The organism is Streptomyces sp. NPDC032745, assembly GCF_055579465.1.
On record NZ_JBVING010000007.1, the window covers coordinates 115,344 to 173,014 of the forward strand.

Consider the following 57,671-nt stretch of genomic DNA (forward strand, 5'->3'; position numbering starts at 1 on the left):
GTCCCGGTACCAGATGACGGAGCCGCGCCCGTCCGTCACGCCCGTCACCCAGGCGAGCCGCTCGTCGGCCTCGAGGGAGGGTACGGGGCGCACTCCGAGGCAGCTGAACATGGCCTCCATCTCGGTGCGCCGGCCGGCGCCCGGGGTCGGCAGCACCATCGGAAGGCCGTCGAGCAGCCTGAAGGGCATCGGGGCGGGCAGTTTGCACCCGACCGGGGAGATCAGCACCACCTCGCGTTCCTGGATGTGGTGCGTGGACAGCTCCTTGTCCACCGGCAGGTCCACCAGGGCCAACTCGGCTCTGCCCGTGGTGAGCTCCTGCACGAGGGCCTCCCGGCTGTCGTGCTGCTGGAGCCGGATGTCCACTCCGGTGTGCCGTTCGGTGAAGGCCGGCACCAGGTCGGCTGCCAGGTCCAGGGCCAGGGTGGGGGTGGTGACGAGGGTCAGGACGACCCGGACTCCGCTGCCGTGCGCGGCCCCGATGTCGTCGATCGCCTCCACCGCGTCGAGGACGGTACGGGCGAGCCGGACGGCCCGGGTCCCTTCCGGCGTGAGGTCCACCCCCCTGCCCCGGCGGGCGAGGAGTTCGACTCCGAGGTCGCGTTCCATGGCCTGGATGGCCCGCGACAGGGCGGACTGGGCGACGAAGACCGAGGCGGCAGCGCCGGTGATGGAACGGCAGTCCGCGACGGCCACCAAGTAGCGAAGCTGCGCGAGAGTGGGGGTCATGACCGGACGGTAACCGCGCCGTGCCGCACCTGTAAGGGCCGCAGGGGTGAACAAATACCCACCCGAGGAGCGGAGTTCATGCGCGGTCGGCGACAAAGCATGCCGGTGCGGCATGAGCCCGGGCCGGTGCGGTACGTCGGCGGTGCGCCGGGGCCGACCTCGCCCGGGCGGGATCGGCGCAGGCCACCGGCCCCGGTGGGACCGCGACGGGAGCGGGCGGGGCGCGTTCCGGGGCAGCCGCCGACGCCGAAGGGGCGAAACGGCTTACTCCGCATGACCGTTGACAGTGCAGGGCGGCCACCGCACGATGCATCGCGGCATCAGGGAAGTTGACCACCGTTCAAACCCGCCCGTGCAGGTGCTCGGGCCGCCCGGGCGGCCCTGGCACCGCCTCCCGGCGGGAGACCCCGCCCGCGCACGCCCCCCCACGGCACGACCAGCGCACGCGCCCCGCACCCTCCGCACTCCCTGCACCCCCCGCACTCCCCCGTACAGCCGCGTCCGGCCCCGTCCGGCCTCCGTGCGCCCCCGAGCGCGCCGCGGTGCGCCAGGGGTGCGCCGTCACGCATTGCGACATGTCACACAGCACCGACCAGAGGAGCGCTCGTGACCCCCCAGCCCCCGCGATCCGCCGCCACCCGTGACCTGGTCGTCGCGGTCAGCCCGTTCGAGGAGCCGCACCCGCGGATCGTGATCGCCGCCGAACGGGCCGGGGCCCTCGGGCTGCTCGACCTCGGCCGGGATCCCGCGGCCGCCCGCCACGGCTTCGCGGAGCTCGCCCGCCGGCTCGGCGGCCGGCGCCGGTACGGGGTGCGGGTGCCCGCCGGATGCCCGCTCGGGCCCGAGGACCTGCCGCCCGAGGTGGACACGGTGCTCGTGGCCGACCCCTCGGAGCACACCCCGGAGCAGATGGCCGCCTGGGCCGAGGGCGGGCGGCGGCGTGCCTGGGCCGAGGTCACCGGCCGGGCGGAGGCCCTGATCGCGGTGGCCGCCGGGGCGGTGGCGCTCGTCGCCAAGGGGCACGAGGCCGGCGGCCGGGTGGGCGGGGCCACCACCTTCGTCCTGCTCCAGCAGCTGCTGGCCGGGCCCGGACTCGGGGTGCCCGTGCTCGCCCGGGGCGGGATCGGGCCGCACACGGCGGCCGCGGCCGTCGCGGGCGGAGCCGCCGGGGTGCTGGTCGACGTACAACTGGCCCTGACCGCGGAGGGCGAGGCCGCACTGCCCGCCGAAGTGGCCGCCGCGCTCCGGGCGATGGACGGCTCCGAAACCCGGCTGCACGACGGGCACCGGGTGTACGCGCGGCCCGGCCTGACCCCGCCCGAGGGTCCGGCCGCCGCGCTGCTCGGAGCCCGGGACCTGCGGACCCAGCTGCTGCCGGTCGGGCAGGACGGCGCCTCGGCGGCCCGGCTGGCCGCGCGGTACCGGACGACGGGCGGGGTGCTCCAGGCCGTACGGGCGGCGGTCACCGGGCATCTGGGGGCCGCGGTGCGCACCCGGCCGCTGCTGCGGCCGCTCCCCGTCGCCCAGGGGCCGATGACCCGGGTCAGCGACCAGGCCGCCTTCGCCGAGGCGGTGGCCGCCGAGGGAGGGGTCCCGTACCTGGCGCTCGCGGTGATGGACGGCGCTGACGTACGCAAACTGCTCGCCGAGACGGCCGAGCGGCTCGGGGACCGCCCCTGGGGCGTGGGACTGCTCGGCTTCGCCCCGCCCGAGCTGCGCCGGGAACAGCTGGCCGCCGTGGCCGAGGTCCGGCCGCCGCACGCGATCATCGCCGGCGGCACCCCGGCCCAGGCGGCGCCGCTGGAGGCGGCCGGGACCGCGACGCATCTGCACGTGCCCTCGCCGGGGCTGCTCGAGCGGTATCTCGCCGAAGGGGCGCGGCGGTTCGTGTTCGAGGGGCTGGAATGCGGCGGCCACGTCGGGCCGCGCACCTCGTTCGCGCTGTGGGAGGAGCAGATCGAGCTGCTCCTGGGATGCCCCGAACCGGCCGCCCTGGACGTGCTGTTCGCGGGCGGTATCCACGACGCGCGCTCCGCCGCGATGGCGGTGGCGGCCGCCGCGCCGCTGGCCGAGCGGGGGGCGCGGATCGGGGTGCTGATGGGGACCGCGTACCTGTTCACGCAGGAGGCGGTGGCCGCGGGCGCGGTGCTGCCCGGCTTCCAGCGGGCGGCGGTCGAGTGCACGGAGACGGTCCTGCTGCACACGGCTCCCGGGCACGCCACGCGCTGCGCGGCCACTCCGTACGCCGAGGCCTTCGAGGCGACCCGGCGGCGGCTCGTGGAGAGCGGCGCCGGGGCACGCGCCGTGTGGGAGGAGCTGGAGCGGCTGAACCTGGGGCGGCTGCGGATCGCGAGCAAGGGGCAGCGGCGAGGGGCGGCGGCGCCTGCGCCGCTGGAGCGGGTGGACGAACGACAGCAGTACGCGGAAGGGCTGTTCATGCTCGGCCAGGCCGCGACCCTGCGTTCCGGGACCACCACGGTCGCCGCCCTGCACGCCCAGGTCACCGAGGGGGCGACCGAGCTGCTGGAGCGGCGCGCGGTGGAGCTGGCGGCCGCGGGGCAGGACGGGCCGGCCCCCGGGGAGCCCGTGGCCGACCCGCTGGACATCGCCATCGTCGGTATGGCCTGCGCCTACCCGGGCGCGCCCGATCTCGCCGCCTACTGGGCCCGGATCCTCGCCGGGAAGGACGCGGTGACCGAGGTGCCGCCCGAGCGCTGGGACCCGGCGCTGTACTACGACGCCGACCCTTCGCGGGCCGGCGAGCGCACCCCCTCGCGCTGGGGCGGCTTCCTCGACCCCGTGCCGTTCGACGCCCTCGCGCACGGCATCCCGCCGGCCTCTCTGGCCGCCGTCGAGCCGGTCCAGCTGCTGGCCCTGGAGATCTCCGCGCGGGCCCTCGGGGACGCGGGGTACGGCCGGGACCGGGAGTTCGACCGCTCCCGGACCTCGGTGGTCTTCGGCGCCGAGGCCGGTACCGAGCTGGCCGGGGCGTACGGGCTGCGCGCGTTGCACCCCGCCTACCTGGGCGAGCTCCCGCCCGGGCTGGACGAGCAGCTGCCCCGGCTCACCGAGGACTCGTTCCCCGGCATCCTCGCCAATGTGATCGCGGGCCGGGTCGCCAACCGGCTCGACCTCGGCGGCGCCAACTGCACCGTCGACGCCGCCTGCGCCTCCTCGCTGGCTGCGCTGGACCTCGCCTGCCGCCAACTGCGCGACGGGGACAGCGACATGGTGCTGTGCGGCGGCGCCGACGTGCACAACGGGATCAACGACTACCTGATGTTCTCCTCGGTGCGGGCGCTGTCCCCGAGCGGGCGCTGCCGGCCCTTCGACGCGGCGGCCGACGGGATCGCGCTCGGCGAGGGGGTGGGCGCCCTGGTCCTCAGGCGGCTTGCGGACGCGGAGCGGGACGGCGACCGGGTCTACGCCGTGATCAAGGCGGTCGGGGCGGCCAGCGACGGGCGGTCCCTCGGCCTGACCGCGCCCCGGCCGGAGGGGCAGCGGCGGGCCCTGGAGCGGGCCTACGCGCGGGCGGGCATCACCCCCGGCGAGGTGGGACTGATCGAGGCGCACGGCACCGGCACGGTGGTCGGTGACAGCACCGAACTGACCGTACTGACCGAGCTGTTCGCCGCATCCGGGGCGGCGCCCGGGGCGTGCGCGCTGGGTTCGGTGAAATCGCAGCTCGGGCACACCAAGTGCGCGGCCGGGCTGGCCGGGCTGATCAAGGCGGCCCGGGCGGTCCACACGGGTGTCCGGCCGCCGACCCTGCACATCGAGACGCCGAACCCGGCCTGGCAGGCGGAGACCAGCCCCTTCGCCTTCCCCACCGAGGCGCGGCCCTGGGCGGTCCCCGCCGAGCGGCGGATCGCCGGGGTCAGCGCCTTCGGCTTCGGCGGCACCAACTACCACGCGGTGCTGGCCGGTTACGGGGGCGCCGAGGAGGCCTCGCACGGGCTGGAGGAGTGGCCCGCCGAGTTGTTCTGCTTCCGCGGCGAGGACCGGCGGGCGGCGGGGCGCGCGATGGCCCGGCTCGCGGCCCGGCTGGAGGAGAACGAAGCGGCCGGGCGGCCGTGGGCCCTGCGGGACCTCGCGGCGGAGGCCGCCGCCGAGGGGCAGGGCTCGGGCCCGGTGCGGGTGGCGGTCGTGGCCGGGGACCTGGACGAGCTCGTGGCCCGGCTGGAGCGGGCCCGGGGCTTCACCGCGGGCGAGGGGGTCCACGTACGGGAGGATGCGGCCGATCCACGGAAGGTGGCGTTCCTGTTCCCCGGGCAGGGAAGTCAACGCCCCGGAATGCTCGGTGAGTTGTTCATCGCGTTCCCGGCGCTGCAGGGGCGGCTGCTTCAGACGGCTCCGCGGGCCGTCGTCTCGGCGGTGTTCCCGCCGGGCGCCTTCGGCGCCGCCGAGCGGGCGGCGCAGCGGGCGGCGGTCACCGACACCCGGATCGCCCAGCCGGCCCTCGGGCTGGCCGGGGCGGCGGCACATCTGCTGCTCGGGGAGCTCGGCGTACGGCCGGACTGCGTGGCCGGGCACTCGTACGGGGAGCTCACCGCGCTGTGGGCGGCCGGCGTGTACGACACGGAGAGCCTGCTGCGGCTGAGCGCGCGCCGGGCCGAGGCGATCCTCGCGGCCGCGGGGGCGGATCCGGGGTCCATGGCGGCGGTGACGGCCGCGCCGGAGGAGGTACGGGAGATCGCGGCGCGGTCCGGGTGCGTGGTCGCGAACCACAACGCGCCGCGGCAGTGCGCGATCTCGGGCCCGGCGGACTCCGTGGCCGAGGCGGTGGCGGCGCTGCGGGCGGCGGGGCTCTCGGCGGAGCCGATCGAGGTGGCGTGCGCGTTCCACAGCCCGGTGGTCGCGGGGGCGGCCGCCGCGCTGGCCGAGGAGCTGGCCGGGACGGCGGTTGCCGACGCCGCCGTCCCGGTCTGGTCGAACACCACGGCAGGGCCGTACCCCGCCGGCGCCGAGGCGGTACGAAGCCTTGCCGCGCGCCAGGTCGCAGAGCCGGTCCGGTTCGTGGAGCAGGTGGAGGCCATGTACGCGTCCGGCGTCCGGACGTTCGTGGAAGCGGGGCCCGGCCGGGTCCTTTCCGGCCTGCTGGGCCGGATCCTGCGCGACCGGCCGCACACCGTGGTCCCGCTGGACGTGCCGGGCGAGCACGGCCTGTTCCGGCTGGTCACCGCACTGGCGGAGCTGGCGGCGGCGGGCGTGCCGGTGGCTCCCGAGGCCCTGTTCCGCGGCCGCGGCACCCGGCTGCCGGAGCGGGCCCCGCGGCGGCCGGGCTGGCTGGTCGACGGCCACCTGGTCCGCACCGCGGACGGCGCCCCGGTGCCGGGTGGCCTGCAGCCGGCCCGCCGGGTGGCCCCGGCGGCGCCGTCGGTGTCGCCGGGGCCGTCGCCGTCGCCGTCGCCGGCGGACCACCGCGAGGAGGCGGTCCTCGCGTACCTGCGCGGCTCCCGGGAACTGATCGAGGCCCAACGGGACGTCCTGCTGGGCTTCCTGGGCGCCGGATCGCCTGCGGCACGGCCGTCGGCCGAGGCCCCCGACCGCCCGTGGCCCACTCCCGGGGACGCGCTTCCCGCCCTCGGCACGCGGCTGCCCGGCCGGGCCGGCCCGCACGGATTCCCGGCACCGGCCGACGGCTGGGGGCCGGCGGACGGGCCGTCCGCCCACGGCCCGGCACGGACCGGCCGGGCAGGCCCGGGGCTCTGGGCCGACGCGGGCGGAGCCCCGGTGCCGGCGGCGGCCAACGGCCGGGCCGCAGCGGACGGACAGCCCGCGCAGGACGCCGGATCAGCCGGTGGCCCCAGGTCCGCCGGCGAGGTGATGGACGTCGTCCTGGACATCGTGCACACCCGCACCGGATACCCGCACGACATGCTCGGCCCCGAACTGGACCTGGAGGCGGACCTGTCCATCGACTCCATCAAGCGCGTCGAGATCATCGGCGCACTGGCCGACCGCATCGGGCTCCCGCAGGACCCCGACGGCTCCGCCGAGTCCGCCGTCGAGGAACTCTCCCGCCTCAAGACCCTGAGCGGCATCGTCGACTGGGTCACCTCCCACACGACGGCCCCGGCGGGCGCACGCGAGCCCGCGGCATCCCCGGCCCACGGCCTCGCGGACGGTGCAGCCGACCGGGCCGGCGCAACCGGCGGCGGGCATGCGCCGACGGCATCCGAACCGGCCGGCTCCACAGGCGGCGTCCTCTCCGGCGCTGCCGAGCCCGCCGGGTCGGCGGCCCACGGGCTCGGGGCCCGCTCGGCCGAGCCCGCGGGGTCCGCTGTCCGCGGGCCCGCGGTCCGGCGGTTGCGGGTGGAGGACGTGGCCGTCGCGGATGTGGTCGCGCAGGCGGAGGGGGTTCGGGGGCTGCGGGTCGGGGTGGTCGACGACGGGCAGGGGGTGTCGGCCGCGCTCGGCACGGCATTGCGGGGGCACGGCGCCGAAGTGCGGGTCCTCGCCGAGGCAGCTGCCGAGGGCACTGCAGGCCTCGACGGGATCGTCGATCTCTCGGGGCTGCGGGCCGGCGCCGAGCCGGTGCTGCCCGGCGCGTTTCCCGCACTGCAGCGCGCACTCACCGGCGGGGTCCGCCGGCTCCTGCTCGCCACCACACCCGGCGGGGCCGCCGGCGCCGGTCTGCACGGCTTCGCCCGCAGCGCGGCCCTCGAGTTCCCGGGCAGCCTGATCCGCGCCGTGGAGGTCAGCGCCAAGGAGGACCCCGAGCGGGTCGCGGCGCGGCTCCTCGCCGAGCTGGGCGACGTGCACGGCGACGGCTCCTCCGTGGGGTACACCGCCGAGGGCGTCCGGATCACCCGCCGCCCCGTGCCCGCTCCCCTGCCCGCCGTCGGCGACGGAACGCCTCCGCTCGACGCCCGGTCCGTGGTCCTGCTGACCGGCGGGGCCCGCGGGATCACCGCCCGGACCGCCCTCGCACTGGCCCGCGCCACCGGATGCCACGTCGAGCTGATCGGACGTACGCCCCGGCCCGCCGCCGGCGAGGACCGCTTCGCCCAGGCCACCGACCGCGTCGCACTGCGCGCCGCCCTCATCGCCGACGGCCTCCGCAAGCCCGCCGAGATCGAGGCCGCGGCCTCGCGGATCCTCGCCGAGCGCGAGGTACGGGCCACCCTGTCCGCGCTCGGCGCGGTGGCGGCCTCCGTCCGCTACCACTGCGCCGACGTCACCGACGAACAGGCCGTACGGGCCGTCGTGGCCGACGTACGGGAGCGGCACGGCCGGCTCGACGGCATCGTGCACGGCGCCGGGGTGCTGCGCGACGGGCTGCTGTGCGACAAGCAACCGGCCGCCTTCGCCGAGGTGTTCACCACGAAGGTGACCGGCGCCTGCAACCTCGCGGCCGCGGCCGCCGAGCACGGATCGGGGCCCGCGCCGCGGTTCCTGGCCCTGTTCGGCAGCGTCTCCGGGGTGTACGGCAACCGCGGCCAGACGGACTACGCCGCGGCCAACGACGCCCTCGACTCCCTGGCGCACGCCTGGTCTGCGTTCCTGCCGGGCCGGGTGCTGTCCGTCGACTGGGGTCCCTGGGCCGCGGAGGCGGGCGGGATGGTCACGCCGGAACTGGAGCGCGCGTACGCCCGGCGCGGGGTCCCGCTGCTCTCCGCGGAGGCCGCCACCACCGCGTTCCTCGACGAGCTCGCGTACGGGACCGACGTACAGGTGGTCCTGACGGCCCGGGAGGGCGAGGGCGATGAGTGAGCGCGGGCACGGGGCGGGGCGGGGCCCGCGGCCGACCGATGCGGCGATCGTCGGGATGGGCGCGGTGTTCCCCGGGGCACCGGACCTGGCCGCGTACCGCCGCAACCTGCTGGCCGGCACCGATGCCATCGGCGAGGTACCGCCCGGGCGTTGGGACCCGGAGGTGTACTACGACCCGGGCAGCGCGGCCGGCCCCGCGGCCGGGGACCGCTTCTACTGCCGGCGGGGTGGTTTCATCGACGGTCTGGCCGTCTTCGACCCGACCCGGTTCGGGATCATGCCGACCGCGGTGGAGGGGGCGGAGCCGGACCAGATGCTGGCCCTGCACGCGACGGCCGAGGCGATCGCCGACGCGGGCGGCGAGGACCGGCTCCCCACCGACCGCTCGCGGATCGGGGTGGTGCTGGGACGCGGCGGATTCATGGGCGTGGCCACGGCCCGGCTGGACCAACGGGTGCGTACCGCCCACCAGTTGGCGCAGACCCTGCGCGAGCTGGCGCCCGAGCTCGGCGAGCAGCGGATCGCAGCGGTGCGCGCCGCCTTCCAGGACGCGCTGGGGCCGGAGCGGCCCGACGCCTCGATCGGGCTGGTGCCGAGCTTCACCGCCGCCCGGACGGCGAACCGGCTGGACTTCAGCGGCCCCGCCTACACGCTGGACGCGGCCTGCGCCTCCTCGCTGCTGGCGGTGGACCAGGCGGTCGGGCTGCTGGCCGGCGGGCGCTGCGACGCGGTGGTCGCGGGGGCCGTGCACCACTGCCACATCGCCACGCTGTGGAGCGTGTTCACCCAGCTGCGGGCGCTCAGCCCGAGCGAGCGGATCCGGCCGTTCGACCGGCTGGCCGACGGGACGCTGCTCTCCGAGGGGACCGGGGTGGTGCTGCTGAAGCGGCTGGCGGACGCGGAACGGGACGGCGACCGGATCTACGCGGTGATCCGCGGTACGGGCGTGGCCGGGGACGGCCGGGCCGCGAGCCTGATGAGCCCGCTGGTCACCGGCCAGGTACGGGCCCTGGAGCGGGCCTGGCGCGAGGCCGGTCTGGACCCGCGGGCGGCCGGCTCACTGGGCCTGCTGGAGGCGCACGGCACGGGGACGCCGGTCGGCGACGCCGCCGAACTGGACACCCTGGCCCAGGTGTTCGGCCCGCCGGAGGCCGCCGAGCCGGGCGGCATCGGTTTCGGGTCGGTGAAGTCGATGCTCGGGCACACGATGCAGGCCTCCGGCATGGCCGGGCTCATCAAGGCGGCGCTCGCGGTGTACGAGGGGACGCTGCCGCCGACCCTGCACCTGACGGATCCGCACCCGGACCTGGCCCGGACCCGGATGCGGCCCCTCACACAGGCGGAGCCGTGGGAGCGCGGGCCGGCGCCGCGCCGGGCGGGCGTCAACGCGTTCGGCTTCGGCGGGATCAACGCGCACGTGGTGCTGGAGGAGGCCCCGGGAGCCGCCCGCCCGGCGCCTCCGGTACGCCGCTTCCTGCCTCTGGGGGCCGCGGCCGCGCCGGTGGTCGCCCCGGGCGGGCGGGACGACGTACTCCTGCTCGCGGCGGACGGTCCGGCGGAGCTGGCGGAGCTGCTCGCCGCGGGAGCGGGGGCCACCGGGGCAGGGCCCGTCCGGGCAGGGTCGGGATCCGCGGGCGACGGGCCGTGCCGGCTGGCCGTGGTCGGGCCGACACCGCAGCGGCTCGCGCTGGCCGCGAAGGCGGTGGCGCGCGGCCGGGCGTGGCGGGGCCGCGGGGACGTCTGGTTCACGCCGGAGCCGCTGGGCGGCCGGGTGGCCTTCCTGTTCCCCGGCCTGGAACCGGAGTTCGCGCCGGTGGTGGACGACCTCGCGGACCGGCTCGGTCTCACCGCACCACGGCTGAGCCGGGGCGGGGAGCTGATGGAACGGGCCCTCGACGCGATCGCCGCGGGACGGTTCTTCGCCCGCGTCCTGACGGAACTGGGCATCGAGGCGCACGTGTTGGCGGGCCACAGCCTGGGCGAGTGGGCGGCGATGGTGGCCGCCGGCCTCTATCCGCAGGACGCGGCGGACTCCTTCCTGGATTCGCTGCGGCCGGATTCCCTCAAGGTCCCCGATCTCGTCTACGCGGCGCTCGGGTGCGGGGCGGCGCGGGCGGAGGCGGCGCTGCACGGCGTGGCGGGGGTGGTGGTCAGCCATGACAACTGCCCGCACCAGTCGGTGGTCTGCGGGGACCCCGCCGGGGTGGGCCGGGTCCTGGAGCGGCTGCGCTCGCAGGGGGTGCTCGGGCAGGAACTGCCGTTCCGTTCGGGCTTCCACACGCCGATGTGGGAGCCGTACCTGGAGCAGGTCCGCTCCGCGTTCGACCGGCTGCCGGTGAGGGCCGGGGCGGTGCCGGTGTGGTCGGCGACGACGCTCGCCCCCTTCCCCGCCGACGCGGATGCCGTCCGGGACCTGGTGGTGCGGCACCTCCTGGAGCCGGTCCGCTTCAGGGAGCTGACGCTGCGGCTGTACGAGGACGCGGGCGTGCGGAGTTTCGTCGCGCTGGGCCCGGGCAGCCTGCCGGGCTTCGTCGAGGACACCCTCCGGGACCGCCCCCACCTCTCGGTGGCCACCTCCTCCCCCCGGCTCGCGGGCCTGCCCGCCCTGCGCCGCACCTGCGCCGCGCTCTGGACCGAGGGCCACGCCCCGAACTGGGACCGCCTGTCACCGAGTCCCGCCTCCCCCGCACCGACCGGCCCGGCCCGGGCCGTCGCGGGCGGGGGCGTCGCGGAACGGGCCGTCGCGGAACGGGCCGTCGCCCTGGACCTCGGCTCGCCGTTGGTGCGGCTCGGTGCGACGGCACGCGCCGCGTTGGGGGGTCTGGCTCCCCGGCCGGAGGGGGGAGATCAGCCGGGTCTGCTGTCCGCGCTGGACACCGCCCTCGCCGACACCCGCGCGGCCGCGCAGGCCGTCACCGAGGCCTGGTCGACCGTCCGCGGGGCGGCAGGCCCCGCAGCTGCCGGTCCGCCGCCAGGGCCCCTCCCCTCGCACTCCTCGGGCCCGCTGCCCGGGATGCCTCCGGGCGCGGCCGCACCCACCCCGCGCAGGGAGCTCGGGGCGGGTGCGGGGAGGGCCACGGGGACGCACCGGCTCCGGGTGTCCCTCGACGCCATGCCCTACGTCCGCGACCACTGCGTGTACCTGCAGCCCGACGGCTGGCCCGAGGACTCCGACCGGTTCCCCGTCGTTCCCATGACGACCATGCTGGAGCTGGCCGCCGACGCGGCCCGCCGGCACGCCCCGCCCGGCGCCGCCCTCATCGGCTACGACGACGTACGGGCCCTGCGGTGGCTCCCCGCCGCGCCCGCCCTCGACGTCAAGGTCAGCGTCCGCAGCGACGGGCCCGGGCGGATCCGGATCGGACTCGGCCCGTACGCCTCCGTCGTCGTGCTGCTCGGCCCGGGCCACGGGCAGCCGCCCGCGCCCGACACCACCCCGCTGCGGGATCCGCGCCCCGCCCCCGTCAGCGCCGAGGCGCTGTACCGGGACCGGTGGATGTTCCACGGCCCCCGCTTCGCCGGCGTCCACGAGGTCCGGACCGTCGGCGCCGACGGGATCCGCGGAGTACTGCGGGCCCTGCCCGACCCGGGGGCGCTGCTGGACGCCGCCGGGCAGCTGTTCGGGCACTGGATGCAGCTCGAACTGCCCGTCGACAGGCTGGTGTTCCCCGCCACCGTGGACCGCATCCGGTTCTTCGGGCCACCGCCCGCCGCCGGCGAGCCGGTCGCCGCCACCGCCCGGGTCCGCGAGGTGCGCGACGTCACCGTGCGCGGCGACCTCGAGCTCAGCCGCAGCACCGGTGAGGTATGGGCCCGGATCGAGGGGTGGACGTACCGCCGCTTCGGCGCCGACGAGCGGGTCTGGCCGATGAAGTTCACCCCGGAGGTGTGCGGCATCGGCGAACCGCAGCCCGCGGGCTGGTGCCTGGCCCGGCGCCGCTGGACCGACCCGGCGTCGCAGGAGCTGGTCATGCGCCGCTACCTCGGTGCCGCCGAGCGGGCGGCGTACGGGCAACTGCCTCCCCGCGCCCGGGCGCCGTGGCTGCTGGGCCGGATCGCGGCCAAGGACGCGCTGCGGCAGCTGCTGTGGGACGGCGGTGCGGGGCCGGTGTTCCCGGCGGAGGTCCCCGTCGGAAACGATCCCCACGGGCGACCCGTGCCCGAGGGTGCACTGGCCTCCGGCTTCCGGCTCTCCCTCGCCCACAAGGACCGGATCGCCGTCGCCGTCGCCCACCGGTCCCGGGCGGTCGGGATCGACGTGGAGCCGGTCACCGCCGACCCCGACGCGCTGATCCGGATCGCACTCGCCCCGGACGAGCTCTCCCTGGCCGAGGCCCTGGCCGCCCGCGGTGGAACGGGCCTGCCGGGCGCGCTCACCGCTCTGTGGTGCGCCAAGGAGGCCGCGGCCAAGGCGGCGGGTACCGGCCTCGGCGGCCGCCCGCGCGCCTGGCGGGCGGCCGACGACCCCGGCTCCGGCGGGCTGCGGGTGCTGTCCCCCGACGGGCACCGATACGCCCTCCGTACGTCCTTCCTGCCCGACGGCCACGTCGTCGCCTGGACCGCCCACCCCGCGGCGCCCGACCGCGCCCCCGTCCCCTTCACCCTCACGGAGACCAGCCATGGCCACTGACATCCTCGCCGAGATCACCGGCATGCTCGTGGAGATCGTCGGCGACGAGTTCCTGCTTGCGGAGGAGGTCACGATGAAGACCAGGTTCAACGAGGATCTCGCCCTGGAGAGCATCGAGTTCGTCGCCCTCGCCGAGCTGCTCCACCATCGCTACGGCGCCGGGGTGGACCTCATGGGCTTCCTCGCCGAGAAGGACATGGACGCCATCCTCGCCATGTCGGTCGGTGAACTGGTCACGCACATCGGCCGGGTCACCCATGCCTCACTCGCCCGGGCGGCGGCCACGCCGACCGCCTCGGCCGGCTGAGCCCGCCATGGCCTTCGTCCACGCGAACTCGCTCCGCTTCCACGTCCAGTCGCTTCCGGCCGCCGCCCCCGACCGCCGGGACCTGCCCGCCGGGACCGAAGAGACCGACCGCACCGATCGGCCCGTCGTCGTGTTCCTGCACGGACTGGTCGTCGACAACCTGTCCTCCTTCTACTGTCCCCTCGCCCTGCCCACAGCGCGGGCCGGCCACGAGGCTGTCCTCTTCGACCTGCGGGGCCACGGCCGCACCGAACGCCCCGCCACCGGCTACGACAGCCGCACCGCCGTACGGGACCTCCTCGCGCTGCTCGGCGCGCTGGGACTCGGGCACCGCAGGGTGCACCTGGTCGGCAACAGCCACGGCGGCACCCTCGCCCTGCACGCCGCGCTCGCCCGCCCGGACCTGGTCGCGGGGCTGACCCTGCTCGAACCCCCGCTCAGCGGGGCCTGGGTGGAGAACATGGTGGACACGCTGTCCGCAGCCGCCCTGAGCCTGGAGGGCAGTCCGGTACCCGCCCAGCTGCTCGGCCTCCGGCTGCGCAAGGCCGCCCATCTGACGGCGATCGCCGACGAGCTCCTCAACCGGACCAGCCTGATCGACGACATCGCGGCCAGCCGCACCTTCACTCCCGCCGACTACGCCCGGCTGCGCTGCCCGCTCCTGATCGTGTGCGGAGAACACTCCGAACTCGTTCCGGGTGCACGGGAATTGGCCCGGCACGCAACGCAGGCGAGCACGGTGCTGCGGATCCTGCCCGGACTCGGGCACGACGTACTGAAGGAGAGCAGCGGGGCCCTGCGGGAGGCCGTCCTGGCCCATCTCGAGGCGACGGCCGCGGTGACGGCCGCGCGGGCGGGAGCGCTGGTGCCATGAGGGTGCTCTTCACGGTGCCACCGCTGGCCGGGCACGTCAATCCGACCGTGGCCGTCGGGGCCGAACTCGCCGCCCGGGGACACCAGGTCGCCTGGACCGGGCCGGCCGGGGCCCTGGCCCGGCTGCTGCCCGCGCACGCCCGGATCCTGCCGGCCGGCGAGGAGGCGGGCGGCGGTTACGCGGCGCTGCACGACCGCTGGCGGGATCTGCGCGGGGTCGGGGCGCTGCGCTTCCTGTGGGAGGAGGCGCTGGTGCCGCTGGCCCGGGCGATGGTTCCGGGGGTGACGGATGCGGTCCGCGGCTTCGCGCCGGACCTGATGGTCGCCGATCAGCAGGCCCTCGCCGGGCCGGTGGTCGCCCGCCGGCTCGGGATTCCCTGGGCCACCTCCGCAAGCACGTCCGCCGAGCTGACCCGGCCTTTCGCGGACTTCCCGAAGGTCGGGGAGTGGGTCGACGAGCAGATCTCCGGGTTCCTCGCCGAGTGCGGGGAGGACGGGGCGGACAGGACGGCGGGAGCGAAGGGGGCGCCGCCGGGGGCGGACGGGACGGGCTGGGACCCGCGGTTCTCCGAGCGGCTCGTCCTGGTCTTCTCGACCCCCGAACTCATCGGCACGCAGGACGGCTTCCCGCCGCACCACGCCTTCGTCGGCCCTGCCTTCGGGACCCGTCCGCACCCGCCCGGTTTCCCCTGGCAGCGGCTCGACCCGGAGCGGCGCCGGGTCCTGGTGTCGCTGGGCACCCTCAACCAGGAGGCCGGCGGCCGGTTCTACGGGGCGGTGCTGGGCGCCGCCGAGCGGCTGGCCGACGAGGTGCAGCTGGTGCTCGTGGCCCCCGCGGCCCTGATCGGGGCGGCGCCCGGGAACGTGCTGCTGCTGGAGCGGGTGCCGCAGCTGGAGCTGCTCCCCCATCTGGACGCGGTGGTCTGCCACGGCGGCCACAACACCGTCTGCGAGGCACTCGCGTACGGGCTGCCGCTGGTCGTCGCGCCGATCCGGGACGACCAGCCGATCGTGGCCCGGCAGGTCGTCGGGGCGGGGGCCGGGGTACGGGTCCGGTTCGGCAGGACCCGGGCCGAGGAACTCAGGGACGCGCTCACGGCCGTGCTGGACGATCCCGGCCCCCGCCGGGCCGCCCGGCGGATCCAGGCCTCCTTCGCCGCGGCGGGCGGAGCCTGCGCCGCGGCCGACCGGTTGGAGAAGCTGCTGTGACACCCCGGACCCGCGTGACGACCCCCATGCCGACGACACGGCTCGCCCTCCGCGAGCTCCCGTGGACCTCCGCCCTGCTGCTGGCCGCGCTCGGTGCGGGCACCGTACGCGCCCGGCGGCGGATGCGGGCCCTCCCCGTGCTCCCCGCGCCCCCGGTCGCCCCGGCCGCATCGGCCGGTCTGCCGCGCGCCGCCGGGTGGCGGCTGCTGACCGCGCAGGGGGTGGAACCCGACGCGGCGACGTTCCTGACCGCCTGTGCGTACGCCGACCGGGAGGGCCTTCGGGTGCTGGACCTGCTGCCCGCCGACCTCGCCGCCGAGCATGCTCTGGGGCTGCTGCGCCTGGTCGACCCGGCCGGCTACCGGCAGGACCGGCTCGGCGAGGGGCGCGGCGCCGGGTACGCCGTGCTCGTGGCCGAGGAGGTGCTCGCGCGGGCCGGGGTGGATCCCGGCACGCCCCGGCGCGACCGGGCGGAACTCCTAGCGCTCGTCCGCCGCTTGAAGGAGTTCGCGGCCGACGCCACCGGTCTGGCCGTCGCCCCGGCGCTGAGCTCCGGGCGCCCCGGGCGCTCCGGCCCCGGCACCACCGGGGAGGGCCGGGTCGCCGAGCTGCGGGCCCAGGGGCTGCCGCCGGGTGCGCTGGCCGCCGCACAGCTCGCCGGGCTGGCGGTGCTGGCGGGTGCGGTACTGCGCCAGGGCCGGTGGGGCGCGGCGGCGGCCGGGCTGTACTGGCTCCAGCCGTACCTCGCCCTCGGCGGGCACGGCGGCCCGCTGCGCCCCGCCGACCTGGCCCCGGCGACCGCCATCCGGCCGGTGCGCTCCCTCGACGCCGGCCTGCGTACGGCGGCTGCGGCCGCCCGTACGGCCCGCGGCGCGGCGGACACCGCGCGGGCGGCCTCGTACCGGGCCGAACTGGCCGGCGGAACCGACCGGTTCTTCGAACCGCGCCGCCCCGACTGCCCCTGGTGCGGGTCCCGGCGTCTCACCGTCCGGGTCCGGGTACCCGATCTGCTCCAGGGCAAGCCCGGCCGGTTCGCCCTGGAGCAGTGCGGTGACTGCGGGCACGTCTTCCAGAACCCCCGGCTGACGCCGGAGGGACTGGAGTTCTACTACCGCGATTTCTACGACGGCCGCGGCGGGGAGGGCGCCGGGACGGTCTTCGGCCGGCTCGGCGCGGCGTACCGGGCGCGGGCCGAGATGCTCCGCCCGTACGGGACTCCTGCTTCCTGGCTGGACGTCGGCACCGGGCACGGCCACTTCTGCAATGCCGCGCGGGCCGTCTGGCCGGGTACCCGCTTCGACGGGCTGGACATGGGCGACGGGGTGCTCGAGGCCGAGCGGCGCGGCTGGGTGGCCGCCGGATTCCAGGGCCAGTTCCCGGAGTTCGCGGCGAAGCTGGCGGGCCGGTACGAGGTGGTCAGCATGTACCACTACCTGGAGCACACCCGGGACCCGCTCGCCGAACTGGACACGGCGGCCGAGGTGCTGGCCCCCGGCGGGCATCTGGCCATCGAACTCCCCGATCCGGAGTCGCGGATGGCCCGGCTGCTGGGACCGGCCTGGCTGCCCTGGTTCCAGCCGCAGCACCAGCATCTGATCCCGGCCGCGAACCTGCGGGAGGCGCTGGCCGATCGGGGGTTCACCGTCCTGGCCGAAGAGCACGGCGCGGCCCACCAGGGCAACGACTTCTTCGGCGCGGTGGCGCTGACCGCGACGCGGCTGGCCCCGGATCCGGACCGCCCGTGGGGTCCCCCGGCCACGCCGCGCGGCCGGGCCCTGGCGCGTGCCGTACGGGTGGCGGCGCTGCCCTGCTTCGCCGGCGCGGCGGTGCTCGACGCGCTGCGCACGGCCGCGGCCCGGCGCACGGACGGCGGGAACGCCTACCGGATGCTGGCCCGCAAGGAGGGACCGTGACCGCGCCTCCCGCCCGCGCCGGCGGGCAAGGCGCCCCCGCCGGGCAGGACATCGCCCGGCGGGCCACCGCCGACCCGCTGTTCCGGCTCGTCGCCCATGCCCTGGAGGCCGCTCACGGGCGCCCCCCGGCGGCCGTCTGGAGCGCCCCGTACGCCTTCCACCTGGGGTCGCCGGGGCTGGTGGCGGCGGCCGGCTGGCCGGTGGCGGCGGCCGCGGCGCCGCGCAGCGACGGCCTGGTGCGGCTCAGCTCCCTGGGGCACCCCGCCGACAGCTGCGACGTTCCGCTGGCGCTGTCCGGGCCGCCGCCCGCGATGCCCGACTGGGCCGCCCAGCCGTACGCGGTGCTGCTGGCCCTGGCCCGGGCCGGTTACGGCCGCGGTGGGACCGATCTGCACGTGCAGGGCTCGCTCACGGCCGCCGCCGGGCTGGCCACCGCGGAGCCGGCCGACTGCGCGGTGGCGCTCGCGGCGGTCGACGCCCACACGCCGCCGGGCACGGACCCGGACCGTGCGCAGCTGGCCCGGCTGCTGGCCGGGGCGCTGCCGGACGGTGACGAGGCGCTGCGCCGGGCGGTGCTCTTCGCCCGGCCGGGCGAGGCGCTGCTGGCGGACCGGGATCCGGCGCGGCCGCACCGGTACGTCGCCTTCGACCCGGCGGCTTCGGGCGCGCGGCTGGTGCTGCTGGCCGTACGCACGGATCCGCGCCACCCGGACCTGCGGGCGGCGCTCGCGCAGGCGGTGGCCTGCGCCAGCCGGGCGGGGGCACTGAGCGCCTGGCCCCCGGAGCCGCCCGGGCCACGGCCGGGGCGGAGCGCCCTGGTGCTGCTGCCCGAAGAGCGTCTGGCGGCGGTGCGGGCCGCGGTCGCGGAGGACTTCCGCGGCCGGGGGCGGCCGGTACCCCGCTTCCTGAACATCGCCGTGGCCGGTGCGGCCCGGCGGGAGGAATGAACCACCGATCTCGAGGAGGAACCGCTCATGCCCTCACCCAAGGCCGTTGCGAGACGAAGGACCCGTAGGTCCTCGCTCGTGGCCGCACTCGGCGCGCTCGGCCTGCTGGGCGCCTTCACCGTGGCCAGCTCGCAGGCGGCGGACGGCAGTACGCAGGAGGCCCGGACGGCGGCCGCAGCCGCGGGGCTGCCGGCGTACGACCACGTGGTGGTCGTCGTCTACGAGAACAAGCAGTACGGCGAGATCATCGGCAGCGCGAACGCCCCGTACATCAACCAGCTGGCGAACGGCGGCGCGAGCCTGACCGGGATGAAGGCGCTCACCCACCCCAGCCAGCCGAACTACTTCAACCTGTTCTCCGGCGGCACCCAGGGCATCACCGGGGACGGCTGCTACACCCCGCAGTCGATGACCGCCGCGAACCTCGGCCAGGAGCTGATCGCGGCCGGGAAGACGTTCGCGACGTACAACGAGGACCTCCCGGCCGAGGGGTCCACGGCCTGCACGAACGGCCAGTACGCGCAGAAGCACAATCCGTGGTTCGCCTTCAAGAACGTGCCGCTGAGCACCGGAAAGACCTGGGCGCAGTTCCCGCAGAACAACTTCGCGGCGCTGCCGAACCTGTCGTTCGTCGTCCCGAACCAGTGCAACGACATGCACTCCTGCTCGGTCGGCACGGGAGACACCTGGACGAAGAACAACCTCGACGCCTACGCCCAGTGGGCGAAGGCCAACAACAGTCTGCTGGTGCTGACGTGGGACGAGGACAACTACCTCGGCTCCAACCAGATCGCGACCGTGTTCTCCGGGGCGAACGTCAGGACCGGCAAGTACGCCACCGCCTACAGCCACCACCATCTGCTGCGCACCTTCGAGGACCTGTCCGGCACGGCGACGCACGCCGGGAACGCGGCGAACGTGCAGCCGATCGGCGAGGTGTTCGGCGGCTCCACGGACCCCACACCGACACCGACACCCACTCCCACACCGACTCCCACGCCCACGCCGACCCCGACGCCCACTCCGACGGCCGGAGCTCTGCAGCTCGCCGACCCCGGCCCGCAGAGCTGCAAGTTCAACCAGTCCTGCACCATCCGGCTCACCGCGACCGGCGGCAGGCCGCCGGTCCGGTACGCCGCAACCGGTCTGCCGTTCGGCCTGACGATCGACGCGGGCACCGGCCGCATCAGCGGCAAGCCATGGGCGAGCGGCACCGTACAGGTGACGGCCACCGCCACCGACTCGGCCGGGGCGAGCGCCAGCACCACGTTCGCACTGACCCTCACCTGGTTCTGACCGGCGCGGACACCGGCCGGGCCAGGTGCAGGCGGGTGTGGAAGCAGCCCGCCGACTCCCTCCCGGCCGGGTCCTCGCCGAGCGCGGTGACGGCGGCGACCGCGCGCCGCTGCTCTCCGGGATCCGTGAAGCGCCGCTGGGGGTTCGTGCCCTCGGCGCGCTCCACGGTGAGCCCGTAGGACTCCAGGCAGCGGGCGATCGCCCGGTAGTCGTGGGTGCGCAGGACGAAGGCGGCCACCGGCACCGGCCGGCCGACGGCGGTGAGCAGCCGGGCGAACGTGCGCTCGGTGAGGAAGCTGGTGCCTCCGGTGATGGTGATCAGGCCGACGTCGGCTGCGGAGCGCCGCAGCCGCTCCTCCGGCTCGGCGGTCTCCAGGTTCACGCAGTACCCCTCGTCGAGCAGCCCGGCGGCCACCGCGTAGTCCACGGCGGGGCGCGAGACGTCGACGCCGATGGCCCGTACGGCCTCGGGGCGGCGCCGGGCGGCGTAGAAGTCGCGGTCACGGAGGATCAGTTCGGCGGTGGTCAGCCCGGCCGCCTCGGGCGAGGTGTAGTGCGCGTACAGCTCGTGCAGGGTCACGTCGTGGTTCACGAGCGCGGCGTTGATCCCGTACGAACAGCACAGGTCGAGCATCGTCCGCCGTCCGGCGTCCAGTTCGCCGGCCAGGGCACGGAACACGGGCTGGGCGTGGGCGGGCGTCTGGTACCCGTACGGCCCGAGGCCGGTGAAGTATCCGCGCGGGTCCGGGAGCACGTAGACGTCGTCGAAGCTGGTCATGTCTGCTGTGGTCATCGGTGGGACGTCTCCCTTGTCCGGGACGGGGTTCGGCGGCTCAGTCGTATCCCGCCGGACGAGGTGCCTGAAAGGCCGCCGATCCGGCCAGCGGCGCGCGTCCGCGCTTCCGTGCCCGGCGGGCCCTCGCCGCGTAGGGTCGGGCCATGGCGGAAGCGCGGCGGACTCTCGAAGGCAGGGTCGCCCTGGTGGCGGGGGCGACGCGGGGCGCGGGCCGGGGTACCGCGGTCCAGCTGGGCGCGCAGGGCGCGACGGTGTACGTGACGGGGCGCAGTACGCGGGGCAGCCGTTCCGAGTACGACCGGCCGGAGACCGTCGAGGAGACGGCGGAGCTGGTCACGGCGGCGGGCGGGCAGGGCATCGCCGTGGTCGCGGACCACCTGGTGCCGGCGCAGGTGGAGGCGCTGGTCGGGCGGATCGACGCCGAGCAGGGGCGCCTCGACGTGCTGGTGAACGACATCTGGGGCGGCGAGCGGCTCTTCGAGTGGGACAGCACGGTGTGGGAGCACGACCTGGACAACGGGCTGCGGCTGCTGCGGCTCGCGGTCGAGACCCATGCCGTCACCAGCCATTTCGCGTTGCCGCTGATGCTGCGCGAGCCGGGCGGGCTGGTGGTGGAGATGACGGACGGCACGGCCGAGTACAACGCGAGCCGCTACCGGGTGTCGTTCTTCTACGACCTCGCCAAGTCGGCCGTCCTGCGGATGGCGTTCGCGCTCGGGCACGAGCTGGGGACGCGCGGGGCGACGGCGGTGGCGCTGACGCCGGGCTGGCTGCGCTCGGAGATGATGCTGGACAACTTCGGCGTGACCGAGGCGAATTGGCGGGACGCGCTGGGGAAGGTCCCGCATTTCGCCATCTCCGAGACCCCGTCGTACGTCGGGCGGGCGGTCGCGGCGCTCGCCGCGGACCCGGAGGTGTCGCGCTGGAACGGGCAGTCGCTCTCCAGCGGGCAGCTGGCCCGGGTCTACGGGTTCACGGATCTCGACGGCAGCCGGCCGGACGCCTGGCGGTACCTGGTCGAGGTCCAGGACCCGGGCCTCCCGGCCGATGCGACCGGTTACCGCTGACCGCGCCGACCGGTCAGGGCGACTCCGGCGGCCTTCAGGGCAGCCGGAGTTCGCGGGCTTCGCCGAGCGGGGCGAAGAACCGCTCCACGTCCTCGTCGGTGACGTCGGCGAGCGCGGGCGGGGACCAGCGCGGGGTGCGGTCCTTGTCGACGACCTGGGCTCGGATGCCCTCCACCAGGTCGGGCGCGCGCAGGGCGTTGCAGGACACCCGGTACTCCTGGACCAGCACCTGCTCCAGCGGGCCCAGGGCGCGGGCCCGGCGGACTGCGGCGAGGGTGACCTTCAGCGAGGTCGGGGACTTGGCCAGGAGCGTCTCGGCGGTCTCCTTGGCGGCCGGATCGCCCTCGGCCAGCAGCCGCTCGACGATCTCCTCGACGGTGTCCGACGCGTAGCAGCGGTCGATCCACTCGCGCCGCTCGGCCAGTTCCCCGGGGGCGGGGGTGCCGGCGAAGTGCGGCAGCACCTCGCCGGCGGGCGATCCGGCGAGGGCGGCGATCAGTTCCGGGAGCCGGTCGGCGGGCACGAAGTGATCGGCGAGTCCGCACAGCAGTGCGTCGGCGGCCCCCACGGCGGTGCCGGTCAGTGCGAGGTGGGTGCCGAGCAGACCGGGGGCGCGGCCCAGCAGGTAGGTGCCGCCGACGTCCGGGACGAAGCCGATACCCGTCTCCGGCATGGCGACGCGGGAGCGCTCGGTGACGACGCGGACGCTGCCGTGGGCCGAGACGCCGACGCCGCCGCCCATCACGATGCCGTCCATGAGCGCGACGTACGGCTTGGGGTAGCGGGCGATGCGGGCGTTGAGCCGGTACTCGTCGCGCCAGAAGTCGGCGGACGCTGCGGTTCCGGCCTTGGCGTCGTCGTGTATGGCGCGGATGTCACCGCCGGCGCACAGGCCGCGTTCACCGGCGCCGCGGATGAGGACCTGGTCGACGTCGGGGTCCCGCTCCCAGGCGCGCAGGGCCTCGTCGATCCGCAGCACCATGGGGTGGGTGAGGGCGTTGAGGGCCCTGGGACGGTTGAGAGTGATCAGCCCCGTCCGGCCATCGGTGGCGAGCAGGACCGTGTCGTCGACGGCTTCTTCGGTCTTCACACCGGCCAGTATGTAGCGTGGATGAGCATGCGGAAGATCATTCTGATGAGTGGGATCTCCCTCGACGGCTTCTTCGAGGGGCCCGAACGGCAGATCGACTGGCACCTCGTCGACGAAGAGCTGCATCAGCACTTCAATGACGAGACCCGCACGATGGGCGGTTTCCTGGAAGGCCGCGTCACCTACGAGCTGATGGCGGGGGTCTGGCCGACGTTCGATGCCGACCCGGCCGTCGGCGGGCCGATGGCCGAGTTCGCGGGCATCTGGCGGGACATGCCGAAGTACGTGTACTCGCGCACCCTGCAGCAGGCCGACCTCGGCTGGAACTCCACACTCGTGCGGGACGTCGTCCCGGCGGAGGTCGCCGCGCTCAAGGCGGCCCCGGGCGGCGACCTGGTGCTGAGCGGAGCCGATCTCACCGCCTCGTTCCTGCGCCACGACCTGGTGGACGCGTACCGCATCTACGTGCACCCGGTGCGGATCGGCCGTGGCAGACCCCTGTTCCCGCCGGCCCCCGCCCCGGTACCGCTCCGCCTCGAGGGCACCCGCACCTTCGGCAACGGCGTGGTGCGGCTCTCGTACGCGCGCCCCTAGGGGGCTCGCCTCAGGGCAGATGCCGGGGGTGGGCCCCCGGCGTGTGGCCGAAGGCCCGGCGGAAGACGTCGATGAAGGCGCTCGCGGAGGACCAGCCGCAGCGGTGCGCGACCGCGGTGACCGGGGTTCCGACGGCCAGCAGCCGCAGCGCCCGGTGCAGCCGCAGCTGGGTGCGCCACTGCGGGAAGGTCATGCCCAGCTCGGCGCGGAACAGCCGGCTCAGCGTCCGCTCGCCCGCCCCGGCGCCGGCTGCGGCGCTCAGCGCGGCCAGCCCGCGGGAGTCCGCCGGATCGGCGTGCAGCAGGTCGCACACCGCCGCCAGCCGGGGGTCGGCGGGCGCGGGCAGGTGCAGCGGCTGCAGCGGCGAGGCCCGCAGCTGGTCGAGCAGCACCCCGAGCATCCGGCGCCGCTGGGGGCTGTCGTCCTCGGGGGACCGCGTGTAGGCCAGGATCAGCTCCCGCAGCAGCGGTCCGACGGCGATCACGGCGGGGCTGTCGAGGGACAGCGGGTTGAGGTGGGTGGGCAGGCCTACGGAGTGCAGGTCCGTACGCCCGTACGCGCGGTGCTCGTGCACCGTCCCGGCCGGGATCCACAGCGCGCGGGTCGTGGGCGCCACCCACGTACCGGCGTCGGTGGTGATGGACAGCACCCCGGAACCGGCGTAGGCGATCTGGTGGTCGTCGTGCCGGTGCGGGTCGATCCCGACGTCGGTGTCGAGCTCGCGGATGCTGGTCGCGGCCCGGGGAGTGTGGCGGATTTTCTGCATCACCCGGCAATTTATCGGAAGCGGGCCGCCCGCGACACCGGAGATCCTCGACCGGTGAACCCATCGAAGACCGCTGCAGAGCAGCTCACCGCACCCACTGCACGGACCGCAGCGCAAACCGCTCCGGCGCGGCGCCGCCGCATCGCGGCCTACGCGGCCGGGCATTCCTGCGTGGACGTCTACCAGGGCGCCGTCGCCGCGCTGGTCCCCTTCCTCGTCTCGGAGCGGGCGTACGGCTACGCCGCCGCCTCGGGCATCGTGCTGGCCGCCTCGCTGCTGTCCTCCGTGGTCCAGCCGCTGTTCGGGGCGCTGACCGACCGCCGGCCGATGCCGTGGCTGATCCCGCTGAGCACGGCCGCCGCCGGCCTGGGCATCGCCCTGGTCGGCGCGGACGCCGGCTATCCGGCCACCGTCGCCGCCGTCGCCCTCTCCGGGCTCGGTGTCGCCGCGTACCACCCGGCGGCCGCCCGGCTGGTCCGCACGAGCGCGGGCGGCCCCGGGCACGCGGCGATGAGCTGGTTCGCGCTCGGCGGCAACATCGGCTTCGCGTGCGCGCCGCTGCTCGCCGTCGGGGCCCTGTCGGTGCCCGGGCCGGCGGGCTGGTGGCTGCTGGCCCTGCCCGCGGCGCTCGGCGTCGTACTGAACCTTCCCCGGCCGGCGCCGGACCGGGCGGCCGGACCGGGACCAGCGCAGAGGGCGGCGGACACCGACGCGGCGGCCGGACCCGAGGACCGCCGGGCGTTCCTGCGGCTCTCCCTCGTGGTGGTCGTCCGGTCCGTGGCGTTCATCGGGCTGAGCACGTTCATCGCCCTGTACGTGCGCGAACGCGGCGGCGGTGAAACCGCCGGGGCGGTGGCCCTGTTCGCGCTGTTCTCGGGCAGCGCGGGCGGCACCCTGCTCGGCGGCCGGCTGGCCTCCCGCTGGGGCCGGGTCACCACCGTCCACCGGGCGTACGCGGCGGCCGCCCCCGCCGTCGCGGGCGTGCTCTTCCTGCCGCTGCCCCTGGTGTACGTCTGCGCGGCGCTGGCGGCCGCCGCCCTGTACGTGCCGTTCTCGCTCCAGGTCACGCTGGGCCAGGACTACCTGCCGGCCCGCATGGGCACGGCGAGCGGGGTCACCCTCGGCCTGACGGTCAGCGTGGGCGGTGTGGCGAGCCCCTTCATCGGCGCCCTCGCGGACGCCACCTCCGTGCGGACGGCCCTGCTCCCCCTGGCCGTTCTCCCCCTGCTGGCATGGGCCCTGGCCCGGCGGCTGCCGGAGCCCGCGGCCCCGGAGCCCGCGCCGGGCGCGTGAACGAGGGGGACCGGGCCGGCCGGGGTCAGTCCTTCGGGAGGGCGCGGTGGGCCTGCCAGGCGGCCAGGGCCTGCTGCCGGGTGCCCTCCGGGTGGCGGGCGTGCCAGTCGCGCAGGAACCGGTTGAACTCGAACTGGGCGGCGACCTCCTGGGGTTCGGCCGCCCGGGCGCGGGTGCCGTGCCAGTGGGCGACGGCCTCGGCGAGGGTGTGTCCCGCGTGCCGGGCGACGTAGTCCCGCATGAAGGCGTCGAAGTGGAAACCGGGCCCGATCTCCCGGACGAAGTACTCCCGGAGCACCTGGCTGCACCGCTGGCCCGGCGGGATCACGGTGTCCCCGTCGACGGGGGCCGTGAGCTGACGCCCTGCGGGGCGCGGGGCCCGGGCCGGCTGCGGCGGCCGGAGCCCGTCGAGTGCGGCGGCCAGCCGGGCCGTGAGCGCCACTTTGCCGCCCCCGGCGGACAGGCCCATCTCCCTGGCGAGGGAGGACAGTTCCGCCAGGGTCCAGTACCAGCGCATCAACTCCGCCCCGGTCAGCGCCGGCGTGAGGGCGGGTCGAACCTCTTCTTTATTCGTACTCACGTTCCCACCCTAAGGGCTGTCCCGTAATCCCCGGTGGATCAGCGCGCGGCGTCAGATGCGGTGCATCGCAAGGCGGAGGAGCGTCCTCATACCGGGCGTATCCGGGCGCTCCGACAACGCGGCGAGGCGCCGTAGCCGTCGTCGTGCGCCCGCCGGGGATTACCGGACAGCCCTTAGGCGGCCTCGGGAAAGTGCGGCGCCCGTCCCGCCACCGCCACGCCGGTCGACGGGGACCGAGCCGCCTGCGGGCTGCGGCGGGGGTTACATGGGGGGTGAACCTTGACGCCCGGACCCACCGGAGGAGACCCGATGACCGCCGCAGCCGACCGCACCCCCCTGACCCTCGACGGCGGCACCGCCCTGGTCCTCATCGACCTCCAGCAGGGCATCCTGGCGCTGCCCACCGCCAGGCCCGCCGCCGAGATCCTGGGGAACGGCATCGCGCTCGCCGAGGCGTTCCGCGCCCACAAGCTGCCCGTGGTGCTGGTCAGGGTCGCCTGGTCGCCCGACGGCGGCGACCTGCCCACCACCGAAGTCGACCGCCCGGGTCCGGCCGCCGCCCCGCCCGCCGCGTTCTCGGAGATCCCGGCCGAGCTCGCCGCCCTCGGCGACGTCGTCGTGACCAAGCGCCACTGGGGCGCCTTCACCGGGACCGAGCTCGACCTCCAGCTGCGCCGCCGCGGCATCCACCGGATCGTCCTGGCCGGCATCTCGACCAGCATCGGAGTCGAGTCCACCGCACGTACGGCCTGGGAGCACAGCTATTCCCTGGTCTTCGCCGAGGACGCCACCGCCGACAGGGACCCCGAGTCCCACGCCCACTCGTTCGGCAAGATCTTCCCGCGCATCGGCAAGGTGAGCACGACCGCCGAGATCATCGCCGCACTGAACACCTGACGACACCTGGCGACACCTGACGGCCATTTCTGACGTGACATCAAATGGCCTGAATTGCTGCTGTTTCAGCTGTGGTTATGCTCATCACCCAAGTGAACGAGGACTTTTATCGATCACTTATGGGCAGAGTGGGGCGGCCGATTGACACCCCCACGCGACCGCAGGACCGGAGAACCGATGGACAGCAACCTTGTCATCCAGACCCCCGCTGGTGGCCAGGAGTTCGATGAGGCCCAAGTGCCTCTCTATTACAGCCGCAAGACCGCGGACATACTTCACAAGTACGGCCCGGGACCCAGAGTCCATTTCCACATGGGTCTTTTCACCCCGGGTGCGACGCCGAACACCACGGTCACCCAACGCGTGCTCAAGCGCCGCATCGTGGAGTCCCAGGAAGCCATCGTCGAGCACGCGGCCCGCAGTTGGGGGGCGTACTCCACTCCCCCCGGCAGCGTCCTCGACATCGGCTGCGGAGTCGGCGGCGGGTCGCTCTACTGGGCCCAGGAGCACGGTGCGACGGTCACCGGGCTCACCGTCGCGGCGGATCACATACCCGTGATCGAGGACTTCGCCCGCCAGGCCGGCGTGGGCGACCGCGTCACCCCCCTCCTGGCGGACGTGCACGCCTTCACGGCCGACCGCAAGTACGACGCCGCGTACGCCAACGAGAGCTCCGGCTACATGGACCGCGAGCGGCTCTTCCAGGTCGTGGCCAAGTCCCTCAAGCCCGGCGGCTGGTTCGGCATCCAGGAGCACTTCATCTGCCGGCCCGAATGGACCGATTTCATCGACCGCTACTACAAGACGCGCCTCGGCACCCTCACCGAGTACCTCACCGCCGCCGAAGCCGCCGGATTCGAGCTCGAACAGGACGAGGACGTCACCGACCGGGTGGCCGAATTCTGGGTGCAGTCGATGGCTTGGAACACCGCCGAACTCGACCGCGCCGAGCAGTCGGGCCCCCGGGCCGCGTGGTCGTGCGAACGGCTGCGGGAATCCACCATCACGCACGGGAAGCTGTTCCGTATCTGGCGCGACCACGCACTGGAGACGCGGCTGATGCTGTTCCGTCTCGGCGGGGGCAGCTGACCGATGGCACCCGTGTACCGCGAAGACTCGCACCCCTCCCGCATCGGCTGGCAACTGCCCCCGTTCTACTGGCCGTTCGAAAGGGATCTGATCCATCCCAAGGCGGCCGAGCTCGAGGAGCGGGCCATCGCCTGGATCGACGCTTTCGGCTTCTACCCCGACGCCACCGAGCGCGCCTGGGGACTGGCCACCCGCAGCGTCGACTTCACCTGCCGGATCATCCCGTACGGCGATGTGGAGCCGATGCTCCTCTTCGCCGAGTGGAACTACTGGGCCTTCGCCACCGACGACTGGCAGGACTCGGACGCCGGCGCTGCGCGTACGGCGTCCGTCGTCGACCAGGGCACCCGGCTAATCCGGACGCTCGAGGCGCCCGGATCCGGCCTGCTTCCGCCGGGGCCGCACACCGCTGCGCTGGAGGACCTGGTGGCCCGCGCCCGGGCCATGCTCACCCCTTTCCAGCTGCGCCGCTTCACCGAGGGCGTCCGGGACTGGGTGTTCGGCGCCGCCTCACAGGCCGCCAACGCCGAGCGGGGCGTCATGCCGAGCCTCAACGACTTCGCGGCGACGCGGATCTCGGTCGGCGGCACCCGGTTCCTCCTGACCTGGTGCGACGTGGCCAACGGGATCGACGTACCGGCCGAGGTGCTGTATTCCGCGCCCGTCCAGGCCCTGACCGACGCCGCCGGGTTCATCGTCGCGTGCGACAACGACCTGTTCTCGTACAACAAGGACGACCACCACGAGCCGCGGGAACAGAACCTGCTCAACGTGCTGGCCCGGCACCACGGCTGTACGCCCGCCGAGGCGCTGCCCGCCGCGTCCGCGCTGCGGGACCGGGCGGTGACGCTGTTCGTCCGGCTGAGCGAACAGCTGGCGCGCGGCGCCGACGAGCAGCTCGGACGCTATCTCGTCTCACTGGAGCACTGGATCGCGGGGGACACCGAGTACCACAACCGGGCGCCCCGCTACGCCAGTCCGCGCAACCGGAACGTACTTCCGGCCGAAGGCGCGTCGTACGGGATCACCTGGAGTGACACGCCCAGCGACCCGAGCGTCGAGCCGCTGCCGATCCCGGCTCTCGCCTGGTGGTGGCAGCAGCTCGACGACGCCCCGCGCTGAGGTCAGCGGCGGCCGCGCAGGCGCGCCCACCAGGAGCCCCGGCCCGTCGGCCGCTCCCCCGGAGCGGGGACGACCGGCGGGGCCGTGCGGGGCGGCCGGGCGGCCGACCTGGGTACCGGCGTGGAGCCGGTGACGGTGCTGCCCCTTGGGGTGAACCGGACCGGGAGCGCCACCAGGTGGCGGGACATCAGCGAGGACGTCCACTCGAGCTCGTCCTCGGGGACGGCCAGCTCCAGATCGGGCAGCCGGGTCAGCAGGGTGTCGATGCCGGTGTCCGCGACGGCCCGGCCGATGTCCTGACCGGGGCACTCGTGCGGGCCGCTGCTGAAGGCCAGGTGGGAACGGTTGCCGTGGACGGGCAGGGTCGCGTCGGGCCGGATCTCGGGGTCGAGGTTGCCCGCCCCCAGCCCGAGCAGCAGCATGTCGCCGGCCTTGATCCGCGCTCCGCCCAGCTCCGTGTCGCCGGTGGCCCAGCGCCCGAGGATCGTCATGAACGGAGGCTCGTCCCACAGGACCTGCTCCAGCGCGTCCGGCAGCGTCATGTGCCCGCCGGACAGGTTCGCGCGGAAGCGGCGGTCGGTGAGCACCATGCGCAGGGTGTTCGCGATCAGGTTGGCGGTCGTCTCGAAGGCCGCGATCAGCACCAGCCTCAGGTGCTCCACGATCTCGTCGTCGCCGAGTGCCGTGGGGTGCTCCAGCAGCCATGTGGTGAAGTCCCGGCCGGGCGCCTCCCGCTTGCGCACGACGAGTTCCCGGAGGGTGGCCGAGACGTACTCGAAGCTGGCGACTGCCGTCTCGGTGCCCTGGATCATGTCGCGGGCCGCCTCGACCAGACGCGGTCCGTAGGACTCCGGCGCCCCGACGAGCTGGGTCATCACCAGCATCGGCAGCGGCTCGGCGAAGTCTGCGACCAGGTCGGTCTTCCCGGACTGGGCGAACGCGTCGATCAACTGGTCGGCGAAGCGCTTGACGTAGCGTCGTATGCCGCGCCGGTCGAAACGCTCGAGCGACTCGGTGATCGCACCGCGCAGCCGCTCGTGCTCGACGCCGTCGACCAGGTGGCACACCGGCTGCCAGGCGGTCATCGGCGTCAGGGGGTGGTCCGCCGGGACGTTGCCCTCCTGCATGTCCCGCCAGTGGCGCGGGTCGCGGGCGAAGCGGGACGGGGTGCGCGCCACGTCCAGGTTCTCGCGGTGGCCGAGCACCAGCCAGGCCGGCAGGTCGCCCTGGACCAGGACGGGGGCCACCGCACCGTACTCGGCGCGCAGCTTCTCGTACAGGCCCACGGGGTCGGCCTCGGCCTCCGGACCGTAGAGCCGGTGGGCGGGGCAGCCCGGCGGCGGGGCGGAAGGGGACGGGGTGCTCACAAGGCCTCCGGGGTCGCGGCGAGGGAGTGCAGGTAGCGCATCAGCGTCATCAGGACGTCGCGGCTGGAGTCGCGCCGCCGGGCGTCACAGAAGACGAGCGGTACGGACGCGGGCAGGTCGAGGGCGGCGCGCAGGTCCTCGAGAGGGTGCTCGGGCGCGTCGGGGAAGGAGTTGACGGCGACCACGAACGGCACACCGCGCTCCTCCAGCCGGCCGAGCACGTCGAAGCTGACCTCCAGCCTGCGGGTGTCGACCAGGACCACCGCGCCGAGCGCGCCCTCGAACAGGCCGCGCCACAGGAACCAGAACCGCTCCTGGCCGGGCGTGCCGAAGAGGTACAGCACCAGCTCCTCGTTGATGCTGATGCGGCCGAAGTCCATGGCCACGGTGGTGGAGGTCTTGCGTTCCACCCCCGCCGTGTCGTCGACGCCGACCCCTGCCTGGGTCATCGTCTCCTCGGTGGTGAGCGGCCGGATCTCGCTGACCGAGCCGACGAGGGTCGTCTTGCCGACCCCGAAGCCGCCCACGATCACCACCTTCACTGCGGCGGCGGCCGTGGCCGGCAGCGCGTCCTCGCGCCGGGGCGCTGTGGCCCGGTCAGAGCTTTCGAAGTCCATCGATGACTGCCTCAATCAGTGCCAGGTCCGGGAGTTTGGCGGGGGCTACGGGTGGGCGGGAGAGCACGTGTCCGGCGGCGAGCAGGTCACCGAGGAGCACGGTGACCACGCTCACCGGCAGGCCGATATACGCGGAGATCTCGGCCACCGAGAGCGGCGACTGGCACAGCCTCATGATCGCCGCGTGCTCCGGCTGCATCCCGGGCCTGGGCCCCGACTTGGCGATGATCAGCGTGACGAGGTCGACGTGGGCGGGGACTAACCCGCCACTTCGGCCGCCGGTGATCACGTAGAGCCGCTCGGGGGTGCCGTCCTCCCAGTCGCCGCCTGGGTTGCTCACGCCGGCTGCCCGTCGCGGCGCGGCGGGCTGCTCAGGTGTTCTCCGATCCGGGCGACGAGGTCGCGCATGCGCTGGCCCATCAGGCCGGCGTCGACGCCTTCGTCGGCCAGTACGGCGAGGAAGGCGCCGGCGCCGGCCGCCATCAGGTAGAAGAAGCCGCCGTCCATCTCGATGACGACGAGCCGCATCCGGCCGCTGCTGCCCGGGAGTTCGGAGGCGACGGCGCCGGCGAGGCTCTGCAGTCCGGCGCAGGCGGCGGCGAGCCGGTCGGCGGTGTCGGTCTCCGCGCCGTACTGCGCCATGCGCAGGCCGTCGGCGGAGAGGACGACGACGTGGCGGGTCTGCGGAACGCTCTCGGCCAGGTCCTTGAGCATCCAGTCCATATTGGTCTGCTGCTGACTCATGGCTGTTCCCCCTTGCTCGCCGAGGCCGGCGAGGCGTCTGTGTTCTGGCTTGCTGCGCCGCTCCGGCTCGCGGCGGTCTGGCTCGCGGCCGTCTGGCTCTCCCCGGACAGGCCGCCCTGGAAGGCGGCCAGCCACATCCCGGGCTGTACCTCGGGCTGGGGATCGGGCGCGGGCTCGGGCACGGCTCCGTACCCGTATCCGGCGCGCTCCGCGGCCGCCTCGGCCGCTGCCGTGATCCGGTCGCCGGTGGCGATCGGCTCCGGCGCCACGGCGCGGGTCTTGCGGCGGCGCTGCGGCAGGCCGTTCGGGGTCCGCTCGGTCACGGCGGGTACCTCGTCGGCGGCTGCCGGCATCCGGGGGCCGGTGACCGGCCGGGCGGCCGGCTCCGGGCGGGCGGCCGGTACTCCGGCTTCTGCGGTGGCTGCGATGGCGGCCTCGGTCGTCGCCACGCCGGCCGGCGGGAGGGCGGCGCGGGGGCCCGAGGCGGTGCCGATGCCGTGGGCGACGCCGGTCGCGGCGGACGCGGTGGTGATCAGCTGCTGCGGGATGACCAGCACGGCCCGTACGCCGCCGTACGCCGACGCACGCAGCGAGACCTGGAAGTCGTACGCCTGCGAGAGCCGGCCGACCACGGCGAGGCCCAGGCGCGGGGTCTCCCCGAGGTCGGTGAGGTCGATGCCCTGCTGCGCCTGGCGGAGCATGCGCTCGGCCCGCTTGCGGGCCTCCTCGCTCATGCTCACGCCGCCGTCCTCGATCTCGACGGCGATGCCCGAGTTCACGTCGACGGCGGTCAGATGGACCTTCGTCTGCGGCGGCGAGTAGCGGGTGGCGTTGTCCAGCAGCTCGGCGAGCGCGTGGATGAGCGGTTCGACGGCCGGTCCGACGACGGCGACCTGCGAGACCGAGTGCAGCTCGACGCGCTGGTAGTCGATGATCCGCGACATGGCACCGCGCAGCACGCTGTACAGCGGGACGGCCTTGCTCCACTGGCGGCCGGGCCGCGCCCCGCCGAGCACGGCGATGGAGTCGGCGAGACGGCCGATGAGGGCCGTGCCGTGGTCGAGCCGCAGCAGGTCGCCGAACACCTCCGGGCTGCGGCCGTGCCGGTCCTCCATCTCCCGCAGTTCCTGGGCCTGTTGGTGCACGATGGCCTGGACGCGGCGGGCGATGTTTACGAAGGCGCGCTGCGCGGAGTCGCGCAGGTCCTCCTCGGCGACGACGGCGTCGAGCACCGAGCGCAGTACGGCCTGGTGCGCCGCCCTGAACTCCGATGTCAGGCCGGGCCCATGGGTCTCGGGCTCCTCCAGGGAGGCGAGCACCTCCTCGGGGAACTCCCCCTTGCGCAGCCGCTCCACGACATCGGGCAGCAGCTCCTGCGCCAGCCGTACGGCCTCGGCCTGCTGCCGGTGCAGGGCCGCCTCCTGCGCGGCGACCGTCAGCCGCAGCGCGGCCACCGCTTTGCCGCGCCGGGCGGCCTCACCGCAGGAGAGGGCCACGGCCACGAAGGCCACGGCGCCGATCCAGGCGACGGGGGTGCGGGCAGGTGCGGACACCTGCGCCACGGCGATCGCCGCAGCGGCGGCGGTCAGCAGGGCGGGCAGCGCCCATGCGACGGGTGAGGTGGGCCCTGGACTTCCGGGCGACGATCCCACGCGAACCATCAGAACCCTCAAACGATCGAAAGCGAATGATCATATGACAACGGCCCGGAATCTTAGCGTCTATATGCACGGCCCTTGACAGCAGGTCATGATCCGGACGCAGCAAGCGGGTTGACACTCCCCGATCTGGCCGAAACCCGCGGTCTACCCATACGGCACGCGCGCCGTACACGACCCGCAACTCCCCCGCCGGCGCCCGCCCGCCGCCCGTTCCGCACCCTGCATCACCCCGTCACGCCGCCCGTCGCGGATCGGCTGATTCCCGCCACCTGCCGTCGGTGGGCCTTGCACGGGCGGGTGGCCCTGGACGGGTGGGCAGGTGGCTGCCGCTTCCCCCTGGATTGACGCAATCCGGTGAGTGTCGGCGCTCACATGGCTAGGCTCGCGGCAACTGTGCACGTTCACACGTCCGGGACGGTGGGGATGAAGTTACGCATTCTGGCGAACGGTGACGAGGAGTCACTCGTAGACCTTCAGTCATGGCTGGCCGACGATCCCGGAACCGCCCGACTGCCGATCGCCACGGTCACAAGGCCTGGACCCACGATGGGAGCGCTGGAAGCGCTCGACGTCGTCGTGGGCAATGCCGTCGACATCGCAAACTTCGCTCTCGCCTACGTGACTTGGCGTTCCGTGAAGCGCGCCGAGCAGCCCGGGCCTGCCAACGGCGGAGAGAGTGGCGGGCAGCGCCTCGTACACGGGGACAGCACGGTGAGCATCGGCCACCTCTCCCCGGAGGAACTGGCGGACCTGCTGCGCCGCCTGAACGACACCCGGCCCGCGGGAGCAGACGAGTGACCTCGGGTGTCTCCCGGTCGCGGGCCGTCCTCTTCGGCGTCCACGATTTCGGCCAACTGCCTCCGCTGGACGGCGTCCGCCACAATGTGCCGGCCTTACGGGCGCTGCTCACCAGCGAGGACGTCGGTGGACTGGCGGAGAGCGATTGCATCGTCGTGCCACACGACGGGACGCAGCAACAGATGCTGGATGCCTTGCACGACGCTGCGGAGGAAGCCACCGATCTGCTGCTCGTCTACTACGCGGGACACGGGCACTTCGGTGGCCGCGATCGCTCGTTCTTCCTCGCCACGAAGGACTCCAGCGGACATCGCCCGTACCACTCGGTGAAGTACAACGACATCCGTGACCTCGTCTCAGGATCGGCCGCGCAGCGGAAAGTGGTCGTCATCGACTGCTGTTTCAGCGGTCGGGCCCTGTCCATGTCGGACGAACAGACTCCGACACAGCTGGACATGGAGATCACCGGTGCTTGCGTCCTGACCTCGGCGGCGGAGACGGAGCGCTCCCTGTGCCTGCCGGACGGCAGCGTTTTCACCACGGAACTCACCGGCCTGCTGCGGGAAGGGCTCAGCGGCGAACTGACCGGAGGGCGCCGGGGTGAGCACCTTCCCGAACTCACCATGACCGACGTCTTCAACGCCCTGCACGCCAGGCTGCACGGCAGGACGGTCGAAGGCCTCCGAGTCCCCCAGCCCAGGATGAGCACCCGCGACCTCGGTCACCAGATCGTGCTCGCCCGTAACCGGGCGTACGCGGGGACAGAGGAGGGCGGCGCCGGGTACGGAGCGGCGTCACCACCCGAAGAACACGAGTGGGTGGCGGCGGCGCGCGACCATCCACTGTGGAACTACGTCGCTGACGAGCGCGGACTGCCCCTGCTGCGCGATACCGCCACCGCGCTCGCCTCCCGGGCTGCCGCCGCGACGACGCGGGACAACGCAGCGCTGGCCGGCGACCCGTGGCACTCGCTGTCCTTCACCGATCGGATGGCCGAGTGGACCGACAGCTTGGTGCTGGACAGCAGCCTGCGCCCCGAGGAACTCGAGCTCTCCGCGGCCGAGGTCTTCCTGCTCGTCACGCATCCGTACCTTCACGCCGCGTTCTGGAAGCACAACGCGAGCCAATACAGCGCCATCGACCCGACGAACCTCGCGGACGTGCAGAGCACGTCCCCGGCCCGGCGGAGCTACGAGTTGTTCCTGCGGGGCCAGCCCCGGCTGGTCCGCCGGGCTCTGCGGAGCAAGGACCCCGGCGCGGCGGACGCGATCGGCTGGTGGCTCTTCCACCGCTGGCTCATCCGGCAGGCGAGGTTCTACGAGCCCTCCTCTGTTGAGACCCTGCTGGATCACCTCGCAGTACCCCTGGGCCAGCGCTCTCCGAGGGAGAAGCGACTCGTCGAAGATGTTCTGGAGCCCTCGCTGATGGCCCAGCTCCTGCGCTCCCCCCGGCTCCCCGGGATGCTTGAGGAAGCCGCCACCAGGCCGCGAAGTGTGGGAGTGGCAGAGACCGCGCAGCGGGTCCGGACGCACCAGCTCGCAGAACTGCTGCGCATCGCCCACCTCTTCGCAATCGACCCGATCGCCCTGCCCGACGTGCTGGTGGACCACATCGGCATCGGCTACGCCGTCGACCTCCCGAGCCTTCACCGTACGCTCGCGGGCTTCCGGTGGGAATCGAATGGCAGGACCCGGGTCCTGAGCGCCACCTGCAGCCATCTCGCAGTCGACCTCGGACTGCGCCAGCACGCCTCCACCCTCGACACGTTCCTGGCCCGGATCGACATCAGTACCGGCGAGGAGGAGCGGCCGGCACTGCTGCGCAATCTCCCGCTGCACGTCACCGCCGAGCAGGTGATCCCCGCGACGGAGGCGAACGGCCGCTGTGCCTACGAGTCGACCGAGCTGCGGTTTCGGCTCGCCGACGACCGCATCCAGGAACTGTTGATGGGCGAGGAGTTGTACGGAGATCCTGCCCTCGCCATCCGCGAGCTGTACCAGAACGCCTTGGACGCGTGCCGGTACCGAGAAGCGCGTACGAAATACTTGCGCGCCACCGGATCCCAGCTGGCGCCGTACGCCGGCACCATCACTTTCAACCAAGGAATCGATGAGAAGGGCCCGTACCTGGAATGCCGTGACAACGGGATCGGCATGGGGGAGGTCGAACTCAGAGATGTCTTCTCGCATGCCGGAATGCGATTTGCCGACCTGCCGGAGTACATAGAGGAGCGAGCAAGATGGCGGGAACACGGCATCTTCATGCACCCCAACAGCCAATTCGGCGTGGGCGTGCTCAGCTACTTCATGCTGGCGGACGACATCACCGTCACCACCTGCCGTCTCACTCCTGACGGACTGCCGGGTGAGCACCTGCGCGTCGAGATCGCCGGTCCCGGCTCCCTGTTCCGCATCCAGCGCCTGGAACGCTGTCCCGACGCCTACACCAGCGTCCGCCTCAGACTCAGGTCGTCCGACGTCGCGTCGTGTGTCGATGTATTGCGCCGCATCCTGTGGCTGTCCGACTTCGAAGTCACCGCGCGCGACGACCGGGGGGAGACGCAGCTCTGGGAGGCGAACGTGCTGTGCGACACGGCTCCGCTGGGCGCGGACGATCCCCACGATCCGGACGTCGTGCGCGTGGAGGGCGCGGTCACCGCGGCCAGCTCGACGCCCGCAGTCTGGTGGTGCAGTACCCGAGGCGCGGTACTGGCCGACGGGCTGTGGGCCGGCGAACACCGCTTCGGGGCAGTGGTGAACCTGTCGGGCGAGCACACGCCGCGACTTACCGTGGACCGGCGGCGGGTCATCAACCCCAACACCGCCGAGATCGAACGGTTGCTTCGGCAGGAGATCCCCAGCCTTCTCGCCGCCGAAGACGCTGTCTTCCGGCACGGCTGGCTGGCGCGAGTGCTAGAGGAAAGTCCGGGGCTGGCCGACGAAATCTTTGCCGAAGCGGTGCGAGCCCGGTTCGCACCATGGCGAATCGCAGGGCGCGAGGTGGACATCACCAAGTGTGGCTACTTCGCGGAGGACGACAACCTCAATGGGTCCTACGATCCAAACGATCTCTTTCTCGGCCGTCACACCAGCCTGAGAGATGCGGAAAACTTCAGGATGGAGGCTTTGACGAACGCAGGATTGTTTCCGGGGCTGGTCGTCGCGAAGCCCTCCTCCTCCTCAGGCCTGCCGGTACCGTCCGATATTTATCTTTTGATCCCGAAATGGAAAACGACTGAGGCCCCTATGAGGTGGCCGGGGTCGACGTCATTTCCTGGATCCGAGATCAGTATCGGACTGATCGTGCAGGCCGCCGACAGGACCGGGCGATCCACCGAGGAGGTAGCCGCTCGCCTGGAGCAACTCGGCTTCCTCACCCCCGCCATACCATTGCCTCAGCTCGAGACCGGCGACCTCAGCATCATCAGCGAGCGCATCACAGGAAACCCTCCCTGGCTCAGCCCCGGAAATCCGGTGCACCCCGCTCACATCATCCAAGCCGCAATCGCCACCGGACACACCACCGACCACATCATCAACCGCCTGACCAAGCTCGGCTACCACATGCTCACGCGTTCGACATCGCCCTTCGATCCTGGCGACCTGCGCCTCCTCAGCCGCGACCTGGACGAGGAGATGCCCTGGCTCAACCCCGAGGAGCCAGTCGGTATCGGTCACGTGGTGCAGGCTGCCGACGGGACCGGACGGTCCACCGAGGAGGTTGCTGCTCGCCTGGAGCAACTCGGCTTCTTCACCCCCGCCATACCATTGCCCGAGCTCGAGACCGACGACCTTCTCATCGTCAGCGAAGGGCTCACAGGAAACCCGCCCTGGCTCAGCCCCGGAAAACCGGTGCACCCCGCTCACATCGTCCAAGCCGCAACCGCGACAGGACACACCACCGACCACATCACCAACCGCCTGACCAAGCTCGGCTACCACGTGATTGCCGGTCCGGCACCGCGATTCGAGCCTGGCGACCTGCGCATCCTCAGCCAGCGCGGCACTGAACGAGCACCTTGGCTGGACCTGCATGAAACCGTTCATCCCGCCCAGATCGCGCTGGCCTCCTCCGCGACGGGACACACCATCACATACGTAACCGCTCGTCTGACGGAATTCGGCTACCGCACTCCCGCTGCCCGTCTGCCTTCGGTAGAACCGGACGACCTCAGAATCATCAGCCGTGATCTGGATGCAGAGTCGCCCTGGCTCAGCTTCAACGATCCGGTCCAACCCGCTCACCTCGTGCAAGCCGCCAACGTCATGAAGCGCTCCCCCCACGCCATCGCCTCCCGTTTGGAAGAGCTCGGCTACAGGCTGCCCGACTTCATCGGCCTGACCAACGAGCCGCATGCTCCGGAGCAGTCGGCCACCGAATCCGTCAAACGTGTTCCCGAGAGGCTGCCCCCCGCAGGCGAGAATCGTGGGGCCGGGCGTCAATAGACGCCGGAAAACGATCAGGGCCGTTTCGGATTTCTCCGAAACGGCCCTGATCTCCGACTCTTTCGAGTCGGGACGACAGGATTTGAACCTGCGACCCCTTGACCCCCAGTCAAGTGCGCTACCAAGCTGCGCCACGTCCCGTTGTGCTGTTGATCTGGGGTTTCCCCCGTCCCTGCGGCACATGCAGAACATTACCCCACGTAGAGGGGTGCGCATGCACCGGTTTCCGGCGGGAGGGAGGATGGCCGGGTGAACGGACGGGATCGGGACGGTGAGGGGCGGGCGCGGAGCGCGCGGCCCCGGGACGGGCTGGGGCGGCCACTGCCCTATGGGGAGCCGGGGGTGGAGCGGCAGCCCGAGGGGGTCGTGCGGACGCCCGCCGAGACACTGGCCGAGGCGCAGCGGCTGCTGGACGCCGGGATGCCGTTCCACGCGCACGAGGTGTTCGAGGACGCCTGGAAGTCCGGTCCGCCGGCCGGGGCCCCGCTGTGGCGGGCCCTCGCGCAGCTGGCGGTCGGCCTCACGCACGCCGCCCGCGGGAACGCCGTCGGCGGCGCCCGCCTGTTGCGCCGCGGGGCCGACGCACTCGCCCTGGCCGGGCGGGACACGGCGGCCGGGCCGGAGCCTGCCACCGGCACGAAGCCCGCCGCCGGCCCGGGAACGGCCACCGGTCCGGAGACGGTCGCCGGGCCGGGCGGGGCGCAGTCTCCGTACGGGATCGATGTGCCGGGCCTGGTCCGCTGGGCCCGGGAGTTGGCCCTGCGAGTGGAGGCCGGGCCGGCGGTCGACGCGGCGGCCGAGTCCCCGCGCCTCGCCTCCCGGCCGGATCGACCGCACCCCGCCTGACCGCGATCGGGCCGATGCGGCCGACCGGCGGCGGCCGGGGCCAGGGCGGAGGCCGCAGCGGCGGGCCGGGGCCAGGGCGACGGCCAGGGCCAGGGCGACGGCCGGAGCGGCGGGCCGTGCGCCAAGGCGAAGGCCAGGGCCAAGGCGGAGGCCACAGCGGCGGACCGTGCGCAGGGCGAAGGCCAGGGTCAAGGCGGAGGCCGCAGCGGCGAGCCGTGCGCCAAGGCAGCGGCCAGGGCCAAGGCGACGGCCGGAGCGGCGGGCCGCGGGCCAGGGCGGCGGCCGGGGCTCCGGCCGCACGCCAGGGCTCCGGCCGGGGGGGCCGGGGCAGCGGACGGGGCCAGGAGACTCCGGCCCGGAGCCGTGGCGGCGGCCCGGGAGCCGGCCCAGGCCCCGGCGGCGGCCGGTGCGGCAGTGGGCTACGCGGGCTCGAGGAGGTCCCAGCGGTTGCCGTAGAGGTCCTCGAAGACGGCCACCGAGCCGTACGCCTCGTGGCGCGGCTCCTCCAGGAAGCGGACGCCCTCCGCGGTCATCCGGGTGTGGTCCCGGGCGAAGTCGTCGGTGTACAGGAAGAAGCCGACCCGGCCGCCCGTCTGGTCCCCGACCCGGGAGCGCTGGGCCTCGTCCTTGGCGCGGGCCAGCAGCAGCGCCGCCTCGGTGGCACCGTTCGGGCGGACCACGACCCAGCGGGAGCCGTCCGGGCGCTCGGTGTCCTCGACGAGGGTGAAGCCGAGGGCGCGGGTGTAGAAGTCGATGGCCTCGTCGTAGTCGTGGACGACGAGCGCGGTGAGGGCGATGTATGCGGGCATGGAACTCATTCTGCTGGTCCGGTCAGCAGGATCACCTCCAGGGTGCGGGGACCGTGCACGCCTTCCACCCGGTCGAGCTCGATGTCGCTGGTGGCGGAGGGTCCGGAGATCCAGGTCAGCGGCCGCGCCGGGTCCAGCAGGGGCAGCGCCTGCGGGACCGAGTCCACCACCTGGTCCGGGACCCGGACCACGCAGACGTGGTGGTCCGGGATCAGCGTGATGCGGCGCCGGCCCTGCCCGGGGCCGCCGTCGAGGACGATCGTGCCGGTCTCGGCGATCGCCAGGGCGCAGCCGGTCACCACGCTGTCCACCGCGTCCAGTTCGTACGGGGTGGAGGCGGCGCGGTCGTGGACGCGGGTGGCGTCGGCCGCCGCGAGCCAGTACGGGGGCAGGCCGGGCGGGACGAGCACCGTCCGCGCGCCCCGCTCGGCCAGCAGCCGCATGAGGAGCAGCGCGAGCCCGTCCTCGTCGGTGCGGTGCACCTTCGCGCGGTACTCGGCGAGGTGGGCGGCGAGGAGGTCCGCCGTCTCGGCCGGGGTGCGGGTGCCGTGGACCGCGAGGTAGTCCCGGGGGACGGCGGGGTCGGGGGCACCGTCCGCCACCGCCCGGCGGATCCGGCCCAGGATGCGGTCCTTGCTGCTCATTCCCGCCCTCCTCGCGCCCGCCCGCCTCTCCCGTCTCCCCCGTCTCCCCCGTCTCCCCGTTCCCGGGACCACCAGTCGCGGAACGGTTCCGGCGGGAGGTCCGGGAGGTCCCGGGTGTCCGTCCAGGCCCGACCCGGGCCCGGCAGCCGGCGCGGCCGCAGCCGGCGGGACCGGGCCAGGAGGCGTTCTCCGGCGCGCAGCGCGCCCGGGTGGTCCAGGAGCAGGCGGGCGGCCCGCATCGCGGCCCGTTCGGCGGTGTGGCCGTGCGCGGGGCGGATCCGGACGCGGATGCCCTCGCGGGTCACCGGGCCGCCCTGGGCCACCCGTTCGCGCAGGTGGACGAGGACCTCGGGGATGTCGATGGCGACCGGGCAGACCTCGTAGCAGGCCCCGCACAGGGTGGACGCGTACGGCAGCGAGGCGTCGATCTCACTGCCCGTACCCCGCAGTTGGGGACTGAGGATGGCGCCGATCGGCCCGGGGTAGACCGAGCCGTACGCGTGGCCGCCGGCGCGCTCGTACACCGGGCACACGTTCAGGCAGGCGGAGCAGCGGATGCAGCGCAGGGCCTGGCGGCCCACCTCGTCGGCGAGGGTGTCGGTGCGGCCGTTGTCGAGGAGGACGAGGTGGAAGGCGGAGGGGCCGTCGCCGTCCGCCCCTTTCGATGGACCCAGCCCCGTCCACATCGTCGTGTACGGGTTCATCCGCTCGGCCGTGGACGAGCGCGGCAGCGTCTGGAGGAAGATCTCCAGGTCCCGGAAGGTCGGCACGACCTTCTCGATGCCGACCACCGAGATCAGGGTCTCGGGCAGCGTCAGGCACATCCGGCCGTTGCCCTCGGACTCGAAGACGACCATCGTGCCCGTCTCGGCGACCATGAAGTTCGCGCCGGAGACCCCGACCTTGGCGCGCAGGAACTTCTCGCGCAGGTGGAGGCGGGCGGCCTCGGCGAGCTCGCGCGGGTCGTCGCCCAGCCCGTCCGGGGCGGGGCGGCCCCAGTGGCCCATCTCCGCCGCGAAGACGTCCCGGATCTCGGCCCGGTTGCGGTGGATGGCCGGGACCAGGATGTGCGAGGGGCGGTCGTGGCCGAGCTGGACGATGAGCTCGGCCAGGTCCGTCTCGTACGCGGCGATCCCGGCCGCTTCGAGGGCCTCGTTGAGGCCGATCTCCTGGGTGGCCATGGACTTGACCTTGACCACTTCCCGCTCGCCGGTGGCCAGTACCAGCCCGGTCACGATCCGGTTGGCCTCGTCCGCGTCGGCCGCCCAGTGGACGGTGCCGCCCGCGGCCGTCACCGACTCCTCCAGTTGGAGCAGGTAGCGGTCCAGGTGGCGCAGCGTGTGGTCCTTGACGGCCTTGCCCGCCGCGCGCAGCCGGTCCCAGTCGGCCAGCTCGGCGACGGCCCGGGCCCGTTTGTCGCGGATGGTGTGGGTGGCGTGCCGGAGGTTGGCGCGCAGCACCCCGTCCCCGACGGCCTCCCGCGCCGCATCCGGGAAGGCCGGGAACGCCGGGAACGCCGGCATGCCCATGAACGTGCCGGTCATCCGAACGTACCCGTCGTACCCGTCGTACGCGTCATCGCAGCGGTTCCTCCTCCGTCGAGGCCAGGATCTCGGCCAGGTGCAGGGCCCGCATCGCGTCGCCCCTGCGGTGCAGGATTCCGCCGAGGTGGGCCAGGCAGGAGTTGTCGGCCCCGCACAGCACCTCCGCACCCGTCCCCACCGCACTGTCGATCTTTTCGGTGCCCATCGCCGCGGACACGTCCGGGTTCTTCACGGCGAACGTGCCGCCGAATCCGCAGCACTCCTCGGCGCCGGGCAGCTCGACCAGGTCCAGGCCCTTGACGGCGGCGAGCAGCCGCCGCGGGCGGTCCCCCAGCCCGAGCCCCCGCAAGCCGTGACACGAGGGGTGATAGGTGACGGTGTGCGGGAAGTACGCGCCGACATCGGTCACCCCGAGTACGTCCACCAGGAACTCGGTCAGCTCGTGGACACGCGGTACGAGGTCCTCGGCCAGCGCCACCAGCCCCGAGCCCCGCCCCTCCTGCTCCGCCAGGCGGGCGATGCGCGGGTAGTGGGCGCGGACCATCGCGGCGCAGGAACCCGACGGGGTGACCACGTACGGGTACCCCGCGAAGGCCTCGGCGGTGCGCCGCAGCAGCGGTTCGCTCTCGCGCCGGTAGCCGGTGTTGTACTGCGGCTGGCCGCAGCAGCTCTGGGCCGCCGGGAAGTCCACGCCGACGCCGAGCCGCTCCAGCAGGCGTACGACGGCCACGCCGGTCCGGGGGTACAGCGCGTCGTTGACGCAGGTGACGAACAGGGCGGCACGCATGACGGGCAGAATAGCGGCGTGAAGAAGTTCTCAGTGATCGGCATAGGCGCGGGCGACCCGGACCACCTGACCCTCCAGGCGGTCAAGGCGATCGGTGCGGCGGACGCATTCCTCATCCTGGAGAAGGGCGAGGAGAAGGCGGATCTGACCGGGCTGCGGCGCGCGATGCTCGAGGAGCACGCCCGCCCCGGCCACCGGCTCGTGGAGGGCCGCGACCCGGACCGGGACCGGACACCGGACCGGTACGCGCCGACGGTGGACGGCTGGCGCAGCGCGCGGGCCGAGATCTTCGAGCGGTTCATCGCCGAGGACCTGGCGGACGGCGAGACCGGGGCGTTCCTGGTCTGGGGCGACCCCTCGCTCTACGACTCCACGCTCGCCATCCTGGACGAGGTGCTGGAGCGGGGCCGGGTGGCGTTCGAGCACGAGGTCGTGCCCGGCATCAGCAGCATCTCCTCGTTGCTCGCCCGGCACCGGACCAACCTGAACCGGGTCGGCCGGCCGGTCCAGATCACCACCGGCCGGCGGCTGGCCGAGGGCTGGCCGCAGGACGTGGACGACGTGGTGGTGATGCTGGACGCGCGGCACGCCTTCACGGCCCACCTGGACCAGGACCTGTTCATCTACTGGGGCGCCTACGTCGGCACCGCGGACGAGATCCTGGTGTCGGGGAAGCTGGCGGAGGTCGCCGGCCGGATCGAGGAGCTCCGGACCGAGGCCCGCGCCCGCAAGGGCTGGATCATGGACACGTACCTGCTCCGGCGCGGCTGAGCCCCGTCATCCCACGTAGCCGGGGAGCACGGCGGCAAGGCGCTCGTACTCCTCGGGCCGGTTGTAGACCTGCCCGCAGACGCGGATGCCGCCGCCGCCCGGCCACGGCCAGACCAGCACCCGGATGCCGTGTTCCGCCGCGATCCGCTCGCGCAGGGCGCGGGCGGCCTCCGGGGTCTCGGCGGTGCCGGGCGGCAGCCGCAGGGAGCGCATCGCGAGGCCCTCGGTGTACGGGAGCGGGGTGAGCCCGGGGATCTCGGCGAGCAGGGCCGCGCCGTGGGCGGCGAGGGCGCTGTTGTGGGCCCGCACCTTCGCGGCGTCGAGCCGGTCGAGGAGGTCCAGGCCCTCGGGGGCGGCGAGCCAGCCGGTGTAGTCGGCGGTGGCGCGGTTCTCGACGGAGCGGGGGAACCCGTCCGCGTCCTCCCAGGAGGGCACCAGCGCGCGGACCCGGCCGCGGTGCTCGGGGGCGACGGCGAGGACGGCGCTGCCGGAGGGGGCGTACCCCCACTTGTGCAGGTTGCCGAACCAGAAGTCGGCGCCCCCGGCGAGCGGGTCCGCGACCATGCCGGGGACGTGCGCCCCGTCGACGATGGTGGTGACCCCGCGGGCGGCCAGGTCGGCGAGCAGCCGGGGCGAGGCGATGAGCCGGGCGGTGGGCGAGCTGATGTGGTCGAGCAGCGCCACCTTGGTACGGGGCGTCAGCCCGGCCAGCACGGTCTCGCGTACGGCGTCCTCGTCGGGCAGGTACGGGTCCAGGGCGACGGTGTTGACGCGCGCGCGGCGGGCCGCGGCCGCGACGACCGTGCCGTAGCCGTGGTCGGTGACCAGGATCTCGTCGCCGTCGGCGAACGGGACGGCGTCGAGGGCGAGGTTGGCGCCCTCGGTGGCGTTGGCGATGAGGGCGATGCCGTCGGGGTCGGCGCCGAAGTGCCGTGCGATGCGGGCGCGGGCCCCGGCGATCCGGTCCGCGGCACCGATGAAGAAGGCGTCGGGATCGGCGTGGAGCTCCGCCCGGAGCGCAGCCTGGGTCTCCTGCACGGGCAGCGGTACCGCGCCGAAGGACCCGTGGTTGAGGTGGGCGATCTCCGGATCCAGCCGGAACAGCCCGGGTCCCCCGGGGAAGACGACCGGGGCGGCAGGACGCAACGGAGCGGCGGGGGCGGTCGGGTCGGTCACGGGTCCTCCGAGGGGTGATGTGCGGTTGCCCGGATGATGCGGGCCGCCCCGGACGGCCCGGAAGGGCCAATACCGCGAAGGTGGCCGGTATGCGGCCGACCCTGGTGCGGGACAGCCCTTAGTCACGCCCGCTGGTGACGGCGTAATACTGCAGGTCCTGGACCTTCACCGTGCGGTCCGCCGCGTAGGGCAGTTTCACCTGCGTGCCTGGCTTGCCGTCGCGGACCACCACCGCCGAGCTGGTGCCCGGGCGCAGCGGGAGCAGTGCGGAGTGGATGCCGGCCGGGGCCTCGTGCTCGTCCTGGGCCGTGCCGACCGCCGTACGGACGGTCGCCGGGGCCGTCAGGAAGCTGAGCACCTCCACCGAGTCGCGGGGCGCGGCGCTGCCCTTGCGCGGGGACATCACCAGCGACTGGGTGCCGGTGGGGTCTGCCGCGGCGAACTGGGTGCGGGCCGAGACGTACAGCGTGTCGCGGACGATCTTCGGCCAGCTGCCCGTCTTGAACTTGGTCAGGTAGTACGAGGAGAGGTCCAGGTAGGCGTACCCGTTGTGCAGCGAGGGCGCGAACTGGCTGCCCTCCGAGTAGTCGTTCCAGGTGGTGAGCTGCACCCAGTCGGCGCCGTCGTCGATGGCGTGCGTCCAGGTGGAGCGCAGGGTGGCGGTGTTGCCGGCCTCGTCGTAGATGCCCTGGTTGGGGCGGGCGTCCTGGACCGACACGGGCTGCATCCAGATCTTGCCCATGCCGTGGGCCCGCTGCACGTCGCGGGTGGCGCTCTCCTGGCCGACGTAGCTGCGGCTGCCCCACTCGGAGAAGCCGTGGCTGATCGGCGCGAACCGTGCGCTGTTGGCGTCGAAGTCGAGGAACGTCGGGACGAAGGCGGTGCGGATGCCGTGCCGGGTCTTGAGGAGGTCGAGGACCCGGGTCCACCAGGCGACGTCCTTCGCCTCCGCCTTGAAGGGGGAGACGACGAGCCGGCCGTCACCGAGGCGGTGCGCGGCGGGTGCCTTGCCGAGGGCGGCGACGGCGTCGGCGAGCACGCCGGGGTCGTCGGTGTTCAATGAGGTCATGTCCGGCATCAGCATGATCTTGAATGCGGGGTCGACCGCACGGGCGGCCTCCATCAGGAGGTGGGCGCGGTCCCGGTTCGGCCCGGACAGGGAGAGCATGTCGAGCGTGAACCCGTCGAGGCCGGCGGCGCGGGCGGTGCGCACCTCCTGCTCGAGGTTGGCGCGTTCCCAGTTGCCCTCCTGGGGCTTGACGGGCAGCGGCCGGTCGCGGAGCAGGCCGCCGTACCGCTCGTGCTTGCCGTTCTCCCCGCCCGGGTTCAGGTAGTTGCGGGTGTAGTAGTCGGCGTCGGCGCTCGCGTTGTCCAGCGAGAGCGGGTACGGGGTGAAGTAGTGCGCGAAGACCAGCTTCCGGCCCGCGCCGGCGGTGCGCAGGGCGGTCGGCCCGGGTAGGTCGAAGGGCAGGGCTCCGGCGGGCCGTTGGCCGCCGGCGTCCCCCGCGCCGGCGGCACTGCCGCCCTGGCCCTCGCCGCCCGGGCTCCCGCTGGGGGCGGGCGGGGCCTGGGCGGTGGCGCCGGGCACGGGGCTCCCGGAGCCCGTCCCGGGACGGGCGGACCAGGGCGCGCCGACCGCGGCAGCGGAGGCGCCGTCCTGGCCGGAGACGCGGGCGAACGGGTCCCAGGCGATGCCGGTGGCGGCGCAGACGCCGACGAGCAGGAAGGCGGCGGCCAGCAGGGTCAGCAGCGGCCGGCCCCGGAACCCCCGGCGGCGGCGGTGCGAACTCATCGTGGATGCCCTCCCCTGCGCTGTGTCCCGGATGCGGGACTTGCACAGCAGTAGAGCCGATCGGAGGCTTCCGGACAACCGTTCGCAGGGGCAAGGGCATCGACCGGGGCCGGTCCGGCGGGAGGTCAGGAGCGGGCGGCCGCGACGTTCACGTTCTCCAGGATCCCGAGGGCGTCGGGGACGAGAACGGCCGTCGAGTAGTAGGCGCTGACCAGGTAGGACATGATCGAGCGCTGGTCGATGCCCATGTAGCGGACGTTCAGGCCGGGTTCGTACTCCTCGGGGATCGCGGTCGGGCGCAGGCCGATGACTCCCTCCTGTTCCTCGCCGGTCCGCAGCGCGAGGATCGAGCTGGTGTGGCCGCCGACGACCGGGATCTTGCCGCAGGGCAGCAGCGGGATACCGCGCCAGGCGGGTACCGGCTTGCCCTGAACCTCGGCGTTGTCGGGGACGAGCCCGCGCTTGTTGCACTCGCGGAAGAAGGCGGCGATGGCCTTCGGGTGGGCCAGCAGCACCTTGGTGCCGCGGCGCATGGTGACCAGCTCGTCGAGGTCGTCGGGGGTGGGCGGCCCGGACCAGGTGTTGATCCGCTGCTCGTACGCGGCGTTGTGCAGCAGCCCGAACTCCCGGTTGTTGACGAGCTCCCACTCCTGACGCTCGCGCAACGCCTCGACGGTCAGGCGCAGTTGCTGCTCGAACTGGTCCATCGGGTCGTTGTAGAGGTCGGCGACGCGGGTGTGGATCTGCAGGACGGTCTGGGCGAGGGAGAGTTCGTACTCGCGCGGGGTGAGGTCGTAGTCGGCGAACGTGCCGGGCAGCAGGGTCTCGCCCGCATGGCCGGAGGCGAGCTCGATGTCGGCCTCGCCGCGCCGGTTGACCGGGCGGCGGCCGTTGTCCACGTACCGTTCGAGATGGGCTCGCAGGGCGGCGGAGCGCTCCAGGACCTCCTGGAACGCACGCCAGCGCAGCACCATCACGGTGCCGGCGGTGGCGGCCCGTACGGAGTAGTCCCAGCGCGGTTCGGGCCGGCCGAGGGCGTCGTCGCCCAGCTGGTCGCCGTCGGCGACGACGCCGAGGACGTCCGGCGCGCCGTACTTGCCCTGGGCGCGCTTCTCGAGGCGGCCGTGGGCGATGACGAAGACCTCCTCCACGGGCGCTCCCTCCTCGACCAGGGTGTCGCCTGCGCGCAGGTCCCGTTTGACGAAGCGCACGGCGAGGTCCTCGAGGACCTCCTGGTCCTGGAAGCCCCTGAGGGTGGGGAGTTCGCCCAGGGTGGGCGCGAGGATCCGCACGTCGTCGGCGCCGGTCTGTACGAAGGAGACCCGGCCGCGGCCCACGGCGTGGCTCAGGCGCCGGTTGACGCGGTAGGTGCCCGCGCTGACGTTCACCCAGGGCAGTACGCGCAGCAGCCAGCGGGAGCTGATGCCCTGCATCTGGGGGACGGACTTGGTGGTGGTGGCGAGGTTGCGGGCGGCCGCGGTGCTGAGGGCGGCCTGCCGGGCCGCCTCTTCGGCCTCGGGGGTGGGGGCTTCGGGGGTGGTCATGCCGGGATCCCTCCGTGCGTCGGGCCGTGCGTCGGGCCGTGCGTCCGGTCCTGCTTCGGGCTGCCGTCCTGGGCCGGGGCCCGGCCCGCGGGGTTGTAGCGGGCGGTGGTGCGGTGCCATTCCAGATTTCCGCCGAGCCAGGCCCAGACGTCGGCCAGGAAGCGGACCAGCGGCGGGAACCCGGCCGCGGAGAGGAGGGCCGACTCCTCCTCGAAGGCGTGGACGAGCTCGTCGTGGAGGTCGGCGGAGCGGCGGACCGCCTCGGCGCGCGAGCAGCCCTCCTCGGCCTCGATCAGCGCGGGCAGGTTGTAGTTGACGGCCGCGCCCTCGTCCTCGCGGTGCATGGAGTAGAGGTCGTTGACGATGACGCTGGCCGAAGCGGCCTTGAGGACGGCGCCCCGCACGCGCGGGTCTGCGTACGCCTCGACCGGGAGCTCGTAGCCGCCCGCCGGGTCGAGCATCACCATGGTGGGGATGAAGCTGTTGTCCTGGCGGACGGCGAGGAACTCCCAGACGGGCGGGGTGCGGCCGCTGACGCGCCAGCCGGCCTCGGCGGTGTAGCCGGAGAAGAGCGCGGCCATCTCGTGCCGGTAGCGGGTGAGCTGGGAACGGGTGGCGTACCGGGACAGGTGCCCGGTGCTGGAGCGCAGCGCGACGAGGACCGGGTCGGCGCGCATGGCCTGCTCCAGCCGGGGCGCGTAGCGGGCCGGCAGATGGGCCGGGTCGATGGCGGCCAGGGCCTGGGACAGGTGGGTGGCGATCTGCAGCGGGACGGCGCCGGCGCTCTCGTCGTCACAGTAGTAGTCGTCGGTGGCCCACTGGGCGAGGGTGCACTTGGCGGGGGCGAGCAGCCGGTCCGGGTCCTCGACGTGGGCGTAGGTGAGCATGGTGTACCGGCCGAGCGAGAGCGCCCGTACGTCGTCCAGCCGGCCGGCGTAGATCCCGGTCTCCTCGGCCCACGCGATGAGCCGGTCCTCGACCGCCTGCGCGAGGGCCGGATCGTCGCGCTGCGGGGGCGGGCAGTACAGCTCGGGTACGGCGGGGTTCCCCCGGGACCGCCCGGACGCCGTGGGGGCCGGCACGGCAGCGGGAGCCGGAGCGGGCACTGCGGCCGGGGCCGGGGGCTGGAGGGCGGGACCGATCCGCAGGGTACTGGTGCCCGGTCCGCCGGGACCCCCGCGCAGCCGGGCCAGCAGCGCGGCACGGGATGGAACAGGAGGGGCGGGCAGGACGGGCGAGACGGCCGGGGCGGACGGGGTGGACAGGGCGGCCGGGGTGGACGGGGCGGACAGGGCGGACAGGGCAGGCAGGGCAGGCAGGGCAGAGAGGACGGGCAAGCCGGGCGGGGCAGAGAGGTCGGGCAGGCCGGGCAGGGCAGAGAGGACGGGCAAGCCGGGCAGGGCAGACAGGTCGGGCAGGGCAGACAGGTCGGGCAGGCCGGGCAAGCCGGGCAGGGCAGACAGGCCCGGCGGGTGGGCGGGGTCGGCAGCGGGCGGATGCTTCTGCATGGCATGACAGTGCGATGCGGGCCCGGCGCACGGGTAGCCGCCCCGGCACCGGCCCTGTTGAAAATCCCGCGCAGTTGAAGCTCTGAACGGATGTACGACGAAAGCCCCGCTACGTCCCGGCCGCCACCCGCTCCAGCAGCGGCCGTACGACCCCGCTCGCGCGGACCGCCCGCAGCCGCCCCCGCATCCGGCGCAGCGCGTCCGTCACCCGGGCCGATTCCAGCTGCGGCACGACGTCCAGCACCTCGTGCCAGGCGGCGCAGGCCCGCTCCAGATGCCCCTGGCCCAGGTGGAGTTCGGCGAGCCGGGCCGCCGTGACCGCCCGCGCCCGCCGCTCCGCCGCCGGCCGGTGGCGCAGCGAGGCGCCGAGCGCGGCGATGGCACCACGGCCGTCGCCCAGCGCGGCCAGCGCCTCCGCCTGCTGGTGGCACAGCGCGGCCTGGTGGTAGTCGCCGATCGGCGCGCTCTGCCCCGCCGAGCGGTCCAGCAGCCGCTGGGCGCCCGCCAGATGGGAGACCGCGGCCCGCCGGTCCCCGCAGGCGGCCTCCGCCACCGCCAGCTGCCCGGTGACGAACGCCGCCTGGAGCGTCGGCAGCCGCCCCGCCTCCCGCGCGGCCGCCTCCGCGAGCTGCAGCGCCTGCGTGCGGTGGCCGAGGTGGTGGGCCTGCACGCTCATCGCCCGCAGCACGGGCGCGTGGCACTGCGGATCTCCGGCCTCCCGGCCCAGCCGCAGCGCCGCCCGGTAGTAGGCCTGGGCCACTCCGTGCTGGTTACTGTCGAAGCACAGGAACCCGGCGGTGTAGGCGAGTCGGGAGGTGGCGCCGAGCAGCCGGTGGCGTACCGAGGGCGGAGCGTCGGCCCGCAGCCACGGGGCGACGGTGGTGGCGAGGTACGCGGTCAGGGCGGGCCGGGCGAGCCCGCTGCCGAACATCATGTCGGCGTTGCGGAAGACCGGGAGCACCGCCTCGGCGGCCCGTACGTGGTCCTGCCCGATCCGTACCCCGGCCCGCGCCTCGGCCCGTACCCCGGCCGACGAGCCGGTCTGCCCCGGACGGGCCGGCTGCTCCTCCGGCGGCCGCCACGCGGAGGAGTAGACCGGGATCTCGCCCAGGGCGCCGACCCCGAAGTCCGGTCCGCAGTCGGGCGGTTGCGCCCCGGTCAGGGCGGCCGCGGCGAGGACGTCCGCGCCGTGCGCCCCGCCGCCGGGGCGTTCCCGCGCCCTCGGCCCGGCGGGCCGGGCGAGCCCGGTGTCGGCGGCGGCGATCCGGCGCCCGGTGCGCCGGCTCAGCGCCTCGGCGGCGAGGTCGACGACGTGGGCGGGCGGCCTGGTGCCCGCGAGCCAGTGGGAGACGGAGGTCCGGTCGTAGCTGAGGGTGAGGCCGGCCTCGGCTGCGATGCCGTTGACGGCCCGAGCGAAGTCCTGCCCGCTCCAGCGGGCTTCGGTGAGGAGGGTGCGGAGTTGTCCGTTGGGGTCACGCTTCGCCATCCAGAACCGCCCAACTCGTACGTGTGTCCAGCGCTTCAACACGGTCGGAGATTCAACAGGGTGGGACAGGGGCCCGTGTACCGGGTGGGGCCGCCCTGCCTCTAACTAAGACGTGTGCACACGGTGGCACCCGGTCACACCGGGTGTGCGTGGCGTGCGGGAGCACGGCGGATCACGCACAAGCGGGATCGCTCCTTCCGATCGCCCCCGTACGCGACGTGCGCGACCCGCACCCGGGCCGCTGCGCAGGACAGTCACCGACGCCGCATCCGGAGCCAGGAAGACCGACCGAGAGGACGTTCCGTCATGTCTGTCGACCCGACGACCGAAGAGAGCGCCGCCGCACACCCGACCCGCAACGCCCGCCAGAGCCTCAGCACCGATGCGGCGCGGAACCTGGCGACCACCACCAAGTCCGCCCCGCAGATGCAGGGCATCAGCTCCCGCTGGCTGTTGAAGATCCTCCCGTGGGTCCAGACCAGCGGCGGCACCTACCGGGTCAACCGCACGGTCAGCTACACCCTCGGCGACGGGCGCATCAGCTTCGTCAAGACCGGGTCCGAACTCCGGGTCATCCCGCCCATGCTGCGCGAGCTCGGCATGCTCCGGCACTTCCCCGACGACGCGGTCGTCAAGTCGATCGCGGACCGGTTCGTCAAGGAGGAGTTCCGCAAGGGCGACGTGATCGTCCGCCGCGGCGAACCCGTCGACAAGATCTACCTCATCGCCCACGGCCGCATCGAGCGGCTGGGCGCCAGCGCGTACGGGGACGAGGCGAGCCTCGGCGTCCTCAGCGACGGCGACCACTTCGGCCACCACCCGCTGCCGGACGCCCGCTGGGAGTTCACCGCCCGGGCCCAGACGGACGTGGTGACCATGACCTACAACCGCGGCGACTGGGACGAGGCGCTGAGCCGCTCCCCCGCCCTGCGCCGGCACGCCGAGGCCTATCTGGAGGCGGAGCGCGTGGGCCGCAAGGGCAGCGAGGCCGTGGACCTGTCCGCCGGCCACACCGGCGAGGTCATGCTGCCCGGCACGTACGTCGACTACGACCTGAGTCCCCGCGAGTACGAACTGAGCGTCGCCCAGACCGTGCTGCGGGTCCACACCCGCGTCGCCGACCTCTACAACCAGCCGATGAACCAGTCGGAGCAGCAGCTGCGGCTGACGATCGAGGCCCTCAAGGAGCGCCAGGAGAGCGAGCTGGTCAACCACCCGGAGTTCGGGCTGCTGCACAACGCCGACTACGAGCAGCGGATCTACGCCCGCACCGGCCCGCCCACCCCGGACGACATGGACGAGCTGCTCAGCCGGCGGCGCGGCTCCCAGTACTTCCTCGCGCACCCGCGCACCATCGCCGCGTTCGGCCGCGAGTGCAGCCGGCGCGGGCTGTACCCGGCCTCCGTCGAGTTCCAGGGGCACTCGATGCCCTCCTGGCGCGGGGTGCCGCTGCTGCCCTGCAACAAGATCCCGGTCACGAAGGAGCGGACCAGCTCGATCCTGGTCATGCGCACCGGCGAGGACAACGAGGGGGTGATCGGGCTGCACCAGCTGGGCCTGCCGGACGAGTACCAGCCGGGCCTGTCCGTCCGGTTCATGAGCATCAACGAGCAGGCGATCGTCTCCTACCTGGTCACCGCCTACTACGCGGCGGCCATCCTGGTGCCCGACGCCGTCGGGGTGCTGGAGAACGTAGAGATCTCGCGCTTCGACGACTGAGGGCGGCGGCCGCATGAGCAGCACAGGGAGCGCGCAGCCCTTCGAACTGCCCGAGTTCTACGTCCCGCACCCCGCCCGCCTCAACCCGCACCTGGCCCGTGCCCGCGCCCACGCCCTCGACTGGGCCCGCGGCATGGGCATGCTGGAGGGCTCCGGCGTATGGGAGCGGGCCGACCTGGAGGCGCACGACTACGCGCTGCTGTGCGCCTACACCCACCCCGAGTGCGATGCCTCGATGCTTTCGCTGGTCACCGACTGGTACGTGTGGGTGTTCTTCTTCGACGACTGGTTCCTGGAGGTCTTCAAGCGCCGCGGCGACCGGGAGGGCGGACGCACCGCGCTGGAACGCCTGGCCCTGTTCATGCCCGACGGCTCACTCGAACACGACGTGAACGCGCGCGTCCCGGAGCCCCGCAACCCCGTGGAGGCGGGGCTCGCCGACCTGTGGGCCCGTACCGTCCCCGGGCATTCGCCGGACTGGATCGCCCGTTTCTCGCTCAGCACCCGCAATCTCCTCGTGGAGTCCCTCTGGGAGCTCGACAACATCAGCATCGGCCGGGTCGCCAATCCGGTCGAGTACGTGGAACAGCGCCGCAAGGTCGGCGGCGCGCCCTGGTCGGCGGGGCTCATCGAGCACGCGGTGGGCGCCGAGGTGCCCGCCGCCGTCTCCGCCGAGCGGCCGCTGCGCGTGCTGCGCGACTGCTTCGCGGACTCGGTGCACTTCCGCAACGACCTGTTCTCGTACGAGCGGGAGGTCGGCCAGGAGGGCGAACTCAGCAACGGGGTGCTGGTGCTGGAGACGTTCTTCGGGTGCACCACCCAGGAGGCGGCCGATCAGCTGAACCGGCTGCTCACCTCGCGCCTCCAGCAGTTCGAGCACACCTTCTTCGCCGAGCTGCCCCCGATGTTCGCGCGGGCCGGCCTGACCCCCGAGCAGGTCGCGGCGGTGCTCGCGTACGCCCGCGGGCTCCAGGACTGGCAGTCCGGCGGCCACGAGTGGCACCTGCGCTCGAGCCGCTACATGAACCGGCGGGCCGGCCTGCCCGCCGGACCCTCCGGGATGGGCAGCGCCGTCTCCGGGCTCAAGGCGCTGCTGGGCGTCACAGGCGGCGCGGACCGCCTCCGGCGGCACACCCGCACCCCGCACCCGGTGGGCCCGTCCGTGATCCCGGAGTTCTACCTGCCGTACCCGAACCGGCTCAACCCGCACCTGGAGGGCGCCCGCGGGCGGCTGGTGGAGTGGAACCGTGCGATGGGGATGTTCGACGAGGGCCTGTGGTGGGAGGACAAGGCCGTCGACTTCGACTTCGCGCTCTGCTCGGCGGGCATCGACCCGAAGTCCTCGGCCGCGGACCTCGACGTCAGCGCGGCCTGGCTGAGCTGGGGCACGTACGCGGACGACCTCTACCCGATCCGCTTCGGCGCCACCCGCGACCTGGCCGGGGCCCGGGCCCAGGACGCCCGGCTGCGCGCGCTCATGCCGCTGGAGCCCGGGGCGCCCACCGCTCCCCCGGTGAACGCGCTGGAACGGGGGCTCGCCGACGTCTGGCTGCGCACGATCACGCCGATGGCGCCGGCCGGGCGGCGCATGTTCCGGGCGGCGATGGACGCCGTGCTCGACAGCTGGCTGTGGGAGGTGGAGAACCAGGCGGCCCACCGGGTGCCGGACCCGGTGGACTACCTGGAGATGCGCCGGGTGACCTTCGGCTCTCCCATGACGGCCTCGCTGGCCCGGATGGCCCACATGGACGTCGTGCCGGAGGCCGTGTACGAGAGCGCGGCGATGCAGTCGCTGGAGGCGGCCGCCTTCGACTACTCGGCGCTGATGAACGACGTGTACTCGTACCAGAAGGAGGTGGAGTACGAGGGCGAGCTGCTCAACATGCTGGTCGTCACGGAGACCTTCTTCGGCTGCGACTACCGGACGGCGCTCGGGGTCGTGAACGATCTGATGACCTCGCGGATGAAGCAGTTCGAGCACGTGCTGGAGAAGGAGTTCCCCGCCATGTACCGGGACTTCGGGCTGGACGCGGCGGCGCGGGCGGCACTGGACCGGTACGCGGACGAGCTCAAGCAGTGGATCGCCGGGATCTCCACCTGGCACGCGGAGACCCGGCGCTACCGGGAGGAGGACTTGAAACGGCACCGGGCGCGCCGGACCGAACCGGTCGTGGCGGCAGGCGCCGGTGCGCTGCCCCGGGCACCGCACCGGGCCGGGTGGGCGTGAGGAAGCCTGCGGTCAGGTGTGCAGGGCCCGTTCGTCCTCCGCGTGCCCCTCCGGTTCCAGCTGGAGGGTGGAGTGGGCCACGTCGAAGTGGTCGCCGACGCAGGCCTGGAGCCGGGCGAGCAGCTGCCCGTGCTCCTCGCCGCGCAGGGTCTCGGCGGAGACCACGACGTGCGCGGTGAGGACGGGCATGCCGGAGGTGACGGTCCAGGCGTGCAGATCGTGCACCTCCAGTACGCCGGGCTCCTCCAGGAGGTGCCGGCGCACGTCGGCGAGGTCCATGTCCTGCGGGGTGGCCTCCAGCAGCACGTGGGCGGCGTCGCGCAGCAGTCCGTACGCGCGCGGCACGATGAGCAGGCCGATGACGATGGAGGCGATGGGGTCGGCGGCCTGCCATCCGGTGAGCAGGATGACCAGGCCGCCGATGATGGCGGCGATGGAGCCGAGGGCGTCTCCGAGCACCTCGAGGTAGGCGCCGCGCAGGTTGAGGCTGTGCTCCTTGGCGTCGCGCAGCAGCCACAGCCCGACGCAGTTGGCGGCCAGGCCCAGTACGGCGACGCCGAACATCAGCCCGCCCTTGACCTCGACGGGTTCGCTGAAGCGGCGGACTGCGGTGTAGAGGACCCAGACGAAGATGGCGAGGAGCAGTACGGCGTTCAGTACGGCCGAGAAGATCTCGACCCGGTAGAAGCCGAAGGTGCGGCGCGGGGTCGGGGCGCGCTGGGCGAGGGTGACGGCGCCGAGCGCCAGGGAGACGCCGACGGCGTCGGTGAGGCTGTGCGCGGCGTCGGCGAGCAGGGCCAGGCTGCCGGAGAGCACGGAGCCGACGACCTGGATCAGGGTGATCGTGACGCTGATGCCGATGGTCCACAGCAGGCGTGCGCGGAAGGTCCCGCTGACGGTTCCGGCCGCCGTCGAGGGAGCACCGTGGTCATGGCCCATGATCACCATCCGACCACGGGACGGTCGCGTGCGCGCGTCATGGTGCCCCACCCGGCCGAATGGACAAAAGCGCGGCGGGTGTACAAGTGCGATGATCGGCGGGCGGCCCGGGGCGGCCCGGGCCTTTCTCCGGAATGCGACATTCCCCTGGCCTTCCGGCAGAACTGGCGCATAATCAGCGCTACGCGGCCCGAAAGAACCCTTGGTCGCGCATGGACACGCATGCAATGGGGGGCATCGTGCCGATGAGGGATTCAGGCAGTGCCGGCACGCTGCCGGCGACGTCCGACGAGCTGTCCAGACTGCTGACCGCCGTCCGGCGGGGACGGGTCCTGACGGTCACCGGGCGGTTCCGGGAGCCCCGGAGCCTGCTGGTGCGGGAGATCGCCGAGCGGCTCTCGTCCAACTTCTGCGACGGCGTCGCCGTGGTCGTGATGGACCGTCCGTTCGGCCTGCGCGAGCTCACGGCCGCGCTGGGCTGCGTACCGGGCATGCCCTTCCTGCCCTGCGGGACGGCGAACGCCTTCTCGTGGCTCGCGGAGCGGGACATGCTGCTCGTCCTGGACGGCACCGACCTGCTCGCGCCGCAGACGCTGGCCTGGCTGCAGAACCTGCTCACCGCGGCCCCGGGGCTGCGCATCCTGGCCGCGGGCCCGTCCCCGCTGGCCTTCGAGGGGGAGCGCGTGCACCGCCTCTGACCGGGAGCCGGGCCGGGCCGAGGCAGGGGCCTGGGCGGAGCGGGCGCGGACTCCCGGTCAGCCGTGGTGCTTGCGCAGGATCCGCTTCAGCAGCCGGGGGACGGGGAAGCGCTGTGCCGGCACGGCCGCGGGGGCCGCGGGCAGCCGGGCCTGCAGCTGGGCCCAGACGGCGTCCGGGCACGGGCCCTGGGGCCGGGACTTGAGGAACATGCGGTAGGGCACCACACGCGGCTCACGGCCGATCTCCACCCAGTGGGGGCGGCCCGAGACCTCGTCCCAGCCGTGGTTCGGGATCCGGACGTGGTTGCGCCGGCCGTCCTTGTCCTTGCTGGTGATCTGGGCGACCCGGGCGCCGCCCGGCCCGGTGGCCAGGACCACGCAGTAGTGCCGCAGCTGCTGTTCCGGGTCCTCGCGCAGCGGCACCATGGCCAGCCAGACCTCGCCCGGCCGGGGGCGCGCCCCGGCCGACCTGTCCCACCGGCGCACGCCCAGGTAGACGACGAGGGCCGCGAACCCGGCGGCGCAGGCCTCGATGCCCATCCGGACGTTTCAGGGCTGCTCGGCGACCCGCCCCTCGGCGTAGGTCACCGCGGCGGCGACGGCGGCGAGCATGACGGCCACCCGGGCGGGGAACA

General features: G+C 73.8%; 43 protein-coding genes and 1 tRNA gene (2 of these 44 cut by a window edge). 21 read left to right on the forward strand and 23 right to left on the reverse strand.

Features of this window, described 5'->3' with window-relative positions:
• Positions 1-729, reverse strand: partial view of a LysR family transcriptional regulator gene (locus ACZ5WG_RS19715; protein ID WP_468724673.1) — the 5' portion only. Its footprint begins 165 nt before the window's first position; the window shows 729 of its 894 coding nt (coding positions 1-729); it begins with the start codon at positions 727-729; its stop codon lies beyond the left edge, outside the window.
• Between the two features lie 909 nt (positions 730-1,638).
• Here ACZ5WG_RS19715 and ACZ5WG_RS19720 point away from each other — a divergent pair.
• From ACZ5WG_RS19720 to ACZ5WG_RS19755, 8 genes are read left to right on the forward strand one after another with little or no spacing between them, the layout of a single operon-like run.
• Complete coding sequence (locus tag ACZ5WG_RS19720; RefSeq protein WP_468725056.1) at positions 1,639-8,445, forward strand: SDR family NAD(P)-dependent oxidoreductase; 6,807 nt, start codon at positions 1,639-1,641, stop codon at positions 8,443-8,445.
• Complete coding sequence (locus ACZ5WG_RS19725) at positions 8,438-13,075, forward strand: beta-ketoacyl synthase N-terminal-like domain-containing protein (protein ID WP_468724674.1); 4,638 nt, start codon at positions 8,438-8,440, stop codon at positions 13,073-13,075. Before ACZ5WG_RS19720 ends, ACZ5WG_RS19725 begins: the two co-directional genes overlap by 8 nt.
• Positions 13,065-13,382 carry an acyl carrier protein gene (locus ACZ5WG_RS19730; RefSeq protein ID WP_468724676.1) on the forward strand — a complete coding sequence of 106 codons (318 nt, stop codon included), beginning with the start codon at positions 13,065-13,067 and terminating at the stop codon, positions 13,380-13,382. The genes ACZ5WG_RS19725 and ACZ5WG_RS19730 overlap by 11 nt, the downstream gene beginning before the upstream one ends.
• Before the next feature lie 7 nt (positions 13,383-13,389).
• Positions 13,390-14,256, forward strand: coding sequence for an alpha/beta fold hydrolase (locus ACZ5WG_RS19735; protein WP_468724678.1), 867 nt, complete (start codon positions 13,390-13,392; stop codon positions 14,254-14,256).
• A complete protein-coding gene (locus tag ACZ5WG_RS19740; RefSeq protein ID WP_468724679.1) occupies positions 14,253-15,464 on the forward strand; it encodes a glycosyltransferase in 1,212 nt (403 codons plus the stop codon). Before ACZ5WG_RS19735 ends, ACZ5WG_RS19740 begins: the two co-directional genes overlap by 4 nt.
• 14 nt (positions 15,465-15,478) lie before the next feature.
• Positions 15,479-17,377, forward strand: a complete 1,899-nt coding sequence (locus tag ACZ5WG_RS19745; protein ID WP_468724681.1) for a class I SAM-dependent methyltransferase — start codon at positions 15,479-15,481, stop codon at positions 17,375-17,377.
• Positions 17,374-18,324, forward strand: a complete 951-nt coding sequence (locus ACZ5WG_RS19750) for a galactokinase (protein ID WP_468724683.1) — start codon at positions 17,374-17,376, stop codon at positions 18,322-18,324. The genes ACZ5WG_RS19745 and ACZ5WG_RS19750 overlap by 4 nt, the downstream gene beginning before the upstream one ends.
• Positions 18,325-18,351: 27 nt before the next feature.
• Complete coding sequence (locus tag ACZ5WG_RS19755; RefSeq protein ID WP_468724685.1) at positions 18,352-19,620, forward strand: alkaline phosphatase family protein; 1,269 nt, start codon at positions 18,352-18,354, stop codon at positions 19,618-19,620.
• On the opposite strand, the gene ACZ5WG_RS19760 is transcribed toward ACZ5WG_RS19755, so the two are convergent.
• On the reverse strand, positions 19,607-20,413 hold the full coding sequence (locus tag ACZ5WG_RS19760) for a hypothetical protein (protein WP_468724686.1): 807 nt from the start codon (positions 20,411-20,413) through the stop codon (positions 19,607-19,609). The genes ACZ5WG_RS19755 and ACZ5WG_RS19760 overlap by 14 nt on opposite strands.
• A gap of 146 nt (positions 20,414-20,559) precedes the next feature.
• Here ACZ5WG_RS19760 and ACZ5WG_RS19765 point away from each other — a divergent pair, with 146 nt between their 5' ends.
• Positions 20,560-21,483, forward strand: a complete 924-nt coding sequence (locus tag ACZ5WG_RS19765) for an SDR family oxidoreductase (RefSeq protein ID WP_468724688.1) — start codon at positions 20,560-20,562, stop codon at positions 21,481-21,483.
• A gap of 34 nt (positions 21,484-21,517) precedes the next feature.
• Here the strand turns inward: ACZ5WG_RS19765 and ACZ5WG_RS19770 are convergent, their stop codons facing one another.
• Complete coding sequence (locus ACZ5WG_RS19770) at positions 21,518-22,573, reverse strand: enoyl-CoA hydratase/isomerase family protein (protein WP_468724690.1); 1,056 nt, start codon at positions 22,571-22,573, stop codon at positions 21,518-21,520.
• 27 nt (positions 22,574-22,600) lie between these two features.
• Here ACZ5WG_RS19770 and ACZ5WG_RS19775 point away from each other — a divergent pair, with 27 nt between their 5' ends.
• Positions 22,601-23,167, forward strand: a complete 567-nt coding sequence (locus ACZ5WG_RS19775) for a dihydrofolate reductase family protein (protein ID WP_468724692.1) — start codon at positions 22,601-22,603, stop codon at positions 23,165-23,167.
• Between the two features lie 10 nt (positions 23,168-23,177).
• Here the strand turns inward: ACZ5WG_RS19775 and ACZ5WG_RS19780 are convergent, their stop codons facing one another.
• Positions 23,178-23,933, reverse strand: a complete 756-nt coding sequence (locus ACZ5WG_RS19780) for an AraC family transcriptional regulator (RefSeq protein ID WP_468724694.1) — start codon at positions 23,931-23,933, stop codon at positions 23,178-23,180.
• 141 nt (positions 23,934-24,074) lie between these two features.
• Between ACZ5WG_RS19780 and ACZ5WG_RS19785 the strand changes: the two genes are divergently transcribed.
• Complete coding sequence (locus tag ACZ5WG_RS19785; RefSeq protein WP_468725057.1) at positions 24,075-25,226, forward strand: MFS transporter; 1,152 nt, start codon at positions 24,075-24,077, stop codon at positions 25,224-25,226.
• Positions 25,227-25,251: 25 nt separating this feature from the next.
• Here the strand turns inward: ACZ5WG_RS19785 and ACZ5WG_RS19790 are convergent, their stop codons facing one another.
• The gene (locus ACZ5WG_RS19790; protein WP_468724696.1) at positions 25,252-25,806 is read right to left on the reverse strand and encodes a DUF6434 domain-containing protein; all 555 of its coding nucleotides are present in this window, start codon (positions 25,804-25,806) and stop codon (positions 25,252-25,254) included.
• Positions 25,807-26,115: 309 nt separating this feature from the next.
• On the opposite strand from ACZ5WG_RS19790, the gene ACZ5WG_RS19795 reads away from it, so the two are divergent.
• The 3 genes from ACZ5WG_RS19795 to ACZ5WG_RS19805 all read left to right on the forward strand — a co-directional run bounded on the left by ACZ5WG_RS19795 (position 26,116) and on the right by ACZ5WG_RS19805 (position 28,914).
• The gene (locus ACZ5WG_RS19795; protein WP_468724697.1) at positions 26,116-26,703 is read left to right on the forward strand and encodes a hydrolase; all 588 of its coding nucleotides are present in this window, start codon (positions 26,116-26,118) and stop codon (positions 26,701-26,703) included.
• Positions 26,704-27,015: 312 nt separating this feature from the next.
• Positions 27,016-27,792: an SAM-dependent methyltransferase gene (locus tag ACZ5WG_RS19800; RefSeq protein ID WP_468724699.1), complete on the forward strand. Its 777-nt coding sequence runs from the start codon at positions 27,016-27,018 to the stop codon at positions 27,790-27,792.
• Positions 27,793-27,795: 3 nt separating this feature from the next.
• Entirely contained in the window at positions 27,796-28,914 is a 1,119-nt protein-coding gene (locus ACZ5WG_RS19805) for a terpene synthase family protein (RefSeq protein ID WP_468724700.1), read from the forward strand.
• A 2-nt stretch (positions 28,915-28,916) separates the two neighbouring features.
• On the opposite strand, the gene ACZ5WG_RS19810 is transcribed toward ACZ5WG_RS19805, so the two are convergent.
• The 5 genes from ACZ5WG_RS19810 to ACZ5WG_RS19830 are packed head-to-tail and all read right to left on the reverse strand — an operon-like array spanning position 28,917 to position 33,303.
• Positions 28,917-30,281: a cytochrome P450 gene (locus ACZ5WG_RS19810; protein ID WP_468724701.1), complete on the reverse strand. Its 1,365-nt coding sequence runs from the start codon at positions 30,279-30,281 to the stop codon at positions 28,917-28,919.
• Entirely contained in the window at positions 30,278-30,898 is a 621-nt protein-coding gene (locus ACZ5WG_RS19815) for a GTP-binding protein (protein WP_266661722.1), read from the reverse strand. The genes ACZ5WG_RS19810 and ACZ5WG_RS19815 overlap by 4 nt, the downstream gene beginning before the upstream one ends.
• Complete coding sequence (locus ACZ5WG_RS19820; RefSeq protein WP_468724703.1) at positions 30,879-31,238, reverse strand: DUF742 domain-containing protein; 360 nt, start codon at positions 31,236-31,238, stop codon at positions 30,879-30,881. Before ACZ5WG_RS19820 ends, ACZ5WG_RS19815 begins: the two co-directional genes overlap by 20 nt.
• Positions 31,235-31,642 (reverse strand): roadblock/LC7 domain-containing protein, encoded by a 408-nt coding sequence (locus ACZ5WG_RS19825; RefSeq protein ID WP_053790034.1) that lies wholly within the window; start codon positions 31,640-31,642, stop codon positions 31,235-31,237. Before ACZ5WG_RS19825 ends, ACZ5WG_RS19820 begins: the two co-directional genes overlap by 4 nt.
• Entirely contained in the window at positions 31,639-33,303 is a 1,665-nt protein-coding gene (locus ACZ5WG_RS19830; protein WP_468724704.1) for a sensor histidine kinase, read from the reverse strand. Before ACZ5WG_RS19830 ends, ACZ5WG_RS19825 begins: the two co-directional genes overlap by 4 nt.
• A gap of 423 nt (positions 33,304-33,726) precedes the next feature.
• Here ACZ5WG_RS19830 and ACZ5WG_RS19835 point away from each other — a divergent pair, with 423 nt between their 5' ends.
• The gene (locus ACZ5WG_RS19835) at positions 33,727-34,101 is read left to right on the forward strand and encodes an effector-associated constant component EACC1 (protein WP_468724705.1); all 375 of its coding nucleotides are present in this window, start codon (positions 33,727-33,729) and stop codon (positions 34,099-34,101) included.
• Entirely contained in the window at positions 34,098-38,546 is a 4,449-nt protein-coding gene (locus tag ACZ5WG_RS19840; RefSeq protein WP_468724707.1) for a caspase, EACC1-associated type, read from the forward strand. Before ACZ5WG_RS19835 ends, ACZ5WG_RS19840 begins: the two co-directional genes overlap by 4 nt.
• 67 nt (positions 38,547-38,613) lie before the next feature.
• Here the strand turns inward: ACZ5WG_RS19840 and ACZ5WG_RS19845 are convergent.
• Positions 38,614-38,687: transfer RNA gene (locus ACZ5WG_RS19845), tRNA-Pro, on the reverse strand.
• Positions 38,688-38,795: 108 nt separating this feature from the next.
• On the opposite strand from ACZ5WG_RS19845, the gene ACZ5WG_RS19850 reads away from it, so the two are divergent.
• The gene (locus ACZ5WG_RS19850; protein WP_468724708.1) at positions 38,796-39,392 is read left to right on the forward strand and encodes a DUF309 domain-containing protein; all 597 of its coding nucleotides are present in this window, start codon (positions 38,796-38,798) and stop codon (positions 39,390-39,392) included.
• 419 nt (positions 39,393-39,811) lie between these two features.
• On the opposite strand, the gene ACZ5WG_RS19855 is transcribed toward ACZ5WG_RS19850, so the two are convergent.
• From ACZ5WG_RS19855 to ACZ5WG_RS19870, 4 genes are read right to left on the reverse strand one after another with little or no spacing between them, the layout of a single operon-like run.
• Complete coding sequence (locus tag ACZ5WG_RS19855; RefSeq protein WP_468724710.1) at positions 39,812-40,201, reverse strand: VOC family protein; 390 nt, start codon at positions 40,199-40,201, stop codon at positions 39,812-39,814.
• Positions 40,202-40,206: 5 nt separating this feature from the next.
• Complete coding sequence (locus tag ACZ5WG_RS19860; protein ID WP_468724713.1) at positions 40,207-40,845, reverse strand: LutC/YkgG family protein; 639 nt, start codon at positions 40,843-40,845, stop codon at positions 40,207-40,209.
• On the reverse strand, positions 40,842-42,389 hold the full coding sequence (locus ACZ5WG_RS19865; RefSeq protein WP_468724714.1) for a lactate utilization protein B: 1,548 nt from the start codon (positions 42,387-42,389) through the stop codon (positions 40,842-40,844). The genes ACZ5WG_RS19860 and ACZ5WG_RS19865 overlap by 4 nt, the downstream gene beginning before the upstream one ends.
• A gap of 31 nt (positions 42,390-42,420) precedes the next feature.
• On the reverse strand, positions 42,421-43,176 hold the full coding sequence (locus tag ACZ5WG_RS19870) for a (Fe-S)-binding protein (RefSeq protein ID WP_468724716.1): 756 nt from the start codon (positions 43,174-43,176) through the stop codon (positions 42,421-42,423).
• A gap of 18 nt (positions 43,177-43,194) precedes the next feature.
• On the opposite strand from ACZ5WG_RS19870, the gene cobF reads away from it, so the two are divergent.
• Positions 43,195-43,947 (forward strand): precorrin-6A synthase (deacetylating), encoded by a 753-nt coding sequence (gene cobF, locus ACZ5WG_RS19875; protein WP_468724718.1) that lies wholly within the window; start codon positions 43,195-43,197, stop codon positions 43,945-43,947.
• 6 nt (positions 43,948-43,953) lie between these two features.
• On the opposite strand, the gene ACZ5WG_RS19880 is transcribed toward cobF, so the two are convergent.
• From ACZ5WG_RS19880 to ACZ5WG_RS19900, 5 genes are all read right to left on the reverse strand, one after another.
• On the reverse strand, positions 43,954-45,123 hold the full coding sequence (locus ACZ5WG_RS19880; protein WP_468724719.1) for an aminotransferase class V-fold PLP-dependent enzyme: 1,170 nt from the start codon (positions 45,121-45,123) through the stop codon (positions 43,954-43,956).
• 118 nt (positions 45,124-45,241) lie between these two features.
• The gene (locus tag ACZ5WG_RS19885) at positions 45,242-46,915 is read right to left on the reverse strand and encodes a glycoside hydrolase family 71 protein (protein WP_468724721.1); all 1,674 of its coding nucleotides are present in this window, start codon (positions 46,913-46,915) and stop codon (positions 45,242-45,244) included.
• Between the two features lie 125 nt (positions 46,916-47,040).
• The gene (locus ACZ5WG_RS19890) at positions 47,041-48,459 is read right to left on the reverse strand and encodes a family 2B encapsulin nanocompartment shell protein (RefSeq protein WP_468724722.1); all 1,419 of its coding nucleotides are present in this window, start codon (positions 48,457-48,459) and stop codon (positions 47,041-47,043) included.
• Entirely contained in the window at positions 48,456-49,967 is a 1,512-nt protein-coding gene (locus ACZ5WG_RS19895) for a family 2 encapsulin nanocompartment cargo protein terpene cyclase (protein WP_468724723.1), read from the reverse strand. Before ACZ5WG_RS19895 ends, ACZ5WG_RS19890 begins: the two co-directional genes overlap by 4 nt.
• A 109-nt stretch (positions 49,968-50,076) precedes the next feature.
• Positions 50,077-51,453, reverse strand: coding sequence for a hypothetical protein (locus ACZ5WG_RS19900; RefSeq protein ID WP_468724724.1), 1,377 nt, complete (start codon positions 51,451-51,453; stop codon positions 50,077-50,079).
• 306 nt (positions 51,454-51,759) lie between these two features.
• On the opposite strand from ACZ5WG_RS19900, the gene ACZ5WG_RS19905 reads away from it, so the two are divergent.
• Together ACZ5WG_RS19905 and ACZ5WG_RS19910 are read left to right on the forward strand one after the other, a co-directional pair.
• Positions 51,760-53,172, forward strand: a complete 1,413-nt coding sequence (locus ACZ5WG_RS19905; protein WP_468724726.1) for a family 2B encapsulin nanocompartment shell protein — start codon at positions 51,760-51,762, stop codon at positions 53,170-53,172.
• A gap of 13 nt (positions 53,173-53,185) precedes the next feature.
• Complete coding sequence (locus tag ACZ5WG_RS19910) at positions 53,186-55,399, forward strand: terpene synthase family protein (protein ID WP_468724728.1); 2,214 nt, start codon at positions 53,186-53,188, stop codon at positions 55,397-55,399.
• A 12-nt stretch (positions 55,400-55,411) separates the two neighbouring features.
• Here ACZ5WG_RS19910 and ACZ5WG_RS19915 read toward each other — a convergent pair whose 3' ends face one another.
• Positions 55,412-56,347, reverse strand: coding sequence for a cation diffusion facilitator family transporter (locus ACZ5WG_RS19915; protein ID WP_468724729.1), 936 nt, complete (start codon positions 56,345-56,347; stop codon positions 55,412-55,414).
• Positions 56,348-56,550: 203 nt separating this feature from the next.
• On the opposite strand from ACZ5WG_RS19915, the gene ACZ5WG_RS19920 reads away from it, so the two are divergent.
• Positions 56,551-57,036 (forward strand): hypothetical protein, encoded by a 486-nt coding sequence (locus ACZ5WG_RS19920; protein ID WP_468724731.1) that lies wholly within the window; start codon positions 56,551-56,553, stop codon positions 57,034-57,036.
• Between the two features lie 57 nt (positions 57,037-57,093).
• Here ACZ5WG_RS19920 and ACZ5WG_RS19925 read toward each other — a convergent pair whose 3' ends face one another.
• Both ACZ5WG_RS19925 and ACZ5WG_RS19930 read right to left on the reverse strand, forming a co-directional pair.
• On the reverse strand, positions 57,094-57,576 hold the full coding sequence (locus ACZ5WG_RS19925) for a type II toxin-antitoxin system PemK/MazF family toxin (RefSeq protein ID WP_468724733.1): 483 nt from the start codon (positions 57,574-57,576) through the stop codon (positions 57,094-57,096).
• Between the two features lie 9 nt (positions 57,577-57,585).
• On the reverse strand, positions 57,586-57,671 hold the end of the coding sequence (locus ACZ5WG_RS19930) for a hypothetical protein (protein WP_468724734.1). 247 nt of this gene lie beyond the right edge of the window; only the last 86 of its 333 coding nucleotides appear in the window; its start codon lies beyond the right edge, outside the window; it ends in the stop codon at positions 57,586-57,588.

What these genes read in the sequence shown, in the direction of transcription:
- ACZ5WG_RS19860 (WP_468724713.1), bottom strand. Translation starts at nt 40,845, where the DNA reads ATGAGCAGCAAGGACCGCATCCTGGGCCGGATCCGCCGGGCGGTGGCG.
- ACZ5WG_RS19740 (WP_468724679.1), top strand. Translation starts at nt 14,253, where the DNA reads ATGAGGGTGCTCTTCACGGTGCCACCGCTGGCCGGGCACGTCAATCCG.
- ACZ5WG_RS19830 (WP_468724704.1), bottom strand. Translation starts at nt 33,303, where the DNA reads ATGGTTCGCGTGGGATCGTCGCCCGGAAGTCCAGGGCCCACCTCACCC.
- ACZ5WG_RS19885 (WP_468724721.1), bottom strand. Translation starts at nt 46,915, where the DNA reads ATGAGTTCGCACCGCCGCCGCCGGGGGTTCCGGGGCCGGCCGCTGCTG.
- ACZ5WG_RS19780 (WP_468724694.1), bottom strand. Translation starts at nt 23,933, where the DNA reads ATGCAGAAAATCCGCCACACTCCCCGGGCCGCGACCAGCATCCGCGAG.
- ACZ5WG_RS19925 (WP_468724733.1), bottom strand. Translation starts at nt 57,576, where the DNA reads ATGGGCATCGAGGCCTGCGCCGCCGGGTTCGCGGCCCTCGTCGTCTAC.
- ACZ5WG_RS19900 (WP_468724724.1), bottom strand. Translation starts at nt 51,453, where the DNA reads ATGGCGAAGCGTGACCCCAACGGACAACTCCGCACCCTCCTCACCGAA.
- ACZ5WG_RS19720 (WP_468725056.1), top strand. Translation starts at nt 1,639, where the DNA reads ATGGCCGCCTGGGCCGAGGGCGGGCGGCGGCGTGCCTGGGCCGAGGTC.
- ACZ5WG_RS19800 (WP_468724699.1), top strand. Translation starts at nt 27,016, where the DNA reads ATGGGTCTTTTCACCCCGGGTGCGACGCCGAACACCACGGTCACCCAA.
- ACZ5WG_RS19855 (WP_468724710.1), bottom strand. Translation starts at nt 40,201, where the DNA reads ATGCCCGCATACATCGCCCTCACCGCGCTCGTCGTCCACGACTACGAC.
- ACZ5WG_RS19835 (WP_468724705.1), top strand. Translation starts at nt 33,727, where the DNA reads ATGAAGTTACGCATTCTGGCGAACGGTGACGAGGAGTCACTCGTAGAC.
- ACZ5WG_RS19895 (WP_468724723.1), bottom strand. Translation starts at nt 49,967, where the DNA reads ATGCAGAAGCATCCGCCCGCTGCCGACCCCGCCCACCCGCCGGGCCTG.
- ACZ5WG_RS19735 (WP_468724678.1), top strand. Translation starts at nt 13,390, where the DNA reads ATGGCCTTCGTCCACGCGAACTCGCTCCGCTTCCACGTCCAGTCGCTT.
- ACZ5WG_RS19815 (WP_266661722.1), bottom strand. Translation starts at nt 30,898, where the DNA reads ATGGACTTCGAAAGCTCTGACCGGGCCACAGCGCCCCGGCGCGAGGAC.
- ACZ5WG_RS19905 (WP_468724726.1), top strand. Translation starts at nt 51,760, where the DNA reads ATGTCTGTCGACCCGACGACCGAAGAGAGCGCCGCCGCACACCCGACC.
- ACZ5WG_RS19870 (WP_468724716.1), bottom strand. Translation starts at nt 43,176, where the DNA reads ATGCGTGCCGCCCTGTTCGTCACCTGCGTCAACGACGCGCTGTACCCC.
- ACZ5WG_RS19760 (WP_468724686.1), bottom strand. Translation starts at nt 20,413, where the DNA reads ATGACCACAGCAGACATGACCAGCTTCGACGACGTCTACGTGCTCCCG.
- ACZ5WG_RS19805 (WP_468724700.1), top strand. Translation starts at nt 27,796, where the DNA reads ATGGCACCCGTGTACCGCGAAGACTCGCACCCCTCCCGCATCGGCTGG.
- ACZ5WG_RS19920 (WP_468724731.1), top strand. Translation starts at nt 56,551, where the DNA reads ATGGACACGCATGCAATGGGGGGCATCGTGCCGATGAGGGATTCAGGC.
- ACZ5WG_RS19890 (WP_468724722.1), bottom strand. Translation starts at nt 48,459, where the DNA reads ATGACCACCCCCGAAGCCCCCACCCCCGAGGCCGAAGAGGCGGCCCGG.
- ACZ5WG_RS19755 (WP_468724685.1), top strand. Translation starts at nt 18,352, where the DNA reads ATGCCCTCACCCAAGGCCGTTGCGAGACGAAGGACCCGTAGGTCCTCG.
- ACZ5WG_RS19825 (WP_053790034.1), bottom strand. Translation starts at nt 31,642, where the DNA reads ATGAGTCAGCAGCAGACCAATATGGACTGGATGCTCAAGGACCTGGCC.
- ACZ5WG_RS19775 (WP_468724692.1), top strand. Translation starts at nt 22,601, where the DNA reads ATGCGGAAGATCATTCTGATGAGTGGGATCTCCCTCGACGGCTTCTTC.
- ACZ5WG_RS19725 (WP_468724674.1), top strand. Translation starts at nt 8,438, where the DNA reads ATGAGTGAGCGCGGGCACGGGGCGGGGCGGGGCCCGCGGCCGACCGAT.
- ACZ5WG_RS19910 (WP_468724728.1), top strand. Translation starts at nt 53,186, where the DNA reads ATGAGCAGCACAGGGAGCGCGCAGCCCTTCGAACTGCCCGAGTTCTAC.
- ACZ5WG_RS19915 (WP_468724729.1), bottom strand. Translation starts at nt 56,347, where the DNA reads ATGGTGATCATGGGCCATGACCACGGTGCTCCCTCGACGGCGGCCGGA.
- ACZ5WG_RS19795 (WP_468724697.1), top strand. Translation starts at nt 26,116, where the DNA reads ATGACCGCCGCAGCCGACCGCACCCCCCTGACCCTCGACGGCGGCACC.
- ACZ5WG_RS19765 (WP_468724688.1), top strand. Translation starts at nt 20,560, where the DNA reads ATGGCGGAAGCGCGGCGGACTCTCGAAGGCAGGGTCGCCCTGGTGGCG.
- ACZ5WG_RS19865 (WP_468724714.1), bottom strand. Translation starts at nt 42,389, where the DNA reads ATGACCGGCACGTTCATGGGCATGCCGGCGTTCCCGGCGTTCCCGGCC.
- ACZ5WG_RS19730 (WP_468724676.1), top strand. Translation starts at nt 13,065, where the DNA reads ATGGCCACTGACATCCTCGCCGAGATCACCGGCATGCTCGTGGAGATC.